The organism is Bradyrhizobium sp. UNPF46 (genome assembly GCF_006658625.1).
GTDB lineage: Bacteria > Pseudomonadota > Alphaproteobacteria > Rhizobiales > Xanthobacteraceae > Bradyrhizobium > Bradyrhizobium nitroreducens.
In genome coordinates this window covers 1-41,001 of sequence record NZ_LFJB01000062.1, presented here as the reverse complement: position 1 = coordinate 41,001, position 41,001 = coordinate 1, and the positions used below count along the sequence as shown (strand labels likewise).

Sequence of the window (41,001 nt, the reverse complement as noted above, 5' to 3'; positions counted from 1 at the left end):
GACCCGCGCCCTGGCTCCGACCCCGCCGCAGGCAGCGGCGGGTTTTTCCAATCCGCCACCACCGGGGGTCGATCAGCTCGCCCCATCAATGTCGCACGTGCTCGAACACCACGATCACACCGGTCGGCTCGGGCTCGTGCGCCATCAGGCGCGTCAGGTCGGAATCGCCCCAATCGGCGAGGCTGACCACTTCGCCGCTCTGGCGATCGGTTCCCAACGACGGGGTGGGTTCGAGGACCTTGAGGCCCATTTCGTCGACGAAGAAAGTGTGCTCGCCGAACATGCTGTTGAGCTGGGGCATGGCGGGATGCTCGTCGGGCAGCACCTGGGCGCCGAGTTGGTTGACGGTCTGCTTCACCTGGTCGGATGTGAGCTTCATGAGCTGCTCCGTTCTGTCTCCGGTTTCATTGGCCCGGGCGGGAGCGCGCGTTCCCCGCACCTTCGTCCGCCTGGCTCAACTGCGAACAGATGCTGCGCACGAATGTTCCTGTGAAATGTCTTTTCGTGATCGTGCGTTCCGTTCGCCGCACGCGCGGCACGAGATCGCCACAGGATGCACACGATCTGCCCGCGGCGGGCTCATCTGCAGCTTCGACGATCCTGATATCGCGATCCGCGCCACCACCGAGCAGGTCGTGCGCGGGAATGTTCTCGCGGTCTACGATTCGCTGCGGTTCTCGCCGACCGACAGTGCGCAGATTCGTGACAGATAGGTGTAGGGCAGGCCGGTCTCCTCGGCCCAGGCGTTGAACTGCGCCTGCACCTTGGCGAGATCGCCCTTCGACTTGACCTCTTCGGCAATGTCGAGACCGGCATCGCGCAGGCAAGCCACCACGTCCCCGGACGTCACAAAACCGTCCCAGCCGAGGAAGCGCAGCAGCATTTGCCCGGTGTTGCCACCGAGCCGGCTGCCGCGCTTGCTGAGGAGATCGAGCAGGCCGATCTCGTTGGACGGGGGCCATTTGGCCAGAAACTTGCCGAAGCTGCCGTGCTCCTTCGCAATCTCCAGCACGAAGCCGGCATTGTCGCGCACCGACATGATCTTGGCCGCGTTGCGCACGATACGCGCGTCGCGCAACAGGCCTTCCCAATAGTCCTCGGGCTGGAAGCTGAGCTTGGCCGGCTGGAACTGCAGGAAGGCCGCTTCAAAGCCATCCCATTTCGCATCGATCACGCTCCAGGCGAAGCCGGCGCAGAACACCCGCTTCGTCATCTCGGCGAGGACGCGATCGTCGCCAAGCTTCGCCAGACGCTTCAGGTCGGGCTTTGCCGGCATCAGCTTTTCCAGGGCCTTCGGCCCGCCCTTGCGCTTCTCGGCACGGGCACGAATGGTCTTGAAGGGGGGCATGCGGACACAGGCGGTTGAGGGCACGCCACGACATCAGAATTCGACGATCCGGTCCAGCCCTCGCGTTGCCCGCCCCTTGCACTCCGCAGCGCGCCCCAGCATGCTGGCATTCCCTGGATTGACGGATTGACGCGTAGAGGCGCCCGGGCTGGTCTGCTTCTTGCTTTATGTCGTTTTGAAATTCCCTGACATTTTTGGTCTCTCGCGACGGATTTTCCATGCGCTGCTTGGTCGTGGCCGACCTGCACTACTCGCTGCCGCAGCTCGACTGGCTGGTCGGCGCGGCGCCGCAATTCGACCTCTTGATCTTCGCCGGCGATGCGCTCGACATCGGCTCGATGGTGGATTTTCGCGCGCAGATCGTGGTGGTGAAGAAATACCTCGCGCTGATCGCGGCAAAGACCCGCGTGATCCTCTGCTCCGGCAATCACGACCTCGACGAGCGCAATATGGAGGGCGAAAAGATTTCGCGCTGGATCTCGGAGGTGCGCGAGCTTGGCATTGCCTGCGACGGCGACAGCCTCACCATGGGGGACATCCTGTTCACGGTGTGCCCGTGGTGGGACGGGCCCCTGGTCAAGCAGCGCCTCGTCGAGCAGTTGCGCGATGCCGCCGCCAACCGGCCGCAGCGCTGGATCTGGGCACATCACGCGCCGCCGGCGGATTCACCGACCAGCTGGGGCGGCAAGCGCTTCTTCGGCGATGTCGAGCTGGTGCAGTGGATCATGCAGTACCAGCCGTCGATGGTGATCTCGGGCCATGTGCATCAATCGCCCTTCATCACCAATGGATCGTGGTTCGACCGGCTGGGACAGACCTGGGTCTTCAACACCGGCCTGCAACCCGGTCGTTCCCCGACCTACATCGTGCTGGATCTCGATGCGGAGAAGGCGTTCTGGCTGGCCGCCGGCGAGGCGCAGTGGATCGATCTTGCCGCGCCGCTGAAGCGGCCCGCCCCTCCGATCGAGGCACCGCCCGACTGGCTCACATTCTTGGATCAGATTGCCGATCCGAGCCTGGCGAGACATCAAGCGGCGGCAGGTTGATCATGCTCTGCAGCACCTCGCCGACCATGGCCAGATGCGTGCCGTGGCCGGCATATTGCCGCTTGAGATCGGCAAGATAGGTGTTGGCGACGTTGAGCCGCTGCGCCAGCATCCTGGCGATCAGCAACGCGATGCCCGGCTCCTGCTTGAGGAACGAGGCGGCGTCCTCGAACTCATAGATGACGGCATCGGAGCAGGCCCGCACCGTCGCCGTATGCGGCAGGCCCAGCAGCACGGACATCTCGCCGAGAATCGCGCCGGGCTCTGTGACGGTGGCGACCACCATCTCGCCCTTGAGTACCTCGAGCTTGCCTTGCATCAGCACATAGAGATGGCCGCTGGTGCCACCTTCGGTGACGACCAGCGTGCCGGCGACAACCTGCCGTTCCGTTCCGCCGGTGCAATAATCCAGGACTGCGCGCATCTTGCGAAAGCTCCCATCGCTGGGGATACCCTACCCGATACTAGAGCACGATCCGTGCCACGCGGCAAATCAACGCTGGCGCAACAGGCACTTGGCGAAGTGGACCGACTGCCAGTCTCCAAGTCCGGTGTCGTCAAAGCCCGCCTTCTTGGCGAGGCCTCGCATCTCGGCGTTCGTGCGCGCCGTCTCGGCGGCGATCATCTCGTGGCCGAGATCGATCGCACGCGTTTCCATCGCCGTCATCATCTGAAGGCCGAGACCCCGGCGCTGAAAGGCATCCGCGACCGAGATGGCAAACTCGCCATGGCGTGCCGCCGCATCATAGGCGTATCGCGCTTCGCCGATGATCCGGCCCTGCCCGTCCTCCCTGAGCTCGGCGAGCAAGGTGAAATTATCGAGGCCGCCGCTCCTGGCGATGCATTCGGCCGCGACCACGCCGGGATCCGCTCGCGCGCCGCTGAAGCGCTTGTTGCGGGACGTCGTGGACAGGCCGGTGAAATAGACCGACAGGTTCTCCAGATCGGACGCGCTGGCGGTCCTGATGCAGACCATGCCCTTCGCTTCGGCCAGTTCGACCGGCTCGACGACTCCCGGAAACAGCTGTGACATGCGTGATGCTTTCGGCAGGTTGCTGGGACTTGCACACCTAGCCGAGGCCGCGCTCCGGACGCTTGGACGGAGCTGCCAATCATGCGGATGAAAACGAACAGCGCGTTCTCATGTGCCGCGCGTCACACACGGGAGAGCGACGGCACCTCCTCGAGCATGATCGCCTGGAGGCCGCCGAATCGGCGCTCGCGGCCGTGGAAGGAGGCCAGGGCCACGGCGAGATCGCCCGCGTCGAACTCGGGCCACATCCTCTCGGTGAAGTGCAGCTCGGCATAGGCGCCTTCCCAGAGCAGGAAGTCCGACAGCCGCTTCTCGCCCGAGGTGCGGATGATGAGATCGACGTCGCGCAAGCCGGCTTCGCCGGTGACGAGCTGCGAGAAGGCTTCACGAGTGATGCTGGTCAACGCTGCCGCCTTCGCCGCCGCATTCAGGATGGCGTCGCGCGCGGAATAATCGACCGCGATCCGCAGGTGCAGCGTGGTGCCATCGGCGGTGGCCTCCTCGGCACGGGTGATCGCCCCTGCGATGCCTTCAGGCAGGCGATCGCGGCGGCCGATCACGGTGAGGCGCACGCCGTTCCTGACCAGGCTCTGCACCTCGCCGGCGAGATAGAAGCGCAGCAGGGTCATCAGCGCGGCGACCTCGGCCTTCGGCCGCCGCCAATTGTCGGTGGAGAAGGCGTAGAGCGTCAGCGTGCCGATGCCCTGCTTGGGTGCGGCTTCGACGATGCGGCGGATGGTCTCGACTCCGGCCTCGTGGCCGCGCACGCGCGACAGGCCGCGCCGCGTCGCCCATCGCCCGTTGCCGTCCATGATGATGCCGACATGAAGCTTCTCGTCGCGGGACGCATCACTTTGCATTGCAAAGTCTCCGGTTAAAAAGGGGGAGGATCAGGTCGAGACGATACCGAGGCGACCGACCGGCGGCGCCTCGCGGCCGGCAGCCTTGGCGGCGTCGCGCACCAGGCGCTCGAGCACGGCGAGATAGTCGAGGAAACGGCGACGGCCGGTCTTGGTGAGACGGCAAGTCGTGTGCGGACGATTGCCCTCGTAGCCCTTGGTCACGTCGACGAGGCCGGCCTCCTGGAGCACGGCGAGGTGCCGGCTGAGATTGCCGTCGGTGAGGCCGCAGAGCTGCTTGAGGTCGGCAAATGCCAGCCCCTTGGGATGGGCCATCAGCGAGGTCAGAAGCCCGAGCCTCGCCTTCTCGTGGATCACGCGGTCGAGCCCCTCGTAGGAGAAGGGTGCGCTGTCAGTCTTCGACATCATGGTCTCCGGATGCGACGTGCAGAATGGCCGCCATCAGCGACTGCCCAATCACGAAGGGCAGTCCCATGGTCCATGGCGACAGCGTGTGGGTCTGGCTCGCGAGCACCACCACGGCGAAGCCGGACACGAAATACCAGGCGCCGGCGAACGCGACGGTGCGCGGCAGCGAGCGAACGGAGGCGAAGATGCCGATCGACACCAGGATCTGCCACAAGCCCGGCAGCAGCCACAGCGTCTCGCCCGCAAACTTCCACATCACCACCGCGAGCAGCACACCGGCAACGCCTGCCGGCAGGAATTGCTCGACTGCCTGGTGGATCATGGCGTCGGCGAGCCCCGAATGATGCCGGCGCGATCGCGCGCGCATCTCGATCCCGATCATCAGGACGGAGAGCGCAGCGGCGACGAACCAGCCGACAAAGAAGTCGAGCGGCTCGCCGGTGGGATCACCGAGCAGCCAGAATTGCAGGACCGCGGTAAGCAGCGCGACGGCGGCGGTCGCGGCCATCGTCGCCGGACCATAGCCGCGGAAGGCGGTACCGGCCGCGATCTGGCTTCGGATCGCCACGATGTCGGCCAGTGCCTTGTCGAGATCGCGCATTGGCAACGCCAGAACCTCGCTCCGCGCATGTTTCCCGGGCTTGTTTACCCGTTACTTTGTATTGCAAAGTATATAACGATGCAAAGTAAACGCAAGCCCGAAATGGCCGTGACGGGATTTACGCCGCGACAGACAACTGCCGGTTGCACGGACCGCGTTCCCGCAGATAAGATGCGCTCAAAAGCGTCCGGGGGCTGGTATGTGGCTTAGATCATTCATCGTTGCGTCCTTATTGCAGGTCGGCATCGCGGGAGTTGCGCATGCGGCGGGGCCGTTCGGCAGCGTCAATGTCGGCAATTGGATCGGCGGCGCCTTCAGCAACGACGAGACGGGCGCGTTCTCCCATTGCGCCGCGACGGCGCCTTACCTGAACGGCGTCATCCTGGTCGTCGGCTACAATTCCGTCGGCACATGGTCTTTGGCCTTTGCGAGCCCGAGCTACCGCTTCAAGCAAGGCGAGAACGCCGCAATCGACGTCATCTTCGACGGACAGGAGCAGGCCCGGCTGTTCGCCACGGCCAATCAGCCGAACATGCTCACGGCGGTCATGCCTACGAACGTGGTGCGCACGTTCCAGAAGGCAAACCTGATGGTGGCAACCAGCGGCCGCACCGTGCTGAATTTCGACCTGGCCTCGGCCGGAACGGTGATCACCGCATTGTCCAATTGCGTCACCAGAGTGAAGGCCGACGGACTGAGCAAGGCTGGCGACTTCGTCAAGAGTGCGGCCAAGCCAGCCGCCACGGCGGAGAAGCAGCCGTCACCGCCCGCGGGCAGCAAGGTTGCCAGGGCCAAGACCGGCACCGGCTTCGTGGTGAGCGCGAACGGTCACGTCGTCACCAACCACCATGTGATCGACGGCTGCGTCGGCGACATCAAGGGTAATCTCACCGGCGAGGCCTCGATGGTGCTGCGCGTCGTATCGAGCGACGCAAGCAACGACCTCGCTCTCCTGCAGGCGCCGTCGACGACGTTCAAGGACTTTGCGCGGATTCGCGACCGCTCTATCCGCTCCGGCGATTCCGTCATCGTCATCGGCTTTCCGTTCCATGGCTTGCTCTCGTCGGACTTCACCGTGACGACCGGTATCGCGAGCTCGCTCAGCGGCATGCGCAACGATACGCGCTTCCTGCAGATCAGCGCGCCAGTGCAGCCCGGCAATAGCGGCGGCCCGCTGTTCGACACCACCGGTCAGATCGTGGGCGTGGTCACGGCAAAGATCCCGGCCTTGCGCATCGCCGCCGCGACCGGCAACATTCCGGAGAATATCAACTTCGCCATCAAGACCGGCGCGCTGCGCGACTTCCTCGACAATTCCGTGGTGCCCTACCAGACCGCCGAGCCGAAGGGTGAGCTCAAAACCACCGACATCGCCGGGAACGCCCGGCCGTACACGATGCTGATCTCGCGCAACGCGACGGAGCAGGCGGAAGCGAAGCGATAACGGCACGAGGCGTAGCCCGGATGGAGCGCAGCGGCATCCGGGTTGCGAAGCCGGTCGATCCTCAATACGGCGCGGCCGGCCGCACGCGCCGCGGCGGCCGTGGTTGCTGCGGCTGCCCCTGACCGTAGGCGAAGCGCGGATTGCGATCGCAGTACAGCAGCCGGCCGGACACGCTGGCCTGGCATTGTTCATAGGTGCTGTAGGCGCATTCGCCGGGATAGTCATACTCGCCGCCCTGGGCGCACCATGGATAGTCCCGCGCGGCCGCCGGCGTGACGGTGGCGAAGCCGGCCAGGACCGCCGCACTGAACGTCAGCAGCACCAATTGCGTCTTGCGCATGATCCAACTCCTCTCCTGCTGGCCCGAGATACGGCGCCATCTATCATCAGGTTTCGCCGCGCCGTTTTATTCCAGATCAACGAAATAAGACACGCAAGAAAAAAGCCCTGCCAAACGGCAGGGCTCCATTCCCGGTCATCACAAGATCGCTACTCGACCTTGAGGCCGGCGAACTCGACGACCTTCTTCCACTTTTCGGTCTCGGCCTTGATCTCCTCGCCGAACGCCTCGGGGGTCTGCGCCCGCGGCTCGCCGCCGAGCTCGACCAGGCGCTTGGTCATGTCGGGCTCCTTCATCAGCGTGTTGATCTCGCTGTTGAGCTTGGCGATGATCTCCTTCGGCGTGTTCTTCGGCGCACCCATGCCGAACAGCGCGCTCGCCTCATAGCCCTTCACCGTGTCGGCAATCGGCTGCACGTCGGGAAGCTGCGGCGAGCGCTCCGTCGTGGTGACGCCGATCGCGCGCAGCGAGCCGGAGCGGATGTGCTGGATGATCGAGGGCATGTTGTCGAAGATCACCTGCACCTGACCGCCGAGCATGTCGGTGATCGCGGGCGCGGCGCCGCGATAGGGCACGTGCTGCATCTTGCAGCCGGTCATGGCCATGAACATCTCGCCGGACAGATGCACCGAGGTGCCGTTGCCGGACGAGGCCATGTTGACCTTGCCCGGATTGGCCTTCACGTATTCGATGAACTCGGCAACGTTCTTGGCCGGCACGTCCTTGTTGACGGTCATCACGTTCGGCACGCGCTGGAACGAAGCCACCGGCGCGATGTCGTTCACGAAGTTGAACTTGAGATTCTTGTAGAGCGAGGCGTTGATGTAGTTGGCCGGATTGACCAGCTGCAGCGTGTAGCCGTCGGGCTCGGCGTTGACGACCGATTCGGTGCCGATGTTGTTGCCGGCGCCCGGCTTGTTCTCGATCACGAATTGCTGGCCGAGCTTTTCCGAGAGCCTCTGGCCGATCAGTCGCGCCAGGATGTCGGTCGCCCCGCCCGGCGGATAGCCGACCACCCATTTCACGGGCCGGGCCGGATAATCGGCGGCAAGAGCCTTCGACAGCGGGGTGGCTGCAAGCGGACTGGCGGCGAGCAGGCCCAGCGCGGTACGGCGAGTGATCATCTCAAGGGTTCTCCCAACGTGTTGTTCTTGAAGCCAGATAGCTTGAAACCGGCGTCGGTGGGGTTGTAACAAAGCTTGCTGCAGGCGGAAAGTGCGCGGGGCGCAACGCGACGAAAGGATAAGGCATGCCGGTCAAGGTCGAAGCCCTCGATCATCTTGTCATCAACGTCGCCGACGTCACGGTCACCGCGGATTGGTACCGCAGGATTCTCGGCATGGAAGTCAAGGTGTTCGATCCGGGCGGCGGCAAAGCGCCGCGGACTTCGCTCGTGTTTGGTAACCAGAAGATCAACGTCCGGCCGCGCGATGCCGACAAGGTGGAGTGGTTCACCGCGGACCATCAGACCGCGGGCAGCGAAGACATCTGCTTCCTCACCTCGGCTGCGCCCGACGAAGTAGTGGCGCATTTGCAGGCACACGGCGTCGCGATCGAGGAAGGCCCGGTTCCCAAGCAGGGCGCGCGCGGCACGCTGCGCTCGGTCTATTGCCGGGACCCCGACGGCAGCCTGATCGAGATCTCGTCGTACGAGGACTAAGGCCGAAGCCGCTTCGGCGCGGCGAAGGCCCGGGCATCCACGTTCTTCGCGTGGCAAGACGCGGATGGCCGGGTCAAGCCCGGCCATGAGGGAGAAGAGAGCACTCCTCACAGCACGCCAACGCATCCCTGATTTGCGCCCCGCGTCATCCGATGGCAGGAAGACGCAATCATCAAAAGACAGCCGCCAGCAAGATGCAGGCTGCACGGGGAGGAGCCATGTCAGTTCATCAGACCGCCGGAATTGTCGGACCGTTCGACGGGCTCGACGTACCCTGGCTGCTCAAGCTGCGCGCCGAGGTCCGGCGCGATCATCCGTTCCTGATCTGGGCGCCGTTCGATGCGCCGGCGCGGCGCTGGAGCTATGGCGAATTTCACGAGCGGGTCGGCGCGCTCGCGGCGGGCCTTGCAAGGCGCGGCGTCAAGCCGGGCGAATATGTGCTCATTCATCTCGACAATTGCATCGAGGCGATGCTGGCGTGGTTTGCCTGTGTCGAGCGTGGCGCCATCGCGGTCACCACCAACACCCGCTCGGCGCCGGCCGAGATCGAATATTTCGCCGATCATTGCGGCGCCGTCGCAGCGATCACCCAGCCGGCCTATGCGGAGATCGTCGCGCAGAACTGCCGCAACATCCGCTGGATGGCGGTGACCTCGCATGACGCGGGCGTGGCGCCGGCGCAGGTGGTCTCGCGCGGCGACAGTTTCGACTCCCTGTTCGCCGACAGCGCGGACCGTCCGAAACGCGCGACCGATCCGCTCGCGCCATGCAGCGTGCAGTACACCTCGGGCACGACGTCGCGGCCGAAGGCGGTGCTGTGGACTCATGCCAACGCGCTGTGGGGCGCCAAGATCAACGCCGCGCATGAAGACCTGCATGCGAGCGACGTGCACCAGGCCTATCTGCCGCTGTTCCACACCAACGCCCTCGCCTACTCCATGCTGGCAACGCTGTGGGTCGGCGCGACGTGCGTGATCCAGCCGCGCTTTTCCGCGAGCCGGTTCTGGGGCGTCGCGCGCGAGCACGGCGCGACCTGGACCTCGACGATCCCGTTTTGCATGAAGGCGTTGCTGGAGCAGGAGATCCCCAGGGATCACAAATTCCGTCTGTGGGGCACCGCGATCAACGAGCCACCGGCCTTCGCCGCGTTCGGCATCAAGATGATCGGCTGGTGGGGCATGACCGAGACCATCACCCACGGCATCGTCGGCGAGGTCGACCAGCCCAATATCCCGATGTCGATCGGCCGCGCAGCGCCGGAGTACGAGATCCGCATCACCGACGATGACGGCCGGCCGACGGAGGTCGGCGGCACCGGCAATCTCGCGATCAGGGGCATCCCCGGCCTGTCGCTGTTCGCCGAATATCTGCACAACGAAAAGGCCACGCGCGAAAGCTTCGACGACCACGGCTTCTTCCTGACCGGCGACCGCGTCGAGCGTCTTGCGAACGGCTACATCAAGTTCGGCGATCGCGCCAAGGACATGCTGAAGGTCGGCGGCGAGAACGTCGCGGCTTCCGAGATCGAGCAGGTGATCGCGCTCGTGCCGGGCGTGCGCGAGGCCGCCGTGGTGGCGAAGTCGCACCCGATGCTGGACGAGGTGCCCGTCGTCTTCATCATTCCGCAGGACGGCGTCGCGGGGGCTGCGCCCGATCTGCAGGACCGGGTGATGGCGGCCTGCCGCAAGGGGCTCGCCGACTTCAAGCTGCCGCGCGAGATCAGGCTCGTCGACGACATGCCGCGCTCGACGCTGGAGAAAGTGGCAAAGGCGGAGCTGCGGAAGATGGTGGGGTGACGGCGTCGCCGAACGGCACACTGCCGTAGGGTCAGCAGAGCGAAGCGTGCCCACCAATCCGCGCGCGAACAGAGAGAGCTCGTGGGCACGGCGCTACGCGCCTTTGCCCACTCTACGGCACCGTTGTCAGAACGACCCCAGCGCCACCGGGCGGAACGCCTGCAACAGCTGCTGGTCGAGCTTGCCGCCCATGCCTTCCATCATCGTGAAGGCGCGCGAATGGGTGAAGGGCATGCGGTAGGCGCGCTTCTCGACGAGAGCCGCGTAGATGTCGACGATGGTCGTCAGGCGCACGATGTCGCTGATCTGGTTCGACGACAGGCCGTTCGGATAGCCGGAGCCGTCGAGGAATTCGTGGTGATGCAGCACCACGTCGAGCATCTCCGGCGGGAAGCCGCCCTGGGCTGCGAGCGCGTCGTAACCGCGGCGCGGATGCTGGCGGACTTCGGCCATCTCCTCGTCGGTCAGCTTGCCGGGCTTGTCGAGCAGCGCGGAGGGAACGAAGGCCTTGCCGACGTCGTGCAGCAGCGCGGCACGGGTCAGGCGGCGCTGGTCGTCCTCGCGCATGCCGAGATGCTGCGCGAAGGCGACGGCAAAACCCGTGACGAACAGACAGTGGCGATAGCTGCCGACATGGTGGCAGCCGACCGTGGTGAGCCATTCGCGCAGCGAGGAGTGCTTGATCGCCTTCAGGATCTTGCTCTCGGCGGCGATGACGTCGTCGAAGGTCAGGGGCACGCCGAGCGGCAGCTTCTCGAACATCTTGGCGAGCACCGCATGCGCCGCCTCGACGCCGCGGTTGAGCGTCTTGCCGCGATCGGTGGCGTCATAGACGGCGGTGTCCGGGAAGGCGGCGCGGATGCGCTGAAGAATGGCGTCGGCCTGCAGCGGCCGCGAAATGGTGTCGGTGGCGCCCAGCGCCCAGGCCTGCATGGTGCCGTGATGCAGCGCGTCGGCGAGCACGAACAGCCGCGGCATCGAACGATAGGCGTCGCCGCGCAGCTTGTTGCGCACCCGCTGCACGCTCTCGGGCGAACGCAGATTGATGTCGACCACGAGACCGGAGAGATCGCGCGCCGGCTGCTCGGGGATGCCCTGGGTGGTCACCGTCGAGACCTCGCCGACCGCCTTCAGGATGCTGGCGAGCTCAGTGCTCTCGTCGCTCCGGTCGGAGGCGAGCAGAAGCCGGCGTTTGGCGGCGGTTTTGGCTGGCGCGTTCATGACTACCCCAAAGCATGGGACTGGATTTGGCGTCAGCCTAAGCCGGATCAGGTTCTCTGGCCCTTAAGAGGCGTGCTCAAAGGAACCTTGCGGAATTGGGCGCAATTTTACGGATTTCGGGTTCCGCAGGGCTGCAAAGCAAAAGTGCGAAAACAACCCCATGCACAGTAGGATGGGCATTGATAAAAAAGGGGAATTTTGAGGCCCAAGTCTTCGTCATGGCCGGGCTTGTCCCTCCATCCACGACCTTGGTCCCGGGGTGCAAAGAACGTGGATGCCCGGGACAAGCCCGGGCATGACGGTGTGTGCGGATGCGAAGGGATCTCAAAACAAATCCGCCGGAGGCTGCCCTCCGGCGGATCGTCTCATTCGGCAATCACGCTCGGCATTACGCCTTCATGCTCGCCTTCACCGCCTCCGCCGTGATCGGCAGTGCCCGCACGCGGGCGCCTGAGGCGTTGAAGATGGCGTTGCCGATGGCCGGGGCGACCACGGTCACCGCGGGCTCGCCGACGCCGGTGGCCTTCTCGCCATTGGCGATCACGGCAACCGCGACCTCGGGCATCTGGCTCATACGCAGGGGCCGGTAGCTGTCGAAATTGGTCTGCTCGATGCCACCGTCCTTCAGCGTCGCCTTCTCGTACATCGCCAGCGACAGGCCCCACAGCGCCGCGCCCTCGACCTGGGCACGGATGTTGTCGGGATGCACCTGCGTGCCGACGTCGGTCGCGACCGTGAGCTTCTTCACGGTCACCGCACCCGACGGCGCCACCGCGACATGGGCGACGCATGCCGTCCAGCTCGCGGTCGCGCGCTCCTGTGACGAGACGCAGGCGACCCCCATGCCCTCGCCTTTCGGCAATGGCCTGGTGCCGTAGCCCGACAGTCCCATCGCGGCGAGCAGCGTGTTGCGCAACCGCTGCGCGCCGCCGTCGTTCTTGCCGGCGCCGTCGAGCAGCGAGATGCGGAACTGGGCGGGATCCTTGCCCGTGGCGGCCGCGATCTCGTCGATCATGCTTTCGACCGCCCAGAAGGTCCAGCCCGGCGCCACCGAGCGAAGCTGGCCGGAGGGCGTCGCATTGTGCGCGAGCTCGTTCTTGATCGCGCGCACATAATGATTGGGCACGGTGTAGAAGAAGTCCGCGCCATTGACCGTGAAGCTGTCGAGCGGGCCCTTCTTGTCGACCGAAGGCGTCAGGAAGTCGGGGATTCCCCAGCGCGCGGTCGGCCAGGCCGAGACCACGTCGTGGCTGAGCGCGACGAGCTTGCCGTCGCCGTCCACGCCGGCCTTCACTTTCTGGTAGGTGAGCGGACGCGAGAAATCCATCGTCATGTCGTTCTCGCGCGAGTAGATCACCTTGACCGGCTTGCCGACGGCCTTCGCCGCCTGCACCGCGGGGATCATCATGTCGGCATCGAGACGCCGGCCGAAGCCGCCGCCCAACCAGTGCTGGTGCATCACCACGAACTTGGGATCGATCCCGGCGGCACCCGCGGCGATCGCGCCGGAGCGCGTCGCGAACTGATTGCCGGAATAGATGTGCAGGATGTCACCCTTGAACTCCGCGGTGGCGTTCATGGGCTCCAGCGGCGCGTGGATGTTGATGCTGGTGGTGTACTCGGCCTCGACCACTTTCGCCGCCGTGCCGAAGGCCGCATTGGGATCGCCGTCCTTGACGAAGAACTGGCCGGAATCCTCCAGGCCCTGAAGCCGCTTGGCCTCGTCCAGCAGCGACTGGCTCGACAGCTTTGCGTTCGGACCGCCGTCATAGGCGATCTTCAGCGCATCCGCCGCCTTGCGGGCGTTGGCATAGGTGTTGGCCACTGCGACGACCCAGCCGGACGTGGTTCCGGTCTTGTCGTCGAGGATGACGGCTTTCATGAAGCCGGGCACCTTCTTGGCGTCACTGTCGTCGACCGACTTCACCGTGGCGCCGAAGCGCACCGGCGGGGTCACCACCTTGCCATAGGCCATGCCCGGCAGCATCACGTCGATGCCATACTTGGCCGTGCCGTTGGTCTTGGAGGGGATGTCGAGCTGCGGCACCGAGACGCCGATCATGGTGTATTGGTCGGGCGTCTTCAGCTTGATCGCCTTCAGCTCGTCCGGCGTGAAGGTCTTCGTCGCCTTGCCGCTCTTGACGATCTCGGCAAAGCTCATCTGCTTCTTCGACTTCGGATGCGAGACGATGGAATCGCGCACCACGAGCTCGTCCTTGAAATAAGGCGGCAGGCCCATGGCCGCGGCCGCGGCCTCCGTCAAGGCGATGCGGCCGGCGGCGCCCGCCCGGCTCATCGCCTCGAAATTCATCATGGTCGACCAGCTGCCGCCGGTGATCTGCGCGCCCAGAACGGGGTCGTTGAACTTCGGATCGTTGGAGGCGAGCTGCACGCGCATGTCGCTCCATTTCGCGCCGAGCTCCTCGCAGACGATCTGCGCCATGGTGGAAGCGATGTGCTGGCCCATGTCGGCCTTGCCGCAGGTCACGGTAACGAGACCATCCGGCGAGATCGCATACCAGACACTCGGCTCGAAACTGGCGGGAGCTGCGGCCGATGCGGACTCGATGCCGGGCACGCCGGCATAGCCGAGCACGAGCCCGGTCGCCGCGGTGCCGACGAGGAAGGAGCGGCGGCTGAGATCGGTCGTCTCGGGAGTTACGTTCTTCACGTGCTCGTTCATGTGGGCCTCCGCTCGCTGGAGGTGGCCGACGCGGTGCGCATCTCGGATGCGGCGCGCATGATCGCCTTCTGGATCCGCGAATAGGTCATGCAGCGGCAGAGATTGCCGTCCATATGAGCGACCACTTCCTCCTTGGTCGGATTGGGATTCTTCGCGAGCAGCGAGGCTGCCTGCATGATCTGACCTGACTGGCAGTAGCCGCATTGCGGCACCTGCTCGGCGACCCATGCCTTCTGCAAGGGGTGATCGCCCTTGGCGGCGAGGCCTTCAATGGTGGTGATCTTCTTGCCGGCGACGTCGCCGACCATGGTCTGGCACGAGCGCACGGCTTCGCCGTTGACGTGCACGGTGCAAGCTCCGCACAGCCCGGCACCGCAGCCGAACTTGGTGCCGGTCATCTGCAATTGCTCGCGGATCGCCCAGAGGAGCGGCGTATCGTTCGCCGCATCCACGGACATACTCCGCCCGTTGATGGTGAGAGTTGGCATAGGCGTCTTCCCCTGCCGGTGCATGAAGCCGCTTACGGCGGCAACTTGAATGGCGGACGCCCACCGGGCTGGCGCCAGCCTTGGCCGCGAGAATGATCGCGTTCAGCGGCGGAGGCAAATGCAATTTGGAACGTGTCGCAACTATTGGGGAAGCTCAGTGTTGTGCGTTGCGAGAACGAGGTTGAATGCAGCGGCTGAACGCAACAAGCAGAGCACTTGCACATGCACGCCATCGCGTTGAAGGCAGTTTCTTCGAGGTAACTTGGAGGGCTAGAGTGCAAACGTCACCGCGGGCGCCCCTTCTCCCCTTGTGGGAGAAGGTGGCGCGAAGCGCCGGATGAGGGGTTCTCTCCACTCGCAACACTGTTTGTGAGGATAGATACCCCTCACCCGGCTTCGCTTCGCGAAGCCACCCTCTCCCGCAAGGGGAGAGGGTGGACCGTCCCTGCGGCTAGAACAGAAAGAAGGGGCGAAGACTATGCCAAGGATTAATCGGGACGGCGTCAACATCCACTACGAGGTTCACGGCAACGGGCCGCCGCTGCTGCTCACACACGGCTATTCCTCGACGTCGGCGATGTGGCATGGGCAGGTCGATGCGCTCTCGAAGGATCACACGCTGATCCTGTGGGACATGCGCGGCCATGGCCAGTCCGACTATCCCGATGACCCCAAAGCCTATAGCGAAGCGCTCACGGTCGGCGACATCGCGGCGATCCTCGATGCGGTCGGCGCGAAGCGCGCCATCATCGGCGGCCTGTCGCTCGGCGGTTACATGTCGCTCGCATTCTACCGCGTCCATCCGGAGCGCGCCCGCGCGCTGCTGATCATCGACACCGGACCGGGCTTCAAGAAGGACGACGCGCGCGAGGCCTGGAACGCGCGGGCGCTCGCCACCGCCGACAGGCTCGATCGCGAAGGCCTCGACGTGCTGAAATCGGCAACGCGCGAGCGCGCCACCGCCAGCCATCGCGACGCCAGGGGTCTGGCGCTGGCCGCACGCGGCATGCTGACCCAGCGCGACGCGCGCGTGATCGGGCTGCTGCCCGACATCAAGGTGCCCTCGCTGATCGTGGTCGGCGCCGACGACACCCCGTTCCTCGCCGCGTCCGACTACATGGCGGCAAAAATCCCCGGCGCACAAAAGGTCGTGATCCCCGCCGCCGGTCACGCCGTCAACATCGATCAGCCCCAGGCTTTTGTTGACGCCGTCGAGCCTTTCCTGAAGAACTTGCCGGCGTAGGACGGTCAATCAGGAACGCAGGACCATGATGCGAGCGATATTTGCGATGGGCGCAATGGCCTCGCTGCTGTCATCGGCGGCACAGGCCGAACCGTTCGGCGCGGTGCCGCCGCGCCAGCCTTTCGTCGCGACCCTGTCGAACAACATACCGCTCGCCTTCGGCATGGATGCCGACCAGACCGCCCGCGCCCTGCGGCAACCGCTGCAATATGTGCGGGGCCGCCCCGGCAACGAGATCTACCTCGCGCTGCGCGACATCGGCGGCAGCGGACTGATCCCCACCCGCCACCGCCTGTTCCTGCAGTTCCGTCATGGGCGGCTGGCGGGATGGAAGGAGGATTACGGCGAGAACTGGATGTGGGAGTGAAATCTTCTCATGGTGAGGAGGCGCGAAGCGCCGTCTCGAACCATGCAGGCCCCGCTGCCACGTCACGGGCCTTTCATCCTTCGAGACGCGCGCGAGGAGCGCGCTCCTCAGGATGAGGGGAGACACTGAGTTCCGTACCAACCAAGAAGGACAACCCGCGTGGGACAAGACATCAAGCTGACGGCGTCCGACAATTTCCAGCTCGGCGCCTATCGCGCCGATCCCGGTGGCACGCCGAAGGGCGCGGTGGTGGTGATCCAGGAGATCTTTGGCGTCAATCACCACATCCGTTCGGTCTGCGACCGCCTCGCCGGAGAAGGCTATGTCGCGGTCGCGCCGTCGATCTTCGACCGCACCGCGCCGAACTTCCAGTCCGGCTATACGCCCGACGAGATCGCCGAGGCGCGCAAGTTCGTCGCCAACCCCGATTGGGCCGCGATGCTGCGCGACACCCAGGCCGCGATCGACGCGGTGAAGAGCGTAGGCCCGGTCGGCATCATCGGCTTTTGCTTGGGCGGCAGCATCGCCTTCGTCGCGGCGACGCGATTGACCGGCCTGAAGGCCGCGATCGGCTATTACGGCGGCGCGGTCGTGCGCTTTGCCGACGAGACGCCGAAGGTGCCGACGCAATTGCATTTCGGCGAGAAGGATGCGGGCATTCCCCTGACCGACGTCGAGACCATCAAGTCGAAGCGGCCGGATGTCGAAGTCTTCGTCTATCCCGGCGCCCAGCACGGCTTCCATTGCGACGAGCGCGCCAGCTACGACAAGACCAGCGCCGACATCGCCTGGCCGCGCAGCATGGAATTTTTCGCGAAGCATTTGACGAAGTAGCTCGCAGTTCTTTCCTCCGTCATTCCGGGATGCGCCGCGCAGCGGTGCAGGCCCGGAATCCATCGGGCCGCAGAATTTGTGGTGCGATGGATTCCGGGCTCGCGCTATCGCGCGCCCCGGAATGACGAGAGGAGGGTCGGGCTGAAGCCTAGAACCAGCGCTCGCCGACGAACACGGTGTCGCCGGGGTTCAAGGGGGTGCCGAGCGGCACCACGGCGCGCATGGAGCCGCCGTTCTCGGTGTGCGTGACGGTGACGACATCGCGCTTGGCGCGGGGCGAGAAGCCGCCGGCGATCGCGACCGCGCTCTCGACCGTCATGTTCGGCACGTAGGGATATTGGCCGGGCGCGGTGACTTCGCCGAGAATGAAGAACGGGCGGTAGGACTCGATCTCCACGGCGACCGAGGGCTCGCGGATGTAGCCGTTGCGCAGGCGCGCGGCGATCTCGCCGGCCAGGCCCGCCGTGGTGCGGCCACGCGCCGGCACCGCGCCGATCAGCGGCATGGTAATGGAGCCGCCGGCATCGATGGCATAGCTGTTGGTGAGACCTTCCTGGCCGTAGACCACGACGCGCAGCTTGTCGCCGGCATCGAGATGGTAGGAGGCGTCGTAACGCACCGGCGTCGCCATCGGCGCGGCGTAGCCGACCGGCATGGGTGCGGGCGAAGCGGCAAAGGAATTGCTGAGCGCCGCGATGGCGCCGCCGCCGTTGTTGGCAACGACGACCGGCTGCGGAGCGCCGTAGGGCTGGCCATAGGCCATGGAGTCGAGATCGGCGCGGGGCTGCATCACCGCGACGGGGCCAGCGGTCTGCATGCAGCCGCCAAGGGTCAGCGCGGCGGACGCTGCCAAGGCCACTGCCGAGATCGACGATCGAAACGCGCGTGCAACTGGCACCGGACCTATCCCTCGAAACGAGATGGCTCCAGTGATGCACCACTTATGGTTAATAAAGCGTTGAGCGGACACCGGTGACGGTAGCACCCTCCCCTGGAGGGGGAGGGTCGATCGCGCGTAGCGCGAGCGGGGTGGGGTGACAGTCTCGCGGCAACGAACAGTGCCCGAGTGGAGAGATCACCCCACCCCGTCACGCAATCTCGCTTCGCTCGAACGCGTGCCGACCCTCCCCCTCCAGGGGAGGGTAAGAAACACGCGCGGCGCGATAAGTTTGCGACTTACGCGCTCACACCGACGCCGATCGGGCAGGACACGCCGGTGCCGCCGAGCCCGCAATAGCCGGCGGGGTTCTTCGCCAGATATTGCTGATGATAGTCCTCGGCGAAATAGAATTCGCCTGCCGGCGCGATCTCGGTGGTGATGGCACCGAGGCCCCTGGCTGCGAGCGCCTTCTGATAGAGCGCTTTCGACTCGTCGGCCGCTTTCCTCTGCGCATCGGAAGTGGTGTAGATCGCGCTGCGGTACTGCGTGCCGACATCGTTGCCCTGACGCATGCCCTGCGTCGGGTTGTGGCTCTCCCAGAACGTCTTCAACAGCGTCGCGTAGGAGATCTTGCCCGGATCGAACACGACCAGCACCACTTCGGTGTGGCCGGTGCGGCCCGAGCAGGTCTCTTCATAGGTCGGATTCGGCGTGTGGCCGCCGGCATAGCCGACAGCGGTGGTGTAAATGCCATCGCCGAGCTGCCAGAATTTGCGCTCGGCGCCCCAGAAGCAGCCGAGCCCGAACACGGCCTCTTCGAGGCCGGCGGGATAAGGCGGCTTGAGCTTGCTGCCGTTGACGAAATGGGTGGTGGCGGTCGGAATGGCTTGTGCGCGGCCGGGCAGCGCCTCAGCTGCGCTCGGCAATGCGGTGGTCTTGCGCATGAACAGCATGATGGGTCTCCGAAACGAGCTGTCCGTCGCGCGAGCCAGATGCTCGGGCGCCGTGCTCGCGATGAGGTGGGAATATAGGTGTTTACGCGGGCGGGAGCAGCGTTGTTACGTCGCGCCTTGCAGCGCTCAATCCCGGCGGGAATTGAAAGCTCAATCCCGGCGGGAATTGGAAGGTCAATCCCGGGAATAGCCGATCAGCGGTTTCCGCGGGCGGAACAGGAGCATCAGCACGATGCCGAGAATGCCGAGGACGGCAAAGACCGGCTGATCCAGCAACAGGCGGATCACCGAGGTCCAGAGCCAGGGCGCCTTGGCCTCGACCCAGGTGCGGAAGGCGGACTGGCTGGCCTGATTGACGTCGTTCCAGAACTGGCCGAACCGGGTGAACCGCAGGGTCTGGTCGGCCACCCAGCGGGCGCCGTCATAGACCATGAAGATGAACCCGCCGGCGAGCAGCAACAGCCCAATCAGTCGGAAAAAGCCGCGGATCATGCCTCACCTTATATGGTCGTCCGATCGGAGGACCTAGACAAAACGCCGCCAGCCAATAGCCGGGCGACGGCAGAAATTCAACCTCTTCAGGGCGTTACGGCGCCCCCTGGAGCGCCCCGGGCCTGCTTTTCCAGCCCGGAAAGCGTTGACGGTGCCCAAGACCCTCTCTATAAGGGCGCCAACTGGCGGCGGGCGCAATCCTGCCGCCGCTGTTCTTTGAGCAGTTGCAGGCTTTTTGAAGCCTCATGTTCCGGGGACGGCCAGCAACCGAACACCCTAAATCCGAGCGTCGATTCCGCGGTCAAGCAAGCCGGCGCTACCCGACCAAGACGCGACCGGACCCCGCAAAGGACATTGAGACCATGGCCAATACCACTTCCGCCAAGAAAGCGACGCGCAAGATCGCCCGCCGCACCGCCGTCAACAAGTCGCGCCGCACCCAGATGCGCGGCGCCGTGCGCACCGTCGAGGAAGCCATCGCGACCGGCGATCGCGCCGCTGCCGTGAAGGCGCTGGCGAATGCCGAGCCCGCCTTGATGCGTGCCGCGCAGCGCAACATCATTCACAAGAACAACGCCAGCCGCAAAGTCTCGCGTCTCACCGCTCAGATCGCCAAGCTCGCCAAGTAACTGGCTCGAGCAACCGCGGACCAATCGGTCGGCTGATCGATCGAACATCACACGCGTCAAACAGCCCGGCATCGCGCCGGGCTTTTTTGTTGCCGTCATATTCACGCAAGCGGTCACGTCGCGATCAATCTTCGATTGGAAGGTTCGCACCGCCTGCGCTATTCTTCGTTCCGTAGTTCTACCTGCCGATGCCGTGCAACAGCGGAAACTTTCTGCGTTGCGAAAACCCTTGTGCTGCGGGCGTAAGTTGAATTCGCGCGCGCGAGTTCTGCACACCGTAGATACACCGGAACGCATCTCGCGGTGGAGTTACCCTGTGAAACGAGACTCAAAAAACGATGTCTCGCTAATCACTTATCGACATAGCGACCGCAAGCATTTGGAAAAATCGCCCCACGCGTCGAGTGCGTGACAAATTTGTAAAAAAAATTGGCGGCGGCGGAGAATTGTCACATGAGGCGCGGCATTTTCGATTCTGTGCACGAATCCAAAAACTTGCTCCAAAGCCTGTGCACAAGTCGCGCGCGGCATTAACCGAGGTCAAGTTTTTTTGGTGGCTCAAGTGTGAATCAATTCGTTGCGAGTCTTTCCGCTTAGTGTATTCCTTAAGTCGTCAGCGGCGCCCACGATCTTCAGACCAGCGCGGTTTAGGAAACGGGGCGAGCGTGCAAATCGGCGGCGGTGTGCACGTAGGCGACGCTTCAAAAAGCGATGTCGGATCCAAAACCCATAGCAGCATGGGAATGGTAGTTCTTTGTCTGAATGTCTCCAAGCGGGATCTTCCCGCCTCGCGCCTGGCGCGCATGAGAGACATCGCAAAGCTACCCCGGCACGCAAGGCGGCGAAGCCGAGCGGACGACTAGTACAGACGGGCAGGACATCTGCGACTGAAGCGTTTCAGGGGCGGTTGTCTTTCACACGCAGGACCTTGCCGTGAGCGATCACGGCGGGACGGGGAGGTATCATGTCCTACGGATTCAACGCGGTATTGACACAAGTTCCATCGTTCAACGATGCCGTCTCCGATCCGTCCTGCGTTCAGCCTCCGACGTGTGACGGCGCGTCGAGTACGCGCTGACCTCGCGAACTCTCCATCTTCGACATCGCTGATCTGACCGCGGCGTATCCGCCGAGCGGCCGAGCCATGTCTGATGCTGGACTCGCTTGAGGTCGCGCCATGGCAGGTGACTCTGCATGGCGCTCACCACGCAACCTTATCTCTCAAGAAAAGTTTTCTGACGATGACAATGGAACAGGATCGCTGGTCACGCGTGAAGGGTCGGCTGCGCTCGAGCGTCGGCGAAGACGTTTATACCAGCTGGTTTGCCCGCATGGATCTGGAAGGCGTGCAGGACGAGAGCGTGCGGCTCTCGGTGCCCACGCGCTTTCTGAAGAGCTGGATTCAGGCTCATTATGCCGAGCGCGTGCTGTCGTGCTGGCAGGCCGAGATGCCGGAAGTGCATCGTATCGACCTCACCGTCCGCTCCGCGGTGCGCCCGGTGGTGCAGCCGAAGGAAGCCCCCGCGCCGGTCGAGACGCGCCGCACGCCTGCGCCCGAGCTGCGCTCGACCGCGACCGCGCCGGTCTCGGCCAATCATGACGCGCTCGGCGGCTCGCCGCTCGATCCGCGCCTGACCTTCGCGAGCTTCGTCGTCGGCCGCTCCAACACGCTGGCCCATGCGGCTGCGCGTCAGGTCGCGGAAGGTCGTCGCGGCGACCCCGTGATGTTCAACCCGCTCTACATCCATGCCGGCGTCGGCCTCGGCAAGACTCACCTGCTCCAGGCCGTGACCTGGGCCGGCAATTCCGGCAACGAGCGCAAAGTGCTGTATCTCACGGCAGAAAAATTCATGTACGGCTTCGTCGCCGCGCTGAAGACGCAGACGGCGCTGGCCTTCAAGGAAGCACTGCGCGGCATCGACGTGCTGGTCATCGACGATCTCCAGTTCCTGCAGGGCAAGTCGACCCAGGCCGAGTTCTGTCATACGCTGAACGCGCTGATCGACGCCGGCCGCCAGGTCGTGATCGCGGCCGACCGTCCGCCGTCGGATCTCGAAAGCCTCGACGACCGCGTCCGCTCGCGTCTTGCCGGCGGTCTCGTGGTCGAGATGGGCTCGCTTGGGGAAGAGCTGCGCCACGGCATTCTCAAGTCGCGCGTCGCGGCCGCCCGCGCCCATCATGCGACCTTCGAGGTGCCCGAGGAGGTACTGACCTATCTGGCCCGCGCCATCACGCATAACGGCAGGGATCTCGAAGGCGCGATCAACCGGCTCCTGGCGCATTCCAAGCTCAACAATCGTCCTGTTACGCTGGAGATGGCCGAGCACGAGGTGCGCGACCTGATCCGACCGCAGGAGCCGAAGCGGATCAAGATCGAGGACATCCAGCGCGTGGTGGCGCGGCAGTACAACGTCAGCCGCTCCGACCTGTTGTCGTCGCGCCGCACCGCCAATGTGGTGCGCCCGCGCCAGGTGGCGATGTATCTCGCCAAGACGCTGACCCTGCGCTCGCTGCCCGAGATCGGCCGCCGCTTCGGCGGACGCGACCACACCACGGTGCTCCACGCCGTGCGCAAGATCGAGGCCCTGGTCTCCAAGGACACCGCCTTGTCGGAGGAAGTGGAGTCGCTGAAGCGCCAGCTTCAGGAATAAACGCCTATTTCTTCTCTTCACCTCTCCCCGCAGGCGGGGAGAGGTCGGAATGCGCGCGCAGCGCGGATTCCGGGTGAAGGGGGTACAGGTCCATCGACAGGCTCCCCCGCGGAGAGAGGCCCCTCACCCCAACCCTCTCCCCGTAAGAACGGGGCGAGGGAGCGCACCTCTGTCTGGGCGACGGGTGGTGTTCTGCCTGTAAATCGTGGGGAACTGCCTCCCAATCCCTTGAATTGGATGGCTTTCCGCGCCACCTTGCGCGACCCTGACGGCTTTGGTCATATCGGTTGGATGATCCGGGCCTACCGGGGGTCATCGGTGCCGCGGCGGGCTTTTCGACCGCCCGGCTTCTTCAACATGATGTTTTCCTGGGGATCGGGCGAGTAGTGCAATGAAGGTTACGGTCGAACGCGCGCAACTCCTGAAGTCACTGGGCCATGTCCACCGCGTGGTCGAGCGCCGCAACACGATCCCGATCCTCGGCAACGTGCTGGTCCGCGCCGAGAACGCCAAATTGTCGCTGAAGGCGACCGACCTCGACCTCGAGGTGACGGAAACGCTTCCGGCGGAAACCGCGACCGCGGGTTCCACCACCGTGCCGGCGCACATGTTCTACGACATCGTGCGCAAGCTGCCGGATGGTTCGCAGATCGTGCTGGAGGCCGACGGCGACCGCGCCGTGCTGGCGATCCGCGCCGGCCGCTCGCGCTTCACGCTGCAGACGCTCCCCGAGAATGATTTCCCCGATCTGGCCGCCGGCGACATGTCGCATTCCTTCTCGCTCGCCGCCAAGGACGTCAAGCGGCTGATCGACCGCACCCAGTTCGCGATCTCGACCGAAGAGACGCGCTATTACCTCAACGGCATTTATCTGCACGCGGCCGGCACCGCGAAAGCCGCGACCTTGCGCGGCGTCGCCACCGACGGCCACCGCCTCGCCCAGCTCGATCTCGTGCAGCCCAAGGGCGCCGAGGGCATGCCCGGCGTGATCGTGCCGCGCAAGACCGTCGGCGAGGTGCAGCGCCTGATCGAGGACACCGACGCCGAGATGACGATCGAGCTGTCACAGGCCAAGATCCGCTTCACCATCGGCAACGTCGTGCTGACCTCGAAACTGATCGACGGCACCTTCCCCGATTACGGCCGCGTCATTCCGCAAGGCAACGACAAGGAGCTCATCGTCGACAAGAAGGACTTCGAGAACGCGGTCGACCGCGTGTCGACGATTTCGAGCGAGCGCGGGCGGGCGGTGAAGCTGTCGCTGTCGCCGGGCAAGCTGGTGCTGTCGGTGACCAACCCGGATTCCGGCAGCGCGACCGAAGAGCTTGAGGTCGAATACGCCTCCGACGCCCTCGATATCGGCTTCAACTCCCGCTACCTGCTCGACATCGCCGCCCAGATCGAAGGCGACGTCGCAACGCTCAAGCTCGCCGATCCCGGCTCGCCGACCCTGGTGCAGGACCGCGACGACAAGAGCGCGCTGTACGTGCTGATGCCGATGCGGGTGTGAGGGTATTTTCCCTCTCGTCATGGCCGGGCTTGACCCGGCCATCCATCAAACAAGATGACCTATTGGGTGTACATCCTCGCTAGCAAGCCCGGTGGAACACTTTACATCGGCGTCACCAATAATTTGATCCGACGCGTCTACGAGCATCGCGAAGGCCTGGCAGATGGCTTCACCAAACGTTACGGGGTGAAGACCCTGGTCTATTTCGAGGCGCACGACACGATCGCGACTGCCCTGCAGCGCGAAAAGAACATGAAGCACTGGTCACGCGAGTGGAAGATCGATCTGATCGTGAAGAGCAATCCCGCGTGGCAAGACCTATATGATGAGATAGCCCGCTGACGCGGGCGATGGATTGCCGGGTCAAGCCCGGCAATGACGAGCAGAAATGACCCCCTCCCGCATTCATCGCCTGACGCTGACGCATTTTCGCAATTATCGGGCGGCGGGGCTCGAGACGGCGGCTGACCTGGTGGCGCTGGTCGGGGCGAATGGCGCGGGCAAGACCAATTGCATCGAGGCGATCTCGTTTCTTTCACCCGGGCGCGGCTTGCGGCGCGCCACGCTGGAGGACGTCGCCGACAACCAGGGCGACGGCTCCTGGGCGGTGTCGGCGCAGGTCGAGGGCGCGCTGGGGCTGGCGACGCTCGGCACCGGCATCGAGCCGCCGCGCGCAGATAGCGCCGTAACCCGACGCTGCCGCATCGACCGCGAGCCGGTGGGTTCGGCGAGCGCCTTCGGCGACCACATTCGCATGGTCTGGCTGACGCCGGCGATGGACGGGCTGTTCATGGGGGCTGCCTCCGAACGCCGGCGCTTCTTCGACCGCCTGGTGCTCGCCATCGACAGCGAGCATTCCAGCCGCATCAATGCGCTGGAGCGTTCGTTGCGCTCGCGCAACCGCCTGCTCGAGACGCGCAATTACGACGACCATTGGTGCGACGCAATCGAGCGCGAGACCGCCGAGCTTGCGGTCGCGGTGGCGGCAACGCGCGGCCAGACCGCGGCCCGCCTGACCGGCATGCTCAACGCGCGCGCGCAAGCCTCCGCATTTCCGTCGGCTCGAATCGCGCTCGACGGCTGGATGGAGAACGCGCTGCTGACCGAGACGGCGACGTCGGTCGAGGACCGCTACCGCCAGATCCTGCGCGACAACCGTCCACGCGATGCCATTGCCGGCCGCACCACCGACGGTCCGCATCTCACCGATCTCCAGGTGATCTATGCGCCGAAAAGCATGCCGGCGCGGGACGCCTCGACCGGCGAGCAGAAAGCTCTTCTGATCGGCCTCGTACTGGCGCATGCGAGCCTGGTCGCCGAGATGACCGGCATCGTGCCGCTGCTGCTGCTCGACGAGGTCGTGGCGCATCTCGACCCCAGCAGGCGCGCGGCGCTGTTCGACGAGTTGAAGAAGCTTGGCGCGCAGGTCTGGCTGACCGGTGCCGACCCGGCTGCCTTCGCCGAGATCGGCGCGGGAGGCGAGGTGTTTGACGTCGAGAGCGGACGAGTCTCCGCCCGGCGCTAGAGGCGGCATTGAACCCGCCCGTTTCCGTCAGCGACTAGCTGCTTGAGGCCGCAACACGCGGCCATCGCGCGACCATCTCGGACACCCGCGCTATTCTTGGAGCATTGGCATGACGACGATGAGGCATGGAGCGCAAGCTCCGGCACGATGGCAGTTGTTTGCGTGTGGCCTTGCGCTCCTCGCAAGTTGCCTGCTCGCTGCGAGCGCCGGCGCCTTCGTGTCCAATCTGCCGCCGCTGTTCTCGGCCGCACTCACGCTGGACCCGGATGCCAAGCTGCCCGCGCCGACCAGCTTCAGCTACCGCGGCATCCACACCACCGTGATGCCCGGCGTCGAAACCCCGCTGCGGACGCGGCTCGAAGCCCGCGTGCCTGCCGAGCTCGGCGACGTCCTCACCTTCTATCGCTCCGAGCTCGGTAAGCTCGGCTGGCAGGAGAGACCCGAGGGCGCCGAGACGGCGGCCGATCACGTCCAGCTCGCCTTCGCCTCCCCGCTGGGGCCGGCCGCACTGGAGCTCGCCCGCAAGGACGGCGGCACCGCGATTCATCTCGTGCAGAAGAATGCCGATGCGGCGGCCCGGGCGAACGTCCTGCCCGAGCCCGGTCAGGCAAAGCTGGTGTTCAGCAATATCAGCGGGACCGACGCCGTGCTCACGATCGATGCGCGGACCGTCACGCGCGCCGCCGGCACGCACGCGGTGTCGCTGGATCTGGCGCCCGGCAAATATTCCTACGAGCTGCGCGTGCCCGAGCGTTCAGCCGCCACGAAGACCCTGACCGTTGCGGCCGGCGATGCCTGGGAGGTCACGGTCGGGCGTGACGGCGAGGCCTGGCCACCGCTGCAGCTTTACTGAACCTTCGCAGCCCTCCCAAGCCTTGCGCGATCTTTGAACCTCACGGGTTCCTGCCGCGACTTCTGGTCATAAGCCGCGCCGACGGTGTCGCGGCCTGCAATTGCGCGCGAGCCGATGCGCCGCGCCACGCCCCTGGAGAAGTGACGATGTCGAGGATGACGCGCGGGACGCAGGTCCCGGCACGATGGCGACTGCTTGCATGCGGCCTCTTCCTGGTGGCGAGCTGCTCGGTCGCGGCCGCCGCCGACGCGGGTATCGTCGACGTCCACGCGCTGCCGCAGCTCGAGGGCGCGGTGGAGGACACCTCGCGCCCCGATCCCTACCGCGTCGAATATCGCGTGCCGACGCCGCAAGCCGTGACGTTGCAGGCGGTACGAAAGCTCCTGATCGCCGAGGGCTGGGTGCCCTATGTGCTGCCGCTGGAGGAGAAGAGCACCACGCTGAAATTCAAGAAGGGACGGCAGGGCCTTTCCGTTCACTTCACGCAGGCGCTCGGCCGGCCCGATCAGTCCGTGGTGTATTACACGACCGACCGGATCTATTCGAACGTACCGTTCCCCGACGGCGCGAGCGACCTCGTGTTCGACGGCACCAGGCCCTATCTCGGCTGCATCGCACCCGGCGCGCTCGATGCCACGTCGGCGTTCTACACCAGCCAGATGGAGGCGATCGGCTGGCGCAAGCTCACGGCTGAAACGGCGGCGCGCTGGACGACGGCAGCCCTCGACGAGACCGTTCCGAACGGCGTGCGCGCCTTCTACGACCATCCCGAGGGCGACACGACGCAGTTCTACAAGCAGAAGCCGGTGATGCTGACGCTGACGCGCCGCGACGACGGCCGGACCGATGTCGACATCCGGATCGCACCCTTCGTGCTGCCCGTCGATCTCAGCGCCGATGGCGATGTTGCCGGCCTGCCGCGGCCGAATCCGACCAAGACGGCGAGAGGCCTCGGCAGCGCGACGTCCAACAAGCGCGAGATGAGCGCCGCCGCGATGGCCGAGCTGCCTGCCGTGCTCGCCTTCTACCATCGCGAGCTCGCCGCGCGCGGCTGGCAGGAAGATGGCAGCGCGCCGCTCGCCCCCGGCGACGACGTCGCGCTAAAGATCTCCAACGCCGAGGAAACCGGCCTGCTGCGCCTCGGCCGAAAATACGACTTCACCATGGTCAGCCTGACCGCGCAGCTGAAGGAATCCGCGCTCGCCGCCCGCGCCAAGGCGAAGAAGGAAGCGGACGAGAAGTTCATGAAGGACGCCGAGGCGATGGCGAGGCAGGTCATCGCCGCCGACGAAGCGAGGCGAAAGGTGCAGGCGGCCACGCTGTCCGATGCGCCGCTCAGCGCGCTTGCCGACAGCAAGACGCCGGTGCCGCTGCCCGAGACCGCCGAGGGCGTGAAATTCGAAGGCGACGGCGGCCATCTCGAATTCTCCTCCACCTCGAGCGTCAAGGCACTCGCCGCGTTCTATCGCGCATCGCTCAAGCCCGCCGGCTGGAAGGAGCAGCCCTCCGTCATCAACCAGCCCAACATGGCGGTGCTGGAATTCTCCAAAGCCGGCAAGTCGATCTCGATGACCGTGATGCAGATGGGCCCGAAGGTGAATGTCAGCGCGAGCGGATCGGGCCTGGTGATGGCGGCAGCCAAGCCGGCGGCAATGCAGGAAGTGCAGGCGAAATCCTCCGAGCCGCTCAAGCCGGACCCTGAATCCCAGCTCCCCGTGCCGACGCAGCGGTCGTCGACGTCGCTCTCCACCACCAAAATGCCGGGAAGCGAGATGCCGTTCCGCCGCGAGCTGGCAGCCAGCATCCCGGCCCCGCTCGGCGATGTCCTGGCCTTCTACCGGGCCGAGCTTTCCAGGCTCGGCTGGCAGGAGAAGGCCGACGGCGCCGCCGTGTCCGCCGAACGCGCGCAGATCGACTTCACCTCGCCGCAAGGCCCGGCCGTGCTCAGGCTCGGCCGTGCCAAGGGCGAGACCACGGTCAGTCTGGCGCAGAAGAATCCGGATGCCGCTGCCAAGGCCGACATCATGCCGAAGCCCGGCCAGGCCAGGCTGATGCTCGGCAATATCGGGGCGAAGGACGCCTCGCTGACGATCAACAAGCAGACGGTGAAGATCGCAGCCGGCGCCGGCGGCCCGCAATCGCCGAAGGGCCCGATGCTCGACCTGCTGCCGGGCACGTATCAGTACGCCCTGCGCATGCCCGGGCGCCCGGCCCACACCGAGAGCCTCACCGTGGCCGCAGGCGACGCCTGGGGCCTGATGGTGGGTCCGACCGGCGAAGTGCTGCCGCTGCAGATGTACTGATCTACCGGCCCGCTGATGCCGAGAACGAACATGACGACGATGAAGCCCGTGATGAGAGGTCCGGCACGCCGGTTGCTGCCGCTGTGCGGTCTCGCCCTTCTCGGGGGCGGCCTGATCGCCACGAGTGCCGGCGGATGGATGCCGCATCTGTCACCGCGCACTTCGGCTGCACTCACGCCGGCGGATCCCGACGCCGACATGCCAGTACCGAAGCAACACAGCTCCTCCAGCTCCAACACGACCCGTGTGACCGGCATCGAAATCCCGCTGCGGGTCGGCCTCCAAGCCCATGTGCCGGCCCAGCTCGGTGCCGTGCTCGCCTTCTACCGCACGGAGCTCGCAAAGCGCGGTTGGGAGGAAAAGCCTGATGGCACTGTTGTTGCCGCCGATCACGCGCAGCTCGCCTTCGTCTCCCCGAAGGGCCCGGCAACATTGAAGCTTGGCCGTGCCAAGGACGAGACCATTGTCGACCTGGTGCAGCGGAATACGGAGGCCGTGGCCAAGGCCGACTTCCTGCCGATGCCAGGACAAGCGCGGCTGATCTTCGGCTATCTTGCGCCCGACGTGGCTTCGCTCGCGATCAACGATCAGACCATCAAGATCGCGGGCGGCGAAAATCACCCACAAACGCTGGATCTGCCGCCCGGCACGTATTCCTACCAGCTGGTCGTGTCGGGTTATACGTTGCGCTCCGATACCATCACCGTGGCCGCAGGCGAGACATGGTCCCTCCGGTTGGGTGACGGCGACAGGAAGCCGGATCAGATCTACTGACCCCGGCGGCCTGTTCCGGGACACCACGGCACGTCGGAACAGGCCTCCGCGCCCCCGCAAAATCCACGCCTTTGACGGCCCAAAAAGGGGCCTCGAATCGGGCTTTTCGCGAGCCCCGGAATCGGCCTTCGAACGCCTTGAAAACCGGCCCAAAAACCCCATCTAGTCAAAGGGTTGCCGGGAGATACTTTGCGCTAGGCGCTAAGCGTCTTTCATGGCACAAATAGCCTCACATCAGCGCCTTTTGCGCGGCTGATTCGGGCGACATCTCGAAGGCCTCTCATGACAGAACCTGCTCGGCAGACGCCTGCCGAAAACGAGCCCTCAAATCCGAGCGATTACGGGGCGGAATCGATCCGCGTGCTCAAGGGTCTCGATGCCGTCCGCAAGCGCCCGGGCATGTATATCGGCGACACCGACGACGGCTCGGGCCTGCACCACATGGTGTACGAGGTCGTCGACAACGCGATCGACGAAGCGCTTGCGGGCCACGCCACGCGCGTCGAGGTGATCCTCAACGCCGACAATTCCGTCACCGTGCGCGACGACGGCCGCGGCATTCCCGTCGACATCCACAAGGGCGAAGGCATCTCGGCGGCCGAGGTCATCATGACCCAGCTCCACGCCGGCGGAAAGTTCGACCAGAACTCCTACAAGGTTTCCGGCGGCCTGCACGGCGTCGGCGTCTCCGTCGTCAACGCGCTGTCCAGCAAGCTCGGCCTGCGGATCTGGCGCGACAACAAGGAGCACTATATCGAGTTCGCCCATGGCGATGCCGTGGCGCCGCTCAAAGTCGTCGGCGAGGCGCCGGGCCGGCGCGGCACCGAGGTGACGTTCCTCGCCTCGACCGAGACCTTCAAGAACATCGAATATGATTTCGCGACGCTCGAACACCGCCTGCGCGAGCTCGCCTTCCTCAACTCCGGCGTCAACATCGTCCTCTCCGACATGCGCCACGCGGTCGAGAAGCGCGAGGAGATGCACTATTCCGGCGGCGTCGAGGAATTCGTCAAATATCTCGACCGCAACAAGAAGGCGATCGTGCCGGCGCCGATCATGGTGCGCGCGGAAGCCAACGGCATCGGCGTCGAGGCTGCGCTGTGGTGGAACGACAGCTACCACGAGAACGTGCTGTGCTTCACCAACAACATCCCGCAGCGCGACGGCGGCACCCATCTGGCCGGCTTCCGCGGCGCGCTGACGCGCCAGGTCAACGGCTATGCCGAGGCCAACGCGAAGAAGGAAAAGATCGCGCTGACCGGCGACGACTGCCGCGAAGGCCTCACCGCCGTGCTGTCGGTGAAGGTGCCCGACCCGAAATTCTCGTCGCAGACCAAGGACAAGCTGGTGTCCTCGGAAGTGCGTCCCGTGGTCGAGAACGTCCTCAACGAGGCGCTGCAGGCCTGGTTCGAGGAGCATCCCAGCGAGGCCAAGATGATCGTCGGCAAGGTGATCCAGGCCGCCGCCGCGCGTGAAGCTGCGCGAAAGGCGCGCGAGCTGACGCGCAAGAGCCCGCTCTCGGTCTCCTCGCTGCCCGGCAAGCTCGCCGACTGCCAGGAAAAGGATCCCGCGAAATCCGAGCTCTTCATCGTCGAGGGTGACTCGGCAGGCGGCAGCGCCAAGCAGGGCCGCAACCGCGAATTCCAGGCCGTGTTGCCGCTCCGCGGCAAGATATTGAACGTCGAGCGGGTACGCCCCGACAAGATGCTGGGCAGCGAGCAGATCGGCACGCTGATCACCGCGCTCGGCACTGGCATCAGCGACGAGTTCTCGATCGAGAAGCTGCGCTATCACAAGATCATCGTGATGACGGACGCCGACGTCGACGGCGCCCACATCCGCACGCTGCTGCTGACCTTCTTCTACCGGCAGATGCGCGACATCATCGACGGCGGCTATCTCTATATCGCCCAGCCGCCGCTCTATAAGGTCTCCAGAGGCAAGTCCGAGCAGTACCTGAAGGACGAACGGGCGCTGGAGGACTATCTCATCGACGCCGGCCTCGACGACTGCGTCTTCATTCCCGGCACCGGCGGCGACCGCACCGGCCGCGATTTGCGCGCGCTGGTCGACGATGCCCGCGTGGTCCGCAGCATCCTGCGCAATCTGCACAGCCGCTATAACCGCAAGGTGATCGAGCAGGCCGCCATCACCGGCGTGCTGAACAAGTCGGTTTACGGCAACCTCGAGAACGCCACGGCCGCAGCGCAGTACATTGCGACCCGGCTGGACAGCCAGGCCGAGGAGGTCGAGCGCGGCTGGGTCGGCCAATTCGTCGAAGGCCAGGGTTTCCTGTTCGAGCGCACCGTGCGCGGGGTCAAGGAAGCGGCCGTCATCGACGATGCGCTGCTCGGCTCGGCAGAAGCCCGCAAGCTCGACGAGTACGCGCCCAAGCTCCAGGACGTCTACGCCCGCTCCGGCAAGCTGCGGCGGAAGGATAGCGAGCATGTGGTGCATGGCCCGTCCGACCTGTTCGAGGCGGTCACCGACTCCGGACGCAAGGGCATCACGCTGCAGCGTTACAAAGGTCTCGGCGAGATGAACCCGGAGCAGCTCTGGGAGACCACGCTCGACACCGAGGCGCGCTCGCTGTTGCAGGTGAAGGTCAAGGAGGTCGATGAGGCCGACGACATCTTCACCAAGCTGATGGGCGACGTGGTCGAGCCGCGCCGCGACTTCATCCAGGAACATTCCCTGAGCGCGACGATCGATATCTGAGGCCGGTTGGCTTTGGATTTCATCTCCCTAGCCAAGGCACTCGCTGTAACCTCTCCCCCTCCCTCCCCCGCGAGCGGGGGAGGGAGCGCACCACCTTCGTGGCAACACCCCCCTGAACCTCCCCACCGGCCACCGCGACAAAATGGCGTAGCTGGCACTGGAAGAGGTCCGAGCGAATGTTGCCGATTTTAGCTGACCAGCACCGAATGTATGTGCAGCAGGTTTTCGAAATGGCCGAACTTTTCGGCCTCGAAACCCGCAACAAGTATCGCATCCGCGACGAAAATGGCCGCGATCTGCTCTATGCGGCCGAACAGCAAAAAGGAATTCTCGGCTTTTTGTGGCGTCAGGCATTTGGGCATTGGCGCTCCTTTGAGGTCCATTTTTTCGACGGCGCCCGACAGCCGGTGATGCGCGGGATCCATCCCTTCCGCTGGTTCTTTCAATGTCTGGAGCTGCGTTCGCGCGACGGCCGCCTCATAGGAACCATCGAGCGTCAGTTTTCGATTCTCACCAAGACCTTCCATGTGCAGGATGCGCAGGGAAGAGTGGTGCTCGAGGTCAGCTCGCCATTTTGGCGCGTGTGGACCTTTCCGTTCATGCGCGGAGGGCGAGAGCACGCGCGCGTTGCGAAAAAATGGTCCGGCCTCGGCTCCGAACTGTTCACCGACCGCGATAATTTTCTGATCGAGTTTCTGGAACGCAGTCTGACGGAAGATGAGCGAGCGCTGGTTCTTGCGGCCGCGATCTACATCGACCTGATGTATTTCGAAGTCAAAGGCGAGGGTGGCGTCATCAATTTGTTCCGCAATTGAGGCGCAGTGGGCCTCTCCCGCCTGCCCGCCGCAGCTCCCTGAACCTCGCCACCCGCCATCGCGACGAAGTGGCATGACCCGCAGGGCCGATTCCGGCCGGGAAGTGTCACGTCATGATCGCCTCTGCAACGACCACTCCAGCCGCACCCTCCCGCCGTCTTGGCATCATCGGCAGCATTGTCGGTGTGCTGGCGCTGATCGCAGCGGTCTTGCCGCATTGGGTCGTGCCGGTGCTCTATCCGCCACCGCCGGCAGACAAGGTGATCGTCGACACCGGACACCGCCTCAAGGATCGCCTGATCGCACGGGTCAAGGGCGTCGAGTACCAGGCGCCACCGCGGGAGAAGTCGACAGGGAGCCAACTGAGGGAGATGTCCTCGATCGGCGCGATCTCGCTCGGCCTGCTTGCCATTTTGTTCTCGGTCCTCGCACTGGTGTTTCGCGAAGAGCGGCTGCTGGCCGGCGTCGCGGCCGCGCTCGGGAGCGGCGCCATCGCCATTGAGATCTCCTTCCTGGCCATGGGCGTCCTGATGCTGATCGTCATCCTTTATGTGGTGGCCAATATCATCGGCTTGTTCTAAACGCCTGATGCAGCGGGCCTGTTCAGGCCAATCGGCGGCCTTCCGACGCGACAAGTGCAGAATTGCTACCCTGCTCAATTCTCGGTAGTTTCCGCTCTCGAAGCAGCCCGCCCCAACGCAACAGGACGGAGAAAACCGACGTGGCGCCCATCCAATACATCGTCGAGGGCGGTCACCGGCTCTCGGGCTCGATCGAGCCGTCCGGCAACAAGAATTCGGCGCTGCCGATCATCGCCGCGGCGCTGCTCACCTCACATCCGGTGACGCTGGAGAACGTGCCGCGCATCCGCGACACCGAGACGCTGGTCGAGCTGATCCGTTCGGTCGGTGCATCCGCGGAATGGACCGCCCGCAACACGCTTCACATCCACGCCAAGAGCATCCGCGCCGCCGATCTCGACCCCGAGCTGTGCGTGCGCATCCGCGCCTCGATCCTGCTCGCAGGCCCCCTGCTCGCCCGCTGCGGCGAAGTGATGCTGCCGCCACCGGGCGGTGACGTCATCGGCCGCCGCCGCCTGGATACCCATGTGCTGGCGCTGGAGCAGCTGGGCGCAAAAGTCACCGCGACCGACCGGCTCGAATTCCGCGCGGCCAGGCTCGCCGGCGCGGACGTGTTCCTGGACGAGCCGAGCGTGACCGCGACGGAGAATGCGCTGGTCGCCGCGGTCGCCGCCGACGGCGTGACCTATTTGCGCAACGCCGCCTCCGAGCCGCATGTGCAGGACCTCGCCAATTTCCTGGTCGCGCTCGGCGCTCGAATCGAGGGCATCGGCACCAACACCATGATCGTGCACGGGCCGGCGACGCTGGGGGAGACGACCTACCGGATCCAGCCCGACCACATCGAGGTCGGCTCACTGATCGGCCTTGCCGCCGTGACGCGCTCGCCGCTGCGCATCACGCGCGCCGGCGTCGAGCATCTGCGCTCGATCCGCATGGGTTTCGAGCGGCTCGGCATCGTCTGCCGCGTCGAGGGCGACGACCTCATCGTGCCCTCCAATCAAACCTTGAAGATCCAGGACGATTTCGGCGGCCACGTGCCGAAGCTGGAGGACCAGCCCTGGCCGGCGTTCCCGGCCGATCTGATGTCGATCGCGATCGTCACCGCCACGCAATGCGAGGGCGTGATCCTGATGTTCGAGAAGATGTTCGAATCCCGCATGTTCTTCGTCGACAAGCTGATCGCCATGGGCGCAAGAATTGTTCTCTGCGATCCTCATCGCGCCATCATCGCGGGCCCCAGCCGCCTCCACGGCGCGACCATGACCTCCCCCGACATCCGCGCCGGCATGGCGATGCTGTTGGCCGCCGTCTGCGCCCAGGGCACCTCGACCATCAACAACGCCGACCAGATCGAGCGCGGCTACGAGCGTATCGAGGAGCGGCTGAACGCGCTGGGCGCGAAGATCAAGCGCGTGCCTGAAAGGAAGGGGTGAGGTTTCTTCTTCGCCTCGCCCCGCTTGCGGGGAGAGGCCGGATTGCATCGCAGATGCAATCCGGGTGAGGGGGACTCTCCGCGAATCCAGCTCTCACCGCACCCGCGGAGACTCCCCCTCACCCCGACCCTCTCCCCGCAAGCGGGGCGAGGGAGAAGAAGCGCGAGCCATGTTTTCGTCGCTTGGGCGTGCTATTGAGCCGCCATGCTCGACACCGTCCAACATCACGCGCAGCCGCAAGCCGGCGTGCCGCAGAACCATCTCGCGCAGGAATTCGTCGAGACGCTGCGGCTGGCCGTGCCGCTGATGCTGACGCAGCTCGGACAGATCGCGATGATCACGACCGATCTTGCGCTGATCGGCCGGCTCGGCGAGGGCGCGGTGGCAGCGGCGGCGCTGGCGCATACGGTCTACTTCGTCAGCTTCACCTTCGGACTCGGACTGATGTCGGCGGTATCGCCGCTGGCGGCGCAGGCATTCGGCGCCGGCGACGTCAGGCGCATCCGCCACTCCTTGCGTGTCGGGCTGTGGGTCGCGCTCTTGATCTCGCTGCCGATGATGGCCTCGCCGCTCTATGGCAAGCAGATCCTGATCGCACTCGGCCAGCTGCCGCAATCGGCCGCGCTCGCCCAGCGCTATCTCAACGGCCTCGCCTGGGGCATCGCCCCGGCACTCGGCTTCATCGCCCTGCGCAGCATGATGAGCGCGGTGAACCGACCGCAGGCGCCGCTGTGGATCACGGTAGCCGCGATCCCGGTCAATGCCGCGCTGGTCTATGCCTTGATCCACGGCCTGTTCGGCCTGCCGGAGCTCGGCCTGTTCGGGGCGGGCCTGGCGACCACGATCGTCAATCTCGGCACCTTCCTCGCGACTCTCGCCATCGCCGCATGGCGGAAGCCGTTCGTGGACTACCGCCCGCTCGCCCATCTGTGGCGGATCGACTGGCCGCTGATGCGGCAGCTGATCGCGGTCGGTGCGCCGATCTCGTTTTCCCTGCTGCTGGAATATGGCCTGTTCTCCTCGGCCGCGCTGCTGATGGGATTGATCTCGACCACCGCGATCGCCGCGCACCAGATCGCGCTCCAAGTCACAGCCGTGCTGTTCATGGTGCCGCTGGGCATCGGCATGGCGGCGACGGTGCGGGTCGGCCACGCCTTCGGCCGCGGCGATCCGGCGGCGGTGAAGCGCGCCGGGCTGGCCGCCGCCGTGCTTGGCATCACACTGGTCTCGGCCCTGACCCTCGCCATCATCCTCGGCCGATATGAGCTGGGCCGATTGTTCTTCGGCAATGGTGAAGCCAGCGCGCCTACGGTCGCGCTGACCGCGATGCTGCTGCTGGTCGGCGCCACCTTCTTCATCGCCGACGGGCTCCAGACCATCATGGGCGGCGCGCTACGCGGCCTCAACGACACAAGGATGACGCTGCTGTTCGCTGCGATCGGCTATTGGGGCATCTCCTTTCCCGTCGCCTGGATTCTTGCCTTCCACACCGGACTGGGCGCGGTCGGCATCTGGGTCGGGTTCTCGGTGGGGACCTTCGTCTATGCCGGCCTGCTGATCTTGCGCTTCCGGATGTTGACGCGCAAACTGGCGGCATGATCGCCATGGTCCGCGAAATCACCCCTGATGTCGACGCCGGCACGGTGCTGGCAGGCGCGCAGTTCATCGACGCATTTCGCGCGGATGTCGGCGCGACCAGCGTGAGTGCCCGCGAGGCCTGCACGCGGATGGTGCTGCACGGGCCGCGCTGGGTCGACGCGCTGACGCGCTTGCGCAACGTCCTGGTTAAGCCCTTCGGACTGAAGACGTCGGGCGACGGTGCTCCGGCGCCGCACGGGATGGTCGGCCTGTTTCCAGTCCTGAGCGAAACACCGGAGCGGCTGATCGCCGGCTTTGACGACTACCATCTCGATTTCCGCGTCGTGGTTGACGTCGCCGGCGACGCGGCGGAGCGGCGGGTGACATTGACCACATTGGTACGGACCAACAATCTGCTCGGGCGGGCCTATCTCACGCTGATCGTCCCCTTCCACAAGCTCGTGGCCCGCAGCATGATGGGATGCATCGTGGAGCCGGCCCGATGACGCTGTCCGTCGATCTGTTCTTCTCCTTCCGCAGCCCGTTCAGCTATCTGGCGCTGCCGAAGACGCTCAAGCTTGTCGAGCAATACGACCTCGCGGTGAACCTCCGGCCTGTCTATCCGCTCGCGGTCCGCGTGCCCGGATTCTTCAAGAAGGCCAGCCCGAACTTCATTCGCTATGTCGTGCTCGACAGCACGCGCGTCGCACAGCACGAGGGCATTCCGTTCCGCTTTCCCCGGCCCGATCCGATCGTGCAGGACAAGACGACGTTCGATGTCGCTTCCGAGCAGCCCTACATCCACCGTCTGACCCGGCTCGGCGCCATGGCGCAGCTCGAGGGCCGCGCGCTCGAATTCACATATGCGATCGCGCGCGTGCTGTGGGACGGTTCGGTCGCGGGATGGAACGAGGGTGATCATCTGGCGCGCGCGGCGGAGAAAGCGGGCTTTGATCTCGCCGCGATGGACCGCGCGATCACCACGGACCCGGATCGCTACGAGCAGGTCATCGCGGAGAACGAGAAGGACCACGCCGCGTCAGGCCATTGGGGCGTGCCCACCTTCGTGTTCGAGAACGAACCGTTCTTCGGCCAGGACCGCATCGACCTCCTGGTCTGGCGCATGCAAGGCAAAGGGCTGACGAAGCGCTAGATTCTTGTTTGACGCGTTTTCTTCACGCGAACCGGTGTCCACTTCGCTCGAAAACGCTCTACCCTATTCCGCCACGCGCACGGCCTTGCCGCTTGCGGCGTCAGACCATTCGCCGACGACACGGTCGAGATCGCAGAGGTTCTGGTGCATCTGCTCCAGCGAGAAGCCGAGCGCGAAGAAGCGCTCGGCGGTGTCGCTCGCGTGGCCGCGGATCAGGCCGTCCTGACGGACGGCGGCAACCGCCTCGGCGTAGTGCTGGAGCGCGAGGTGGACGGGATGGATCGGCGGCGCACCGGCGCCCTCGCGCAAGGCCGCGGCGGCCGAGCGCAGGAAGCGCGCGATGACGGTCGAGACCTCCGTCAAGGGCGCGGCGAGCCGCGTCTGCACCTCGGCCGGCAGCGGCACCACGGTGGCGCGACCGATCATCACGACATCATGGCGCAGCCGCAGCACGGTGCGCAGCAGCGGCCCGGTGTCGGGCCCGCTCGACAGCCGCGCGGCGCGCTCGCGCTCGGCCTCGGCGCCTATGGCGTTCATGCCGACCATCGCGGTGCCGATGCCGTCCTGGATCCGGTGCAGCGCGTCGTTGTCGCGGCCGCGGGTGAGGCCCGCCAGCAATTCGGTGAAGGCGTCCGCAATCAGCTCGAGCAGTTGCGCCGCGGCGGGGCGGATCTGCCGCACCGCGCGCGAGGGCAGCACCAGGAACGAGACCAGGAGGCCCGTGACCGCACCGACACCGACCTCGCTGACGCGGTCGATCGCCGAGGTCATGGGATCGGAATGATGCATGGTCGGAACCAGCAGCACGATCACGGCGGTCACCGTGGCCGCGCTCAGGCTCGGATTGATCGCGGCGATGAAGGCAAGCGGAGCGACCGACAGCACCAGCAATCCCAGAAGCCCGGCTTCGCTGGAATAGGGAATCAGGATCGCGATGGCACCGCCATAGATCGCGCCGCCGATGGTGCCGAGCATGTAGTCGCGCGTCGCCTTCAGCGAGCGGCCGACGCTCATCTGGGTCACGATCAGCGAGGTCAGGACCGCCCAGAGCGGCAACAGCAGATGCAGCGCGGTGGCGAGCGCATAGGCCGCAGTCGCGGCCACCGTGACCCGGATCGCGAGCCCCAGCTGGGTTCGCCGCGACCTGATCCGCTCGAACACCTTCCCTGCGAACGCCATGCCCGAATATCCCGCTCCAAACCCGCGTAAAGCCAGGCAAAAGCATGGCTGATACCCGCGGCCCCAAGGCCGCTTGAAAGGCCAAATCAGCCCGCCTAACTTGCGCGCCAAAACGAGGAAACACGATGGCTCACGAAACCGCAACGCTCGCCGCCTATGTCTTCAACCTGAAATACCAGGATATTCCGGCGGAAGTGCTGGAGCGCGCCAAGGTGCTGACGCTGGACTTCCTCGGCAGCGCGATCCGGGCGAGGCGCGAGGCCGAATCGACCCCGTCAATGCTGAAAATGCTGGAGGCGCTGGCGCTCGACACCAAGGGCGAATCCACCGTGTTCGGCGACACCAAGACCTGGACACCCGCGGTTGCCGCGCTGCTCAACGGCGCACTCGGTCACTCCCTCGATTTCGACGACACCCACGCCGATTCCTCGCTGCATCCGAGCGCGCCGGTGGTTCCGGCCGCCTTCGCCGTCGGCGAGATGGTCGGCGCTTCGGGCCGCGACGTGCTGACCGCGATCGTGGCAGGCTATGAGGTCTGCTGCCGGCTCGGCAACGCGCTCGACCCGACCTCGCACTATGCCCGCGGCTTTCACCCGACCGCGACTGCCGGCACCTATGGCGCGGCCGCGGCAGCCGGCAAGCTGTTTGGCCTCAACGAGCAGCAGTTGATCGCCGCCTTCGGCGTCTCCGGCAGCCAGGCCGCGGGCTCGCTGCAATTCCTGGTCAATGGCGCCTGGAACAAGCGCTACCAGGTCGGCGCCGCCGCAATGAACGGCGTGATCGCCGCAACGCTGGCGCGCAACGATTTCGTCGGCGCGACCGAGTCGGTCGAAGGCAAGCACGGCCTGCTCGCCGGCTACACCGACGATGCGCATCCCGACAAGGCGGTTGCCGAACTCGGCAAGACCTATGAGACGATGAAGATCGGCGTGAAGCCGTATCCGAGCTGCCGCTACACCCATGCGGCGATCGACGCGCTGATCGCGATGCGGCGCGAGCACAATCTGACGCCCGACCAGGTCAAGCGCGTCGAGATCGGACTGCACCGCAACGGCATCACGCTGACCGGCGATGCCGCGACCAAGCGGCATCCGACCTCGATCGTCGGCGGCCAGTTCTCGATGTTCTTCACCGGCGCGCTCGCGCTCGACCAGGGCTCGTTCGGCTGGGACGACTATGGCCGCCTCGGCGACGCCGCGATCGACGCGCTCGCCGACAAGTTCGACGTGGTGCAGGACGACCGTCTCGAGATCGGCCGCACCCATCCCTTCGGCGCACGCGTCAGCATCACCACGGATGACGGCGTACACGAACGGCTCTATGCCGATCCCTCGGGAGAGCCGAATTCTTTCCCCGACGCCCAGGCGATGCAGCAGAAGTTCCTGACGCTGGCGCGCCCGGTGCTGAACGCGCGCGCGGAGAAGTTTGCGGACGCGATCATGACGCTGGAGCGCTTCGATCGCGTGGCCAAGGCGACGGAATTGGGACGCTAGGTTCGCCGCGGCACTCCGCTTACCCTCCCCTGGAGGGGCAGGGGAATCGCATGTGGTTTTGAGGGTGGTATTGCGCGGTCCAGCGATATGGATTCTGAAGAGGACT

39 protein-coding genes are annotated in these 41,001 nt (G+C 65.3%); 23 read left to right on the top strand and 16 right to left on the bottom strand.

Going from position 1 to position 41,001, the window contains the following annotated elements; genetic code table 11:
- Positions 1-85: 85 nt before the first annotated feature.
- Both UNPF46_RS24065 and UNPF46_RS24060 read right to left on the bottom strand, forming a co-directional pair.
- Complete coding sequence (locus tag UNPF46_RS24065; protein WP_100176572.1) at positions 86-379, bottom strand: hypothetical protein; 294 nt, start codon at positions 377-379, stop codon at positions 86-88.
- 279 nt (positions 380-658) lie between these two features.
- A complete protein-coding gene (locus tag UNPF46_RS24060; protein WP_142251661.1) occupies positions 659-1,348 on the bottom strand; it encodes a DNA-3-methyladenine glycosylase I in 690 nt (229 codons plus the stop codon).
- A 218-nt stretch (positions 1,349-1,566) separates the two neighbouring features.
- Between UNPF46_RS24060 and UNPF46_RS24055 the strand changes: the two genes are divergently transcribed.
- Positions 1,567-2,394: a metallophosphoesterase family protein gene (locus tag UNPF46_RS24055; RefSeq protein WP_142251660.1), complete on the top strand. Its 828-nt coding sequence runs from the start codon at positions 1,567-1,569 to the stop codon at positions 2,392-2,394.
- On the opposite strand, the gene UNPF46_RS24050 is transcribed toward UNPF46_RS24055, so the two are convergent.
- The 5 genes from UNPF46_RS24050 to UNPF46_RS24030 all read right to left on the bottom strand — a co-directional run bounded on the left by UNPF46_RS24050 (position 2,333) and on the right by UNPF46_RS24030 (position 5,296).
- Complete coding sequence (locus UNPF46_RS24050) at positions 2,333-2,818, bottom strand: Crp/Fnr family transcriptional regulator (protein WP_100176575.1); 486 nt, start codon at positions 2,816-2,818, stop codon at positions 2,333-2,335. The genes UNPF46_RS24055 and UNPF46_RS24050 overlap by 62 nt on opposite strands.
- Positions 2,819-2,887: 69 nt before the next feature.
- On the bottom strand, positions 2,888-3,427 hold the full coding sequence (locus UNPF46_RS24045; RefSeq protein ID WP_142251659.1) for a GNAT family N-acetyltransferase: 540 nt from the start codon (positions 3,425-3,427) through the stop codon (positions 2,888-2,890).
- Between the two features lie 122 nt (positions 3,428-3,549).
- Positions 3,550-4,287 (bottom strand): di-trans,poly-cis-decaprenylcistransferase, encoded by a 738-nt coding sequence (locus UNPF46_RS24040; protein ID WP_142251658.1) that lies wholly within the window; start codon positions 4,285-4,287, stop codon positions 3,550-3,552.
- Between the two features lie 30 nt (positions 4,288-4,317).
- Complete coding sequence (locus UNPF46_RS24035; RefSeq protein WP_174718868.1) at positions 4,318-4,692, bottom strand: transcriptional regulator; 375 nt, start codon at positions 4,690-4,692, stop codon at positions 4,318-4,320.
- Positions 4,679-5,296, bottom strand: coding sequence for a hypothetical protein (locus tag UNPF46_RS24030; RefSeq protein ID WP_142251657.1), 618 nt, complete (start codon positions 5,294-5,296; stop codon positions 4,679-4,681). The genes UNPF46_RS24035 and UNPF46_RS24030 overlap by 14 nt, the downstream gene beginning before the upstream one ends.
- A gap of 199 nt (positions 5,297-5,495) precedes the next feature.
- Between UNPF46_RS24030 and UNPF46_RS24025 the strand changes: the two genes are divergently transcribed.
- Positions 5,496-6,740, top strand: a complete 1,245-nt coding sequence (locus tag UNPF46_RS24025) for a S1C family serine protease (protein WP_142251656.1) — start codon at positions 5,496-5,498, stop codon at positions 6,738-6,740.
- A 61-nt stretch (positions 6,741-6,801) separates the two neighbouring features.
- On the opposite strand, the gene UNPF46_RS24020 is transcribed toward UNPF46_RS24025, so the two are convergent.
- Together UNPF46_RS24020 and UNPF46_RS24015 are read right to left on the bottom strand one after the other, a co-directional pair.
- Entirely contained in the window at positions 6,802-7,080 is a 279-nt protein-coding gene (locus UNPF46_RS24020; protein ID WP_142251655.1) for a DUF3551 domain-containing protein, read from the bottom strand.
- Positions 7,081-7,229: 149 nt separating this feature from the next.
- Entirely contained in the window at positions 7,230-8,204 is a 975-nt protein-coding gene (locus UNPF46_RS24015) for a Bug family tripartite tricarboxylate transporter substrate binding protein (protein WP_100176582.1), read from the bottom strand.
- Positions 8,205-8,329: 125 nt separating this feature from the next.
- Here UNPF46_RS24015 and UNPF46_RS24010 point away from each other — a divergent pair, with 125 nt between their 5' ends.
- The gene (locus UNPF46_RS24010; RefSeq protein WP_142251654.1) at positions 8,330-8,740 is read left to right on the top strand and encodes a VOC family protein; all 411 of its coding nucleotides are present in this window, start codon (positions 8,330-8,332) and stop codon (positions 8,738-8,740) included.
- A 218-nt stretch (positions 8,741-8,958) separates the two neighbouring features.
- Positions 8,959-10,536, top strand: a complete 1,578-nt coding sequence (locus tag UNPF46_RS24005; protein WP_142251653.1) for an AMP-binding protein — start codon at positions 8,959-8,961, stop codon at positions 10,534-10,536.
- 126 nt (positions 10,537-10,662) lie between these two features.
- On the opposite strand, the gene UNPF46_RS24000 is transcribed toward UNPF46_RS24005, so the two are convergent.
- The 3 genes from UNPF46_RS24000 to UNPF46_RS23990 all read right to left on the bottom strand — a co-directional run bounded on the left by UNPF46_RS24000 (position 10,663) and on the right by UNPF46_RS23990 (position 14,928).
- The gene (locus UNPF46_RS24000) at positions 10,663-11,757 is read right to left on the bottom strand and encodes an HD-GYP domain-containing protein (RefSeq protein ID WP_100176585.1); all 1,095 of its coding nucleotides are present in this window, start codon (positions 11,755-11,757) and stop codon (positions 10,663-10,665) included.
- Between the two features lie 388 nt (positions 11,758-12,145).
- Positions 12,146-14,440, bottom strand: coding sequence for a xanthine dehydrogenase family protein molybdopterin-binding subunit (locus UNPF46_RS23995; protein WP_142251652.1), 2,295 nt, complete (start codon positions 14,438-14,440; stop codon positions 12,146-12,148).
- Positions 14,437-14,928 (bottom strand): (2Fe-2S)-binding protein, encoded by a 492-nt coding sequence (locus UNPF46_RS23990; protein WP_100176587.1) that lies wholly within the window; start codon positions 14,926-14,928, stop codon positions 14,437-14,439. The genes UNPF46_RS23995 and UNPF46_RS23990 overlap by 4 nt, the downstream gene beginning before the upstream one ends.
- A 478-nt stretch (positions 14,929-15,406) precedes the next feature.
- Between UNPF46_RS23990 and UNPF46_RS23980 the strand changes: the two genes are divergently transcribed.
- The 3 genes from UNPF46_RS23980 (at position 15,407) to UNPF46_RS23970 (ending at position 17,372) form a co-directional block, all read left to right on the top strand.
- The gene (locus UNPF46_RS23980; RefSeq protein ID WP_142251650.1) at positions 15,407-16,171 is read left to right on the top strand and encodes an alpha/beta fold hydrolase; all 765 of its coding nucleotides are present in this window, start codon (positions 15,407-15,409) and stop codon (positions 16,169-16,171) included.
- A gap of 25 nt (positions 16,172-16,196) precedes the next feature.
- Positions 16,197-16,538 carry a hypothetical protein gene (locus tag UNPF46_RS23975; RefSeq protein ID WP_142251649.1) on the top strand — a complete coding sequence of 114 codons (342 nt, stop codon included), beginning with the start codon at positions 16,197-16,199 and terminating at the stop codon, positions 16,536-16,538.
- A 159-nt stretch (positions 16,539-16,697) separates the two neighbouring features.
- On the top strand, positions 16,698-17,372 hold the full coding sequence (locus tag UNPF46_RS23970; protein ID WP_142251648.1) for a dienelactone hydrolase family protein: 675 nt from the start codon (positions 16,698-16,700) through the stop codon (positions 17,370-17,372).
- Between the two features lie 148 nt (positions 17,373-17,520).
- Here the strand turns inward: UNPF46_RS23970 and UNPF46_RS23965 are convergent, their stop codons facing one another.
- The 3 genes from UNPF46_RS23965 to UNPF46_RS23955 form a co-directional block, all read right to left on the bottom strand.
- Positions 17,521-18,270, bottom strand: a complete 750-nt coding sequence (locus UNPF46_RS23965) for a polysaccharide biosynthesis/export family protein (RefSeq protein WP_142251647.1) — start codon at positions 18,268-18,270, stop codon at positions 17,521-17,523.
- A gap of 278 nt (positions 18,271-18,548) precedes the next feature.
- A complete protein-coding gene (gene msrA / locus UNPF46_RS23960) occupies positions 18,549-19,205 on the bottom strand; it encodes a peptide-methionine (S)-S-oxide reductase MsrA (protein WP_100178552.1) in 657 nt (218 codons plus the stop codon).
- Positions 19,206-19,379: 174 nt separating this feature from the next.
- A complete protein-coding gene (locus UNPF46_RS23955) occupies positions 19,380-19,697 on the bottom strand; it encodes a hypothetical protein (RefSeq protein WP_097661488.1) in 318 nt (105 codons plus the stop codon).
- Positions 19,698-20,059: 362 nt separating this feature from the next.
- On the opposite strand from UNPF46_RS23955, the gene rpsT reads away from it, so the two are divergent.
- The 15 genes from rpsT to UNPF46_RS23875 all read left to right on the top strand — a co-directional run bounded on the left by rpsT (position 20,060) and on the right by UNPF46_RS23875 (position 38,223).
- A complete protein-coding gene (gene rpsT, locus UNPF46_RS23950; protein ID WP_027563963.1) occupies positions 20,060-20,326 on the top strand; it encodes a 30S ribosomal protein S20 in 267 nt (88 codons plus the stop codon).
- A 1,241-nt stretch (positions 20,327-21,567) separates the two neighbouring features.
- Entirely contained in the window at positions 21,568-22,977 is a 1,410-nt protein-coding gene (gene dnaA / locus UNPF46_RS23940) for a chromosomal replication initiator protein DnaA (protein WP_100178553.1), read from the top strand.
- Between the two features lie 391 nt (positions 22,978-23,368).
- Entirely contained in the window at positions 23,369-24,487 is a 1,119-nt protein-coding gene (dnaN, locus tag UNPF46_RS23935) for a DNA polymerase III subunit beta (RefSeq protein ID WP_100178554.1), read from the top strand.
- A 54-nt stretch (positions 24,488-24,541) separates the two neighbouring features.
- Positions 24,542-24,829: a GIY-YIG nuclease family protein gene (locus tag UNPF46_RS23930; protein WP_100178555.1), complete on the top strand. Its 288-nt coding sequence runs from the start codon at positions 24,542-24,544 to the stop codon at positions 24,827-24,829.
- A 46-nt stretch (positions 24,830-24,875) separates the two neighbouring features.
- Positions 24,876-26,012, top strand: coding sequence for a DNA replication/repair protein RecF (gene recF, locus UNPF46_RS23925; RefSeq protein WP_142251646.1), 1,137 nt, complete (start codon positions 24,876-24,878; stop codon positions 26,010-26,012).
- A gap of 109 nt (positions 26,013-26,121) precedes the next feature.
- Complete coding sequence (locus UNPF46_RS37630; protein ID WP_181770083.1) at positions 26,122-26,865, top strand: hypothetical protein; 744 nt, start codon at positions 26,122-26,124, stop codon at positions 26,863-26,865.
- 146 nt (positions 26,866-27,011) lie between these two features.
- Entirely contained in the window at positions 27,012-29,168 is a 2,157-nt protein-coding gene (locus UNPF46_RS23915) for a hypothetical protein (RefSeq protein WP_142251644.1), read from the top strand.
- Between the two features lie 30 nt (positions 29,169-29,198).
- A complete protein-coding gene (locus tag UNPF46_RS23910; protein WP_100178559.1) occupies positions 29,199-29,942 on the top strand; it encodes a peptidase associated/transthyretin-like domain-containing protein in 744 nt (247 codons plus the stop codon).
- A 282-nt stretch (positions 29,943-30,224) separates the two neighbouring features.
- A complete protein-coding gene (gyrB, locus tag UNPF46_RS23905) occupies positions 30,225-32,660 on the top strand; it encodes a DNA topoisomerase (ATP-hydrolyzing) subunit B (protein ID WP_100178560.1) in 2,436 nt (811 codons plus the stop codon).
- Positions 32,661-32,836: 176 nt separating this feature from the next.
- A complete protein-coding gene (locus UNPF46_RS23900) occupies positions 32,837-33,475 on the top strand; it encodes an LURP-one-related family protein (protein ID WP_100178561.1) in 639 nt (212 codons plus the stop codon).
- A 113-nt stretch (positions 33,476-33,588) separates the two neighbouring features.
- Positions 33,589-34,056 (top strand): inner membrane protein YidI, encoded by a 468-nt coding sequence (gene yidI / locus UNPF46_RS23895; RefSeq protein WP_100178562.1) that lies wholly within the window; start codon positions 33,589-33,591, stop codon positions 34,054-34,056.
- A gap of 140 nt (positions 34,057-34,196) precedes the next feature.
- Positions 34,197-35,492 (top strand): UDP-N-acetylglucosamine 1-carboxyvinyltransferase, encoded by a 1,296-nt coding sequence (murA, locus tag UNPF46_RS23890; RefSeq protein ID WP_100178563.1) that lies wholly within the window; start codon positions 34,197-34,199, stop codon positions 35,490-35,492.
- Between the two features lie 204 nt (positions 35,493-35,696).
- Entirely contained in the window at positions 35,697-37,091 is a 1,395-nt protein-coding gene (locus UNPF46_RS23885) for an MATE family efflux transporter (protein WP_142251643.1), read from the top strand.
- Positions 37,088-37,576: a DUF2867 domain-containing protein gene (locus UNPF46_RS23880; protein ID WP_142251642.1), complete on the top strand. Its 489-nt coding sequence runs from the start codon at positions 37,088-37,090 to the stop codon at positions 37,574-37,576. Before UNPF46_RS23885 ends, UNPF46_RS23880 begins: the two co-directional genes overlap by 4 nt.
- A complete protein-coding gene (locus UNPF46_RS23875; protein WP_142251641.1) occupies positions 37,573-38,223 on the top strand; it encodes a 2-hydroxychromene-2-carboxylate isomerase in 651 nt (216 codons plus the stop codon). Before UNPF46_RS23880 ends, UNPF46_RS23875 begins: the two co-directional genes overlap by 4 nt.
- Before the next feature lie 63 nt (positions 38,224-38,286).
- Here the strand turns inward: UNPF46_RS23875 and UNPF46_RS23870 are convergent, their stop codons facing one another.
- Positions 38,287-39,402 carry an FUSC family protein gene (locus UNPF46_RS23870; protein WP_142251640.1) on the bottom strand — a complete coding sequence of 372 codons (1,116 nt, stop codon included), beginning with the start codon at positions 39,400-39,402 and terminating at the stop codon, positions 38,287-38,289.
- Positions 39,403-39,527: 125 nt separating this feature from the next.
- Here UNPF46_RS23870 and UNPF46_RS23865 point away from each other — a divergent pair, with 125 nt between their 5' ends.
- Positions 39,528-40,895 carry an MmgE/PrpD family protein gene (locus UNPF46_RS23865; protein ID WP_142251639.1) on the top strand — a complete coding sequence of 456 codons (1,368 nt, stop codon included), beginning with the start codon at positions 39,528-39,530 and terminating at the stop codon, positions 40,893-40,895.
- Positions 40,896-41,001 lie beyond the last annotated feature (106 nt).

Coding starts and splice junctions, on each gene's coding strand:
- UNPF46_RS24035 (WP_174718868.1), bottom strand. CDS start 4,692: ATGTCGAAGACTGACAGCGCACCCTTCTCCTACGAGGGGCTCGACCGC.
- dnaA (WP_100178553.1), top strand. CDS start 21,568: ATGACAATGGAACAGGATCGCTGGTCACGCGTGAAGGGTCGGCTGCGC.
- UNPF46_RS24045 (WP_142251659.1), bottom strand. CDS start 3,427: ATGTCACAGCTGTTTCCGGGAGTCGTCGAGCCGGTCGAACTGGCCGAA.
- UNPF46_RS23875 (WP_142251641.1), top strand. CDS start 37,573: ATGACGCTGTCCGTCGATCTGTTCTTCTCCTTCCGCAGCCCGTTCAGC.
- UNPF46_RS23910 (WP_100178559.1), top strand. CDS start 29,199: ATGACGACGATGAAGCCCGTGATGAGAGGTCCGGCACGCCGGTTGCTG.
- UNPF46_RS24010 (WP_142251654.1), top strand. CDS start 8,330: ATGCCGGTCAAGGTCGAAGCCCTCGATCATCTTGTCATCAACGTCGCC.
- gyrB (WP_100178560.1), top strand. CDS start 30,225: ATGACAGAACCTGCTCGGCAGACGCCTGCCGAAAACGAGCCCTCAAAT.
- UNPF46_RS23975 (WP_142251649.1), top strand. CDS start 16,197: ATGATGCGAGCGATATTTGCGATGGGCGCAATGGCCTCGCTGCTGTCA.
- UNPF46_RS24065 (WP_100176572.1), bottom strand. CDS start 379: ATGAAGCTCACATCCGACCAGGTGAAGCAGACCGTCAACCAACTCGGC.
- UNPF46_RS23930 (WP_100178555.1), top strand. CDS start 24,542: ATGACCTATTGGGTGTACATCCTCGCTAGCAAGCCCGGTGGAACACTT.
- UNPF46_RS23900 (WP_100178561.1), top strand. CDS start 32,837: ATGTTGCCGATTTTAGCTGACCAGCACCGAATGTATGTGCAGCAGGTT.
- UNPF46_RS24050 (WP_100176575.1), bottom strand. CDS start 2,818: ATGCGCGCAGTCCTGGATTATTGCACCGGCGGAACGGAACGGCAGGTT.
- UNPF46_RS24000 (WP_100176585.1), bottom strand. CDS start 11,757: ATGAACGCGCCAGCCAAAACCGCCGCCAAACGCCGGCTTCTGCTCGCC.
- UNPF46_RS23980 (WP_142251650.1), top strand. CDS start 15,407: ATGCCAAGGATTAATCGGGACGGCGTCAACATCCACTACGAGGTTCAC.
- UNPF46_RS24020 (WP_142251655.1), bottom strand. CDS start 7,080: ATGCGCAAGACGCAATTGGTGCTGCTGACGTTCAGTGCGGCGGTCCTG.
- UNPF46_RS24060 (WP_142251661.1), bottom strand. CDS start 1,348: ATGCCCCCCTTCAAGACCATTCGTGCCCGTGCCGAGAAGCGCAAGGGC.
- msrA (WP_100178552.1), bottom strand. CDS start 19,205: ATGCTGTTCATGCGCAAGACCACCGCATTGCCGAGCGCAGCTGAGGCG.
- UNPF46_RS24005 (WP_142251653.1), top strand. CDS start 8,959: ATGTCAGTTCATCAGACCGCCGGAATTGTCGGACCGTTCGACGGGCTC.
- dnaN (WP_100178554.1), top strand. CDS start 23,369: ATGAAGGTTACGGTCGAACGCGCGCAACTCCTGAAGTCACTGGGCCAT.
- UNPF46_RS23995 (WP_142251652.1), bottom strand. CDS start 14,440: ATGAACGAGCACGTGAAGAACGTAACTCCCGAGACGACCGATCTCAGC.
- UNPF46_RS24040 (WP_142251658.1), bottom strand. CDS start 4,287: ATGCAAAGTGATGCGTCCCGCGACGAGAAGCTTCATGTCGGCATCATC.
- UNPF46_RS23880 (WP_142251642.1), top strand. CDS start 37,088: ATGATCGCCATGGTCCGCGAAATCACCCCTGATGTCGACGCCGGCACG.
- UNPF46_RS23915 (WP_142251644.1), top strand. CDS start 27,012: ATGTCGAGGATGACGCGCGGGACGCAGGTCCCGGCACGATGGCGACTG.
- UNPF46_RS37630 (WP_181770083.1), top strand. CDS start 26,122: ATGACGACGATGAGGCATGGAGCGCAAGCTCCGGCACGATGGCAGTTG.
- rpsT (WP_027563963.1), top strand. CDS start 20,060: ATGGCCAATACCACTTCCGCCAAGAAAGCGACGCGCAAGATCGCCCGC.
- UNPF46_RS24015 (WP_100176582.1), bottom strand. CDS start 8,204: ATGATCACTCGCCGTACCGCGCTGGGCCTGCTCGCCGCCAGTCCGCTT.
- UNPF46_RS24030 (WP_142251657.1), bottom strand. CDS start 5,296: ATGCGCGATCTCGACAAGGCACTGGCCGACATCGTGGCGATCCGAAGC.
- UNPF46_RS23865 (WP_142251639.1), top strand. CDS start 39,528: ATGGCTCACGAAACCGCAACGCTCGCCGCCTATGTCTTCAACCTGAAA.
- UNPF46_RS24055 (WP_142251660.1), top strand. CDS start 1,567: ATGCGCTGCTTGGTCGTGGCCGACCTGCACTACTCGCTGCCGCAGCTC.
- UNPF46_RS23885 (WP_142251643.1), top strand. CDS start 35,697: ATGCTCGACACCGTCCAACATCACGCGCAGCCGCAAGCCGGCGTGCCG.
- UNPF46_RS23990 (WP_100176587.1), bottom strand. CDS start 14,928: ATGCCAACTCTCACCATCAACGGGCGGAGTATGTCCGTGGATGCGGCG.
- recF (WP_142251646.1), top strand. CDS start 24,876: ATGACCCCCTCCCGCATTCATCGCCTGACGCTGACGCATTTTCGCAAT.
- UNPF46_RS24025 (WP_142251656.1), top strand. CDS start 5,496: ATGTGGCTTAGATCATTCATCGTTGCGTCCTTATTGCAGGTCGGCATC.
- yidI (WP_100178562.1), top strand. CDS start 33,589: ATGATCGCCTCTGCAACGACCACTCCAGCCGCACCCTCCCGCCGTCTT.
- UNPF46_RS23870 (WP_142251640.1), bottom strand. CDS start 39,402: ATGGCGTTCGCAGGGAAGGTGTTCGAGCGGATCAGGTCGCGGCGAACC.
- UNPF46_RS23955 (WP_097661488.1), bottom strand. CDS start 19,697: ATGATCCGCGGCTTTTTCCGACTGATTGGGCTGTTGCTGCTCGCCGGC.